This is a genomic window from Bhargavaea cecembensis (genome assembly GCF_000826125.2).
GTDB classification, from domain to species: Bacteria; Bacillota; Bacilli; order Bacillales_A; family Planococcaceae; genus Bhargavaea; species Bhargavaea cecembensis_B.
Window position 1 is genome coordinate 1,166,119 of sequence record NZ_LN651373.1, and the last position, 57,671, is coordinate 1,223,789.

Below are 57,671 nucleotides of genomic sequence, written 5' to 3' on the forward strand. Positions count from 1 at the left end.
AACGGCAGCCGGTCCAACAGGCGCCGCGCGTACCAAAACCGCTTCCGGAGAAAATCACGTTCTATGAATCCCTCTCCGTCGCGGAACTGGCGAAGAAGCTCGGACGCGAACCTTCAGAAATCATCAAGAAGCTGTTCATGCTCGGCGTGATGGCGACCATCAACCAAGAGCTCGACAAAGATGCAATTGAGCTCATCTGCGCCGATTACGGGGTAGAGGTTGAGGAAGAGATCCGCATTGACATCACCGACCTTGAAACCTACTTCGAAGATGAAGAAGGCGAGGACGAGCACAAGGAAGAACGTCCGCCGGTCGTGACGATCATGGGCCACGTCGACCACGGGAAGACGACTCTCCTTGACTCGATCCGCAACACGAAAGTGACCGAAGGCGAAGCCGGCGGCATCACCCAGCATATCGGCGCCTATCAGATCACGGACAACAATAAAAAGATCACATTCCTCGATACACCGGGCCACGCGGCCTTCACGACAATGCGTGCGCGCGGGGCGAAGATCACCGACATCACGATCCTCGTCGTGGCGGCAGACGACGGAGTCATGCCGCAGACGGTCGAAGCGATCAACCACGCGAAAGCGGCGGAAGTTCCGATCATCGTTGCAGTCAACAAGATGGATAAGCCATCCGCAAACCCGGACCGGGTCATGCAGGAACTGACCGAACACGGACTCGTTCCCGAAGCATGGGGCGGAGACACGATCTTCGTTCCGATTTCGGCGCTGAAAGGCGAAGGAATCGATACGCTGATCGAAATGGTCTTGCTCGTATCCGAAGTCGAGGAACTGAAGGCCAATCCGGACAAGCGGGCACGCGGGACGGTCATCGAAGCACGGCTTGACAAGGGCCGCGGCTCCGTTGCAACGCTCCTCGTCCAGGACGGAACACTGAAAATCGGTGATCCGATCGTTGTCGGCTCCACATTCGGACGCGTCCGTGCAATGGTCAACGATGTCGGCCGCCGTGTGAAAGATGCCGAGCCGTCCACACCGGTTGAAATCACGGGTCTGAGCGATGTGCCGCTCGCCGGAGACCGGTTCGTCGTATTCAAGGACGAAAAGACGGCCCGCCAGGTCGGGGAATCCCGCGCGATGGACGTGCTCCAGGAACAGCGCGGCGAGAAGTCCCGCGTCACTCTCGACAATCTGTTCGAGCAGATGAAGCAGGGCGAGATGAAGGAACTGAACCTCATCGTCAAGGCTGACGTCCAGGGCACGGTCGAAGCGATGGCCGCTTCACTCATGAAGATCGAGGTTGAAGGAGTCAACGTCAAGATCATCCACACCGGCGTCGGTGCGATCACCGAATCCGACATCAGCCTGGCGGCGGCTTCGAACGCCATCATCATCGGCTTCAACGTCCGTCCGGATGTCAATGCCAAGCGGGCGGCGGATGAGGAAGGCGTCGATATCCGTCTCCACCGCGTCATCTACAAAGTGATCGAGGAAATCGAATCCGCGATGAAGGGCCTCCTGGATCCGGAATTCGAAGAAAAGATCATCGGCCAGGCGGAAGTCCGCGAGACCTTCAAAGTATCGAAAGTCGGCACGATTGCAGGTGCCTACGTCACGGAAGGCAAAGTGACGCGGGATTCCGGTGTCCGGGTGATCCGGGACAGCGTCGTCATCTTCGAAGGCGAACTCGATACGCTGAAGCGGTTCAAGGACGACGCAAAAGAAGTGGCCCGCGGCTATGAATGCGGGATGACGATCAAGAACTTCAATGACATCCAGGAAGGCGATATCATCGAAGCTTACGTCATGGAAGAGATCAAGCGGGCGTGATCATCCTCGCCGAATGCGAATTCTATCTTTATGACACGCATTCATTGAAAGAAAAACGGGCGATCTTGCAGCGCATGATCACACGGGTCAGACAGCAGTACAATGTCTCCATCGCCGAAACGGGCCATCAGGACCTTTGGCAGCGGGCCGGCATTTCGGTCGTCGCGGTGGCCTCATCCAGGACATCCGCCGAGCGTGAGATCGACCGCGTGCTGAACTTCCTGATGTCCCACTCCGGCTGGGAGATGACCGAAAGCATCAAGCAAGACTTATAGCGGAAGCCGAGGTGTTCAAGATGACAATGAGGGCCAACCGCGTGGCGGAACAGATGAAGAAAGAGCTGGGAGAGATCATCAGCCGAAAGCTGAAGGATCCGCGCATCGGGTTCGTCACTGTGACGGATGTCGAGGTGACCGGTGATCTTCAGCAGGCCACGATTTTCATTTCCGTGCTGGGAGACGACCGCCAGAAGGAAGAGACGCTCAAAGGGCTCACGAAGGCGAAAGGGTTCATCCGGTCTGAGATCGGCAACCGGATCCGCCTCCGCAAGACCCCTGAAATCTTCTTTGAATTCGATGAGTCGGTCGACTACGGCAACCGGATTGAATCTCTTCTCCGGCAAGTCAATGAATCGAAGCCGGAATCCGAGGAATAATGGAAAGAGCCTGCAGCCGGATTCGGTGCAGGCTCGTTTTCCGTACATAGGAAAGGAGGGATCCTGCATGTATGAAGGGATCCTGCCGCTCTGGAAGGAAAAGGGGATGACTTCCCATGACTGCGTCTTCCGGCTGCGGAAAATCTTGCGGATGAAACGGATCGGCCACACCGGAACGCTCGACCCCGACGTTGAAGGGGTTCTCCCGATCTGCCTCGGCCGGGCGACGAAGACGGCGGAGTATGTGACGGACGCCGGGAAGACCTACGAGGCGGTCGTCCGTCTCGGCAGGGCGACCGAAACGGAGGATGCGTCCGGCGAGACGGTCGAAGAGGATCTTTCTGATAAACGGATACCGGCCGATGAAGTGCGCCGTGTGCTCGCCTCGCTCACCGGGAATATCGTCCAGACCCCTCCGATGTATTCGGCGGTTAAAGTGAACGGCCGGAAGCTTTATGAGTATGCACGGAAGGGTATTGAAGTGGAGCGCCCATCACGGACGGTGACGATCCGCCGGATGGAACTGCTGTCCGGCCCGGAACTTTTCGAAGGAGCGGAGCCGGGGTTTCCGATCCGGGTTGAATGCGGCAAAGGGACTTACATCCGGACGCTTGCCGTCAGGATCGGCAGTGAACTCGGCTACCCGGCTCATATGGAATCACTTGTCCGGACCGCCTCCGGATCGTTCACCGCGAAAGACTGCCTGACGCTCGGTGAAGTGGCTGAACGCCAGGAGGCCGGCACACTGACAGATGCCATCCTGCCGCTGGAACGGGCACTTGCCGGGTTTCCGTTCGTCGAAGCAGATCCCGGTCTCCTGCGCCAGGTGCTGAACGGACAGGTTCTCGACGCCCATCCCCTGCTTGAAGAGAACGCGCGGATCGTGTTCACCGCAGGCTACAGGGCAGTAGCGGTGTACCGGCTGCATCCCGAAAAACCGGCAAAGATGAAGCCCGAAAAAATGTTCGGGCCGCCGATGGAAGAGAGGGAAAACAAATGAAGGTTTATCAGATCACCTATCCTGAAATACCGGATACCGCCGGCGATTCATTTTCGGTTGCCGCCGGATTTTTCGACGGGATCCACAGAGGACACCAGAAAGTGATCCGCCATGCGCTGGAGGCAGCCCGCAACGAAGGGCTGACGCCGGCCGTCATGACATTCGACCCTCACCCGTCCGCCGTGCTCGGCAACCGGGAGGGCGTGACTTATATCACGCCGATGGAACAGAAAATCGAAATCCTGAGGAACATGGGAATCGAGGCCGTCTTCGTGATCCGGTTCACGAAAGCATTCGCTTCGATGACGCCCGGGGAGTTTGTGGATTCCTATGTAAAAGGCATCGGCATCCGGCACATCACGACCGGCTTTGACTTCACGTTCGGCAAGTTCGGAAAAGGCACGCCGGATGACCTGGAGCGGCTGGCGGACGGGGCATATGAAGTATCCGTGATCGGGAAAGTGGAAGACCACGGAGAGAAAATCAGTTCCACCCGGATCCGGCAGCTTCTCGCAGAAGGGGAAGTGGAGGAGGCGGCACGGCTTCTCGGCCGCCCGCTCATGACGGACGGGACCGTTGTGGAAGGTGACAAGCGGGGAAGGCTGATCGGCTTCCCTACGGCAAACGTGAACCCTGCCGACGGATCCTGCCTGCCGGCCCCGGGCGTCTACGCGGTTTATTTCGAGTGGGACGGGAACCGGTATCCGGGTGTCCTGAACGCCGGCTACCGCCCGACTTTCAAAGACCCGGACAAAACCTCGCTTTCAGTAGAAGTCCATCTGATCGGGTTCGACGGGGACTTGTACGGCAAGCAGGCCCGCATCCTCTGGATGGACCGGATCCGGGAAGAGCGCCGGTTTGACGGAGTGGAAGCCTTGAAAGAGCAGATCGGCCGAGACAAAGAGGAAGCGGAAAAACGGCTTTCGGGTTTATCCGGCAGTTGAATCGAACCGCCGGCTGTGATATGATTTGTTTGTGCTGAAAAGCACTCAACCATTGCTTGGCAATCGATTCACCAACGTTTGCTCGGGAATTGGGGATATTATTCTAAAAAAGTTTTGGAGGTGAACAGGATGGCATTGACAAAAGAGCGTAAAAATGAACTCATCCAAGAGTTCCGCACGCACGAATCGGATACGGGTTCCCCGGATATCCAGATCGCTATCCTCACGGAAGAGATCAACAACCTGAACGGACACTTGCGCACACACAAGAAAGACCACCACTCCCGCCGCGGCCTTTACAAAATGGTCGGCCGTCGCCGGAATCTGCTCAAGTATCTTCGTGAAAACGACGTTCAACGCTATCGCGACCTGATCGCGAAACTCGGCCTCCGCCGATAATCGCGTAACCATGCAAAAGCGGGCTTCGGCCCGCTTTTTTCTATGCCCGAAATCCCTTCGCATCCCGCCCCCGTTTTTGGTACACTAAATTAGATACATACAAAGAAAAGCGGAGCGGGCCGCCTAGACCTGACAGGCGTAAGACAGTCAGTGCAGCGAGGCTTGCCTCGCGGAGCTGAATGACTTACGACCCCGAGGGTCTGGCCCGCGCAGCTAGACAGAAGAAAAGCGGAGGGCGGCTGAAAGGGGCGACAGGCATAAGAGAGGAAGTCTGCCGACACGCGGCTGACTGACCCGCTGACGCGGGCCTCCGAGCCCCTGTTGCCCAACGCTTTGCTTTTGGGCACAAAAAACATTGCCGCCCGGAGCTGGACAGAAGAAAAGCGGAGCGGGCCGGGAGAGGAAGTCAGCCAAAGATCGCCGCTTTGCGACACTGGCTGACTGACCCGCTTGCAGCGGCCCTCCGACAGGCATAAGGCCGACGGCGGAGCGAAGCCTGCTTCGCAGAGCCGGCGGACTTATGACCCCGAGGGTCTGGCCCGTAGCTAGACAGAACAAAAACGCAAGCCCCGCCCGGAATGCCACCAAGTATAAAGGGCCAAGATAAATAAGGGTATTGAAGAGAGGAGCAATCCGATGAACGACAATCAGAAGAAGTACACCTTCAACTGGGCCGGCCGCGAATTGATCGTGGAAACCGGTAAATTTGCCAAGCAGGCAAATGGTGCAGTTCTTGTGCGTTACGGCGATACGGCTGTCCTGTCGACCGCCACGGCATCCAAGGAGCCGAAGCCGCTCGATTTCTTCCCGCTCACCGTCAACTACGAGGAGCGGCTGTATGCAGTCGGCAAAATCCCGGGAGGCTTCATCAAACGGGAAGGTCGTCCTTCCGAAAAGGCCGTGCTGACGAGCCGTCTGATCGACCGCCCGATCCGTCCGCTGTTCCCTGACGGTTTCCGGAACGAAGTGCAGGTCATTTCCATGGTCATGTCCGTCGACCAGGACTGCTCTTCCGAAATGGCGGCCATGTTTGGTTCGTCCCTTGCCCTGATGGTGTCGGACATTCCGTTCGGCGGTCCGATTGCAGGTGTCCAGGTAGGCCGCATCAACGGTGAATTTGTCATCAATCCGACGGTTGCACAGGAAGCGGAAAGCGACATCGACCTGATCGTCGCCGGCACGAAAGATGCCGTCAACATGGTCGAAGCCGGCGCGAAGGAAGTTGAAGAGTCGGTCATGCTCGAAGCGATCATGTTCGGGCACGAGGAGATCAAGCGCCTCATCGCCTTCCAGGAGCAGATTGCTTCCGAAAATGCGAAGGAAGACCGCGAGATCAAGCTGTTCCAACTGGATGAAAACCTGCTTGGAGAAGTGAGGGAAAAGGCGGAAGCCCGCCTGCTCGAAGCGATCCAGGTGAAGGAGAAGCACGCGCGGGAAGAAGCGATCCAGGCAGTGAAGAAGGAGATCATGGAGAGCTATGCCGAGTCGGAAGAAACCGATCTTGGACAAGTCCGCGCGGCACTCGACAAAATCGTCAAGGGAGAGGTCCGCAGGCTCATCACGGATGAAAAGATCCGTCCCGACGGCCGTCGCCCGGATGAAATCCGTCCGCTTGCTTCGGAAGCGGGCGTGCTTGGCCGGACACATGGCTCTGCACTCTTCACGCGGGGCCAGACGCAGGTGCTCAGCATCTGTACGCTCGGTGCGCTCGGCGATGTCCAAATCATCGACGGACTCGGAATCGAAGAATCGAAGCGGTTCATGCACCACTACAACTTCCCGCAGTTCAGTGTCGGGGAAACCGGACCGATCCGCTCGCCGGGCCGCCGGGAAATCGGTCACGGGGCACTCGGGGAGCGCGCGCTGGAACCGATCGTGCCGTCCGAGGAAGAGTTCCCGTACACAGTCCGTGTCGTCTCCGAAGTGCTCGAGTCTAACGGATCGTCCTCGCAGGCGTCGATTTGTGCTTCGACAATGGCCATGATGGATGCCGGCGTGCCGATCAAGGCACCGGTTGCAGGCATCGCGATGGGGCTCGTCAAAAACGGGGACAATTATACAGTCCTTTCCGACATCCAGGGCATGGAAGATGCGCTCGGCGACATGGACTTCAAGGTCGCCGGCACCGAAAAAGGCATCACGGCTCTTCAGATGGACATCAAAGTGGAAGGACTTTCCCGTGAAATCCTTGAAGAAGCACTTGCCCAGGCGAAGAAAGGGCGCATGCACATCATGGAAAACATGATGTCCGCCATTTCATCGCCGCGTGAGAACCTGTCCGACTTCGCTCCGAAGATCCTCGTTGTGAAGATCAAGCCGGAAAAGATCCGCGACGTGATCGGACCGGGCGGCAAGCAGATCAACAAGATCATCGAAGAGACCGGCGTCAAGATCGACACCGAACAGGACGGAACCATCTTCATTTCGTCCGTCGATCAGGCAATGAACGAAAAAGCCAAATCCATCATCGAGAATATCGTTCGTGAAGCGCAGGTCGGAGAATACTACGAAGGCAAAGTCAAACGGATCGAGAAGTTCGGCGCGTTCGTTGAACTGTTCCCGGGCAAAGACGGACTTCTCCATATTTCCGAAATCCAGGAGCAGCGCACAAACAAAGTCGAAGACGTCCTGAAACTCGGCGATGTCGTCCGGGTGAAAGTCATTGAGATCGACAACCACGGCAGGGTCAACCTGTCCCGCAAAATTGTTCTGAAAGAAGAAGAGAACGAAGCGCAATCCTGATTGCTCGGCAAGAAGAGGGACCGGCCAATGCTGAAGGCCGGTCCCTCTTTTGGGTTGCGCACCAGAAAGGGGGAGGCCGATGATCAAGAAACTGACCTTGCCGAACGGAGTGCGGATCGTGCATGAATCGATGCCGACAGTGCGTTCCGTTTCGGCGGGCATCTGGGTGAAAGCCGGTTCGCGAAATGAGGCGGCCGGGGAGGAAGGCATCGCCCACTTCATCGAACATATGCTGTTCAAGGGAACCGCACGCCGGTCGGCACGGGACATTGCCGTCGCATTCGACCGGACGGGCGGAGACGTCAACGCCTTCACTTCCATGGAAGAGACGTGTTATTTCATGAAAGTCCTGGACGAACATGCGTCGGATTCGCTCGAAGTGCTGGCGGACATGTTCTTCCATTCGCTGTTTGATGCAGAAGAAATGGAGAAAGAGAAATCAGTCATCACCGAAGAAATCGCCATGGTCGAAGATGACCCGGAAGATGATGTCCATGAGCAGCTCATGGCGGCTATGTATCCGGAACATCCGATGGGCCGGCCGATCCTCGGCACGAAGGAAAGCGTCCGCTCCTTCACGGAAGAGCAGGCCCGGAACTTCATGTCGAGGCATTACCGGCCGGAAAACACCGTCATTTCGCTCGCGGGGAAGATCGATGATTCCCTGATCGCCAAAGCTGCGGAGCTGTTCGGCGGATGGAAGCCATCCGGTCTCCGGTCTCCCGCTCTGGCACCGCCGGCATTCCAGGCGGGCAATATCCGGAAAAAGCGGGAAGCGGAGCAAGCGCATCTGTGCATCGGATTTCCGGGGCTTGACGTCAACGACCCGGACATCTATGCACTGATTGTCCTGAACGGCCTGCTCGGCGGAAGCATGTCTTCCCGGCTGTTCCAATCGCTCCGGGAGGAGAAAGGGCTCGCCTACTCCATCTATTCCTATCATTCCTCCTACTCAGACAGCGGATCGGTCACCATTTACGGCGGCACGTCGCCGGACCGTCTGGGTGAAATGCAAGAAGCGATCGATGCGGAAATCCGCAACCTCCTCAAATCCGGCGCCACGTCGGCCGAGCTTGAAGATGCAGCCGGCCAGATGCGGGGCAGCATGCTGCTCGGGCTTGAAAATCCCGGTGCCCGGATGAGCCGCAACGGAAAGAACGAGCTGTTCACCGGCGAACATAAAACCCCGGAAGAAGTGATGGAAAGCTTCGCGCAAGTCGAAAAAGAGCAGGTCGACCGTCTCGCCCGGGACCTGCTTTCCGGCCCGCGTGCGACTGCCATCATTCTTCCTTCCTGAAAAGCCATCCACGCGGGTGGCTTTTCGTCATTTCCGGGCAGCGGAGTTTTCCGCCCCCCGCCCCTTCCGCTCACATCACCCCGGGCGGACAGCATATAGTGGATAGAAAGGGTCTTAGAAACAATCCGCGGGGAAGGAAGTGGAGGAATGCTCTTGTCGACAATGGCCGAAAAGGAGCTCATCCAGATGGAGGAGGGCGTCCGCTACGGCCTGCTCGCCGACACAGAAATGCTGTTTGACCCGAAGAGCGGCCGCATTTACGGATTCGAGCTCCGGCGCCGGGGCGGCTGGCTCCAGGGCGGCCGGAAAACAGGCGAGGCGGAATACATTCCATGGGAGGAAATCGTCCTCATCGGCGATGACCGGATCTTGTTCAGACGGACAAAGCCGCTCCATGAGGGGATGTTTGATTGAGCAGGGCACAATGGGTTCTCATCGGAACGGATCCGCGGCTGCGCATTGCGGCGGATCGCCTGAAAGCAGGCGGCGGACTCGTTGTCCTTCATGAGCAGGATCACTGGAGCCCGGAAACCGACCGGCTGATCACGGAGAACCGGCCGAATCGCCTCGTACTCCCGTTCCGTCCAATGCCCGGCCTTCCGGCAGACGGCGTCCTTGAACTGACAGGCGACATATATGCGGGGCAACTGGATGAAGGGTGGAAAGGTGCACTCGGCAAAGCCGGAAAAGATCCGCTCCTTTATCTCAACGAAGAGCGGTTCGTGTGGGAGAACGCCGGGCTGACGGCAGAAGGGTTCCTCGCATCCTGGTACTCGGGAGGCGGCGGTTCGGTCCGCGGGAAGGAATTCCATATCGCCGGCTACGGGCGGGTCGGAAAGGCGCTTGCGCGGCTTCTCGGCCCGGCCGGAGCCCGCGTTGCCGTGATGGCCCGGTCGCCGGCCGCGGTCGCGGAGGCGAATCAGGAAGGGTTCGCCGTCTGTCCGCTCACCGCAGGGATGAAATCGGTAATGCCGGCAGTGCTCATCAATACGATCCCGTCACGATGGCTCGATCCGGAAGGTCCCGTCAGGCCGGACCGCATCCTGGATCTCGCCTCCTCGCCGGGCTGCCTAGCCCCCGGCCGCCGTCATGAATACTATGAATTACTGCCTGCGCTTCCCGGGAAGTGGTTTCCGGAAGATGCGGCCCGCCTTCTTGCGGATGCGCTGTGCAGGATTGACGGCGAACGGAAGGGGAGGAACGATGCTTAAAGGAAAACGGATCGGTTTCGGCATTACCGCGTCACACTGCACTTATGCGGATGTCATCCCGAAGATCAGATCATTCACCGAACGGGGCGCGACGGTCGTGCCGGTCATCACCCATTCGGTGCTCACTGCGGCGACCCGGTTCGGGACAGGCGAGGAATGGATCAAGCGGATCACGGAAGAAGCCGGTGCTCCAGTGATCTCTTCCATCCTGGACGCCGAGCCGCTCGGCCCGAAAAATCCGGTCGACTGCATGGTCATCGCCCCGATGACGGGGAATTCGATTTCAAGGCTGGCGAATGCGGTCACGGATTCGCCGGTGCTCATGGCGGCCAAGGCGACACTCCGGAACGGGACCCCGGTCGTGATCGGGATTTCGACGAACGACGCGCTCGGACTGAACGGACAGAACATCATGAAGCTGCTCAACACGAAAAATATTTATTTCATCCCGTTCGGGCAGGACGACCCGGTCAAAAAGCCGAACTCGCTCATCAGCGATTTCACGAAGATGGTGCCGGCGGTCGAGGCGGCACTCCAAGGCAGACAGCTTCAGCCGGTGCTCATCAACCATCCGGCACAATGAGTACAAAATGAAGATCATCACAAATCCTCCCGATAAACATGATATAATACTGAACATTCGATCATGAGAGATAGGGAGTGTTGCAGGATGGGATACACAGTCGCAATCGTCGGAGCCACCGGAGCGGTCGGCCGAACAATCGCGGAAAAGCTTGAGGAACGGAATTTTCCGGCGGACAAGGTGAAATTCCTTGCCNTGGCTCGATCCGGAAGGTCCCGTCAGGCCGGACCGCATCCTGGATCTCGCCTCCTCGCCGGGCTGCCTAGCCCCCGGCCGCCGTCATGAATACTATGAATTACTGCCTGCGCTTCCCGGGAAGTGGTTTCCGGAAGATGCGGCCCGCCTTCTTGCGGATGCGCTGTGCAGGATTGACGGCGAACGGAAGGGGAGGAACGATGCTTAAAGGAAAACGGATCGGTTTCGGCATTACCGCGTCACACTGCACTTATGCGGATGTCATCCCGAAGATCAGATCATTCACCGAACGGGGCGCGACGGTCGTGCCGGTCATCACCCATTCGGTGCTCACTGCGGCGACCCGGTTCGGGACAGGCGAGGAATGGATCAAGCGGATCACGGAAGAAGCCGGTGCTCCAGTGATCTCTTCCATCCTGGACGCCGAGCCGCTCGGCCCGAAAAATCCGGTCGACTGCATGGTCATCGCCCCGATGACGGGGAATTCGATTTCAAGGCTGGCGAATGCGGTCACGGATTCGCCGGTGCTCATGGCGGCCAAGGCGACACTCCGGAACGGGACCCCGGTCGTGATCGGGATTTCGACGAACGACGCGCTCGGACTGAACGGACAGAACATCATGAAGCTGCTCAACACGAAAAATATTTATTTCATCCCGTTCGGGCAGGACGACCCGGTCAAAAAGCCGAACTCGCTCATCAGCGATTTCACGAAGATGGTGCCGGCGGTCGAGGCGGCACTCCAAGGCAGACAGCTTCAGCCGGTGCTCATCAACCATCCGGCACAATGAGTACAAAATGAAGATCATCACAAATCCTCCCGATAAACATGATATAATACTGAACATTCGATCATGAGAGATAGGGAGTGTTGCAGGATGGGATACACAGTCGCAATCGTCGGAGCCACCGGAGCGGTCGGCCGAACAATCGCGGAAAAGCTTGAGGAACGGAATTTTCCGGCGGACAAGGTGAAATTCCTTGCCTCCGCCCGGTCGGCGGGCACCTCTGTGCGTTTCCGCGGGACGGAGCATATCGTCGAGGAAGCGGTCCCCGGGCAATTCGATGATGTGGACATCGCATTCTTCAGTGCCGGCGGGAACGTTTCCAAGGCGCTTGCGCCGGAAGCGGTCCGTCGGGGGGCAACGGTCATCGACAATACGAGTGCGTTCCGGATGGATCCGGACACGCCGCTCGTCGTTCCGGAAGTGAACCGGGACGTCCTGAAAAGGCACCGGGGCCTCATCGCCAATCCGAACTGCTCGACGATCCAGATGGTCTGTGCGCTTGAGCCCGTCCGGAGGAAGTTCGGCCTGAGCCGCGTCATCGTCTCGACTTATCAGGCCGTCTCGGGGGCCGGCGCGGATGCGATCGATGAACTCGGACGCCAGGGGGCCGGAATGGACGGCCGGGCTGATGCCGGCGCGGCGCTGCTTCCCGTGAAAGGAGATCAGAAACATTTCCCGATCGCCTATAATGCCATCCCGCAGATCGACGTGTTCGGCGAAGACGGCTATACGCTCGAGGAGTGGAAGATGATCAACGAGACGAAGAAGATCATGGAAATGCCCGATCTCCGCGTCTCGGCGACTTGTGTCCGGCTCCCCGTCGTGACGGGACACTCGGAATCCGTCTACTTCGAAACGGGGGATGCGGCCGCGGACACAGCGGGCATCCGGGCGGCGCTTGAAGCGGCAGAGGGAATCACGGTCCTCGACGATCCGGACAGCCAGTCGTATCCGATGCCGCTGTTTGCCGAAGGGAAAAATGATGTGTTCACCGGAAGACTGCGGAAAGACCCTGACGTCCCGGGCGCCTTCCATCTATGGGTCGTGGCCGATAATCTGCTGAAGGGAGCCGCCCTCAACTCGATCCAGATTGCGGAGGCGCTCATCGCGGACGGAACGGTGAAAGGGGAAAGAGCCGATGGAACTCGGCAACATCTCGACGGCGATGGTCACGCCGTTCGATGAACAAGGGGAAGTCGACGAAAGCCGGCTCCGGCTGCTCGTCGACCATCTGATCCGCACGGGATCGGATTCGATCGTCGTCTGCGGGACGACGGGGGAATCCCCGACATTGACAGACGCAGAACGGGCAGCCGTCATCAGGATGGCGGTCGAAGCCTCGAAACAGCGGGTGCCGATCATCGCCGGCACCGGCAGCAACAGCACGGCTTCGACGATCGCCCTGACAAAGGAAGCGGAACGGATCGGAGCGGACGGCATCATGCTCGTCACGCCTTACTACAACCGGCCGGGCCAGCGGGGGATCCATGCCCACTTCAAGGCAGCGGCAGAGAGCACCCGGCTTCCGGTCATGCTCTACAACGTGCCGTCGAGGACCGCCTCCCGGCTCGAACCGGAAACCGTCATTTCGCTGGCCGGCATCAAAAATGTCCGGGCGCTGAAAGAGGCGGGAGGGGACCTGCTCAAGATGACGGCCGTCATCAGCGGCACGGACCCGGGGTTCCGGCTGTACAGCGGCGATGACGGACTGACCCTGCCCGTGCTGGCCATCGGAGGCCGCGGAGTCGTTTCGGTCGCCTCCCACGTGGCGGGCACGGAAATGCAGGAGATGATCCGGGCATTCCGCGGCGGGCGGGCGGACGAAGCGGTACGCCTCCATGCAAAAGTGTGCGCGCTTTCGGAAGCGCTGTTCTCGAACCCGAGCCCCGCACCCGTCAAGCACGCCCTCCGCTCGGCGGGGATCGAGACGGGCGGGGTCCGCCTGCCGCTCGTCGGGCTGGACGCCGCGGGATCAAAAGCCGTGGAACAGGCGCTCCGCCGCTTCAAATCAACGGATACCGCTTGAACAGAAGGATCAGGAAAGGCCGGTCGACGGCCTTTTTTTTATTTGTGCTGAAAGTTCTGCTCCCGTATAATGGAGGACAGCGGATATCGAACGGGTACGATTTAGGAGGAGTACAATTGACCAAGACAAAAAATGAAAACATCAAGGTCACCCCACTCGGAGGAGTCGGGGAGATCGGGAAGGCGATGTATGTCGTCGAAATCGACGAAGAGATGTTCATCGTCGACAGCGGGCTCATGTTCCCGGAAGGAGAGATGCTCGGAATCGACATCGTCATCCCGGACATGACCTATATCGAAGAAAACAAAGACCGGCTGAAGGGAATTTTCCTCACGCACGGGCACGAAGACGCAATCGGCTCGATTGCCTATCTTCTGAACAAAGTTCAGGCGCCCGTCTACGGGTCGAAGCTGACGATCGCGCTTGCGAAGGAGCACCTGAAGGCGATGCCCGCTCCGGGGAACGTCAAATTCTATGAAGTGTCGAACCGGAGCCGCATGAACTTCGAAGGGACCTACGTGACGTTCTTCAATACGACGCACAGCATCCCGGATTCACTCGGCATCGTCTTCCATACGAGCGAAGGCGCGATCGTCCATACCGGCGAGTTCAAATTCGACCAGTCGGCCAAAGGCAAATACCGCCCGGACATGGCCAAGATGGCAGCCCTCGGGGACGAAGGCGTGTTCATCCTCATGTCCGATTCGAACGAAGCGGAGCGACCGGGTCATACGACGCCGGAATCCGTCATCGCGGAACAGCTGTCCACGACCTTCCACAAGGCACAGGGCCGGATCCTGATCGCCCTCTATGCATCGAACTTCATCCGCATGCAGCAGGTTCTTGACCGGGCGGCGGAAACGGGCCGGAAAGTGGCGGTCATCGGGGAATCGCTCGAGACCTACTTCCACGTGGGGCTCAANACCCGAGCCCCGCACCCGTCAAGCACGCCCTCCGCTCGGCGGGGATCGAGACGGGCGGGGTCCGCCTGCCGCTCGTCGGGCTGGACGCCGCGGGATCAAAAGCCGTGGAACAGGCGCTCCGCCGCTTCAAATCAACGGATACCGCTTGAACAGAAGGATCAGGAAAGGCCGGTCGACGGCCTTTTTTTTATTTGTGCTGAAAGTTCTGCTCCCGTATAATGGAGGACAGCGGATATCGAACGGGTACGATTTAGGAGGAGTACAATTGACCAAGACAAAAAATGAAAACATCAAGGTCACCCCACTCGGAGGAGTCGGGGAGATCGGGAAGGCGATGTATGTCGTCGAAATCGACGAAGAGATGTTCATCGTCGACAGCGGGCTCATGTTCCCGGAAGGAGAGATGCTCGGAATCGACATCGTCATCCCGGACATGACCTATATCGAAGAAAACAAAGACCGGCTGAAGGGAATTTTCCTCACGCACGGGCACGAAGACGCAATCGGCTCGATTGCCTATCTTCTGAACAAAGTTCAGGCGCCCGTCTACGGGTCGAAGCTGACGATCGCGCTTGCGAAGGAGCACCTGAAGGCGATGCCCGCTCCGGGGAACGTCAAATTCTATGAAGTGTCGAACCGGAGCCGCATGAACTTCGAAGGGACCTACGTGACGTTCTTCAATACGACGCACAGCATCCCGGATTCACTCGGCATCGTCTTCCATACGAGCGAAGGCGCGATCGTCCATACCGGCGAGTTCAAATTCGACCAGTCGGCCAAAGGCAAATACCGCCCGGACATGGCCAAGATGGCAGCCCTCGGGGACGAAGGCGTGTTCATCCTCATGTCCGATTCGAACGAAGCGGAGCGACCGGGTCATACGACGCCGGAATCCGTCATCGCGGAACAGCTGTCCACGACCTTCCACAAGGCACAGGGCCGGATCCTGATCGCCCTCTATGCATCGAACTTCATCCGCATGCAGCAGGTTCTTGACCGGGCGGCGGAAACGGGCCGGAAAGTGGCGGTCATCGGGAAATCGCTCGAGACCTACTTCCACGTGGGGCTCAAGCTCGGTTACTTGAATGTGAAAGATGACACGGTCATCCCGGTCAAGGAAATCGGGAAATACGACGATTCCCAGATCGCCATCATCGTGACCGGCAACCAGGGCGAACCGCTGCATGCGTTGGAACGGATCGTGAAGCGCCAGCATAAGGATATCCGGATCAAAGACACCGACACGGTGCTCATCACCTTCACTCCTTCCGCAGGAATGGAAGTCGGCATGTACAACACGATGAACGAACTGGCGAAGGCGGGCGCGGATGTCCTGACGGCAATCCGGAAAGTCCATGTTTCGGGGCACGGCAGCCAGGAGGACCTGAAGCTCATGCTCAACCTCATGAAGCCGAAATTCTTCATCCCGATCCAGGGGGAGTACCGGATGCTGATCGCCCACTCGAAGCTGGCCCAGCAGACCGGCCTTCCGAAATCCCGCATCTTCATTGCGGACAAGGGCGACATCGTCGAGTACAAAAACGGCAAGATGCGCATGAGCGGCCGTGTCCAGGCGGGCAATGTCCTCATTGACGGCATCGGGGTCGGGGATGTCGGCAACATCGTCCTGCGCGACCGGAAGCTGTTGTCGGAAGACGGGATCTTCATCGTCGTCATCACCCTCAACCGCAAGAAAAAGACGATCGCTGCGGGTCCGGAGATCCTGTCGAGAGGTTTCGTCTACGTGCGTGACTCGGGAGAACTGTTCGATGAGGCGGGCGAGCTCGTGAAGAAGATCGTCGGCAAGTATTCCAACAAGGAATCGTTTGAATGGACGAGCATCAAGCAGGAGATCCGCGATACGCTCAATTCATACCTTTACCAAAAGACGAAGCGCCGGCCGATGATCATCCCGATCATCATGGAATACTGACGCATCACACAATCAAAAAAGACAAAAACGGGATTTCTTCGCCGTCCATGGCGGGAAATCCCGTTTTCAACAGATGGAGGGGGACGCTTTGGCACAAAAGAAAAAGAGAAAGAAAGCCGCGAGCAAGAAAAAGAAAAGGACCGGCCTCCATCCGCTCGCCTATGAGATGGCAGGCCTGATCATGACCGGCCTGGCCGTCATCACGTTTTTCGAACTGGGATTTGTCGGGCGGGCGCTCGGGAATCTGTCGAAGTTCCTCTTCGGCAACTGGCATCCCGCCATGCCGCTCATGTTCATCGTATTCGCCCTGCTGCTCATGGTGAAGCGGCAGGTGCCGGCAATCCGGAACCGGCTCGTCGCCGGCCTGCTGCTGATCCTCGGCAGCCTGACCCTGTTCAGCCATGTGCTGCTGTTCAATGAACGGTACGAGAGCGGCCGCCTGCAGACGACGAGTGCGCTGAAAGAGACATGGATCATTCTCGTCACGGACGGGGGGATCACGGACGGCGGCGTGTCCCTCGGGGGCGGCATAGTCGGCGGGCTGCTGTTCGCGATGTTCCATGTGCTGTTTGATTCGGCCGGGGCGACGATCGCGGGCATCATCATGCTGTCGATGGGGATCGTCCTGCTGACGGGAAAGGCACTCGTCCCGTATCTGGCGGAGAAGGTCCCGGAAGCGGCGGAAAGCATCGGGGAGTGGTTCCGCAGGGAACGGCCGGAAAAGCAGGAAAAACAGCCGGAACGGAAAACGGAAAAGCGGAAGAAGGAGAAAAAGAGCCGGAACCGGGGCGAGCAGGCAGCCGCCGAAGACGCCGTCCATACACTGACGGTATCGGGGGCAACCGCCCAGCCGGCGTCCGAATCACCGGACGAACCGGCACCGCGACCGCAGCCGATCATCTCTTCCTTCACGGAGCGCGTGGACCGTGCGCAGGAACCGGATGCCAAGTCCGGTCCGAAGAAAGAGGAAGGCAAGCCGGAAGAGGGAGGGGCCGAAATCGGTTCGATCAGCGACGCAGAACCGGTGAATGAAGACTATGTGCTGCCGCCCGTCACGCTCCTGAATCCGCCGCCTGATTCAGATCAGAGCGGGGAGTACAATGCGATCCAGCACAATGCCGAAAAGCTCGAAAAAACATTCCACAGCTTCGGCGTCAGGGCAAGCGTCACGCAGGTCCACCTCGGGCCGGCCGTCACCAAGTACGAGGTCATGCCGGACACCGGGGTCAAGGTGAGCCGGATCGTCAGCCTGTCGGACGACATCGCCCTGGCGCTCGCCGCGCGCGATATCCGGATCGAAGCGCCGATCCCCGGAAAATCCGCCGTCGGGATCGAAGTCCCGAACTCTGAAGTGGCCGTCGTCTCCCTCCGGGAAGTGCTCGAGTCCCGGAACAACAATAAGCCGGATTCGAAGCTCATGGTTTCCCTCGGCCGCGATATTTCGGGCGACGCCGTGATGGCCGAACTGAACAAGATGCCCCATCTGCTCGTCGCCGGATCGACGGGCAGCGGGAAAAGTGTGTGCATCAACGGCATCATCATCAGCCTGCTCATGAGGGCCAAGCCCCATGAAGTGAAGCTCATGATGATCGACCCGAAAATGGTCGAGCTCAATGTGTACAACGGGGTGCCGCATCTGCTGGCGCCGGTCGTCACGGATCCGAGGAAGGCGTCCCAGGCGCTGAAGAAAGTCGTCGCCGAAATGGAGCGCCGCTATGACTTGTTCTCCCATACCGGCACGAGGAACATCGAAGGATACAACCACCATATCGATGACTGGAACAAGGAAAATGACGAGAAGCATCCGAGGCTCCCTTACATCGTCGTCATCGTCGATGAGCTCGCCGACCTGATGATGGTCGCGTCGAGCGATGTGGAAGACTCGATTACGAGGATCGCCCAGATGGCCCGGGCGGCCGGCATCCATCTCATCATCGCGACCCAGCGGCCGAGCGTCGATGTCATCACCGGCATCATCAAGGCGAACATCCCGTCCCGGATCGCTTTTGCCGTCTCGTCCGCCGTCGACTCCCGGACCATTCTGGACTCGGGCGGCGCGGAAAAGCTTCTCGGGCGCGGGGACATGCTGTTCATCCCGGCCGGCGCCTCCAAGCCGACGCGGATCCAGGGCGCGTTTCTGTCCGACCAGGAAGTCGAGGAAGTCGTCGACTTTGTGATCAGCCAGCAAAAAGCCCAATATCAGGAAGAGATGATCCCATCGGATATCGAGGAGAAGGCTCCCGATGAAGAAACGGATGAACTGTACGATGAAGCGGTCGATCTTGTTCGAAGCATGCAGCAGGCTTCCGTCTCGATGCTCCAGCGGCGGTTCCGGATCGGCTATTCCCGGGCGGCACGCATCGTCGACCAGATGGAAATGCGGGGCGTGGTCGGACCTCATGAAGGCAGCAAGCCGCGTCAGGTCCTGCTCGGGGATGCTCAGGATGAATGATTGCGTTTGCAATTTGATGTCAAATTGATAACAATTATGAGCTATTGGCCTCTTGTGCCCTATTTAATTCGAAATATAGGTATTTATTTAGCGGGATAAAAGTGATATAGTATGACTGATTAGGAGGAAGGTTTTACATCAGATGTCTGATCTCATTAATTTGGTGGTGATTGCATGACGATCAAGGCGGATCACCGGCACTTGTATCTCCAGGTGATCGACCGGCTGAAGCGCGATATCTCGACGGGCGTTTTCAAAGAGAAAGAAAAGCTCCCGTCCGAGTTCGAGCTGGCCAAGATGCTCGGGGTGTCGAGGGCGACTCTGCGCGAGGCGCTCCGTCTGCTGGAGGAAGATCACTATATCGTGAGGAGACACGGAGTCGGGACATTCGTCAATCCGAGGCCTCTGTTCTCTTCGGGAATCGAGGAACTGTCGAGTGTATCTGCCATGATCAGGCAGGTCGGCATGGTCCCCGGCACGAACTTCATCAGTTCATCCGAGGAGAAGGCGGCCGATGAGGACGTGGAGCGATTTGGATGCGGTCCGGACGAACTGATCACGACGATCAAGCGGGTCCGGACGGCGGACGGCGAACCGGTCGTCTACTGCATCGACAAAGTGCCCTCACGGCTCCTCGGCGAAGAATTCCTGAAAAGGAAGGACGACTCGATCTTCGAGGCGATCGAACGGACGGGGGACCTCCGCATTACCCAGGCGGTGGCCCATATCGAACCGGTCGGCTATGACGAAGAGGCATCCCCCGTTCTGGAATGCGAACCCGAGACCGCGCTGCTCATGCTGAAACAGCATCATTATGCAGAAGGCGACGCTATGGTCCTGTATTCGAGGAACTATTTCAAAGGCGACAAGTTCAACTTTCACGTATTGCGAAAACGGATGTAAAACGATCCAACTTCCTGCTATCACCCAAAATATTCTAGGGGGTTCCACACATGGCAAAACGCAAGTTCGGCCTTGCACTGTCGGTCCTGCTCGCTGCCGGAACGCTGCTCGGCGCATGCGGCTCCGACAAAGACGACGAGGCGGCAAAAGACAACGGCAATAAAGAAGGCGGCACGGAAGAAACAAGCGACTTCTCCCTGGCGATGGTCACTGACGTCGGCGGCATCGACGACAAATCCTTCAACCAGGCTGCATGGAAAGGCATCCAGGACTTCGGAAAAGCGAACGACCTTGAAAAAGGCGACGGCGGCTATGATTACCTTCAGTCGGCCGGTGAAGAAGATTACATTCCGAACCTGAACGCCCTCGCACGCCGCGACTTCACACTCGTCTTCGGTGTGGGCTTCATGATGGAGGATGCAATGGATGAAATCGCGTCCCAGCAGAAAGACACGGAATTCGCGATCATCGATGCGGTTGTTGACCAGCCGAACACGGTCAGCATCCTCTTTAAAGAGCAGGAAGGTTCCTACCTGGCAGGTGTCGCAGCGGCACTCATGACAGAGTCCAAAAAAGTCGGCTTTGTCGGCGGCATGGAAAACGAAGTTATCCACCGCTTTGAAGCCGGATTCGTAGCAGGCGTCAAGGCCGTTGATCCGGAAATCGAAATCGACGTTCAATATGCCGGCGCATTCGACAAGGCGGAAATCGGCAAGACGACTGCAAACCGTATGTACTCAAGCGGCGTTGACATCATCTTCCACGCTGCGGGCGGCACGGGCAACGGCGTCTTCTCCGAAGCGAAAGAACGCAAAGCTGCCGATGCAGATGCAAACGTATGGGTCATCGGCGTTGACTCCGACCAGTACGACGAAGGTGCGGTCGGCGACACGAACGTCACCCTCACTTCGATGCTCAAGCGTGTTGACGTAGCAGTCGAGGACATCGCGAAGCGTGCGAAAGACGGCGACTTCCCTGGCGGCGAAACACATGTTTACGGCCTCGATGAAGACGGTGTCGATCTGGCGGACTCCCGCGGTGCCATCCCTGAAGATGTCATGGCACAGATCGACGAATACAAAGAGAAGATCAAATCCGGCGAGGTCGAAGTACCTGAATATCCGGAAGGCAAAGAACCGAAATAATATCATGCTTTACACATGGAGGCCGGCCTATTCCGGCCTCTATGCTTCTTTTTGATTCCAGATCCATGTAAATGGATAGATGAAAGGTTTCCTGGTCCAGGAAGTCTTTCCTGTATCCGTTTTTCGGCCACGGATGAGCGGCCGGTGATCCAGGTCCAAGAGGCAAAGGAGTGAATCAGTTGGAATATGTGATCGAAATGCTCAACATCCGCAAGGAGTTCGGCAATTTCGTGGCAAACGATAATATCACACTGCAGCTCGGGAAAGGGGAGATCCACGCCCTTCTCGGGGAGAACGGTGCCGGGAAATCGACACTCATGAACGTTCTCTTCGGACTGTACCAGCCGGAAGGCGGAGAGATCCGCGTCCGCGGCAAAAAAGTGAATATTACCGATCCGAACGTGGCAAACGACCTCGGGATCGGCATGGTGCATCAGCACTTCATGCTCGTCGAAAACTTCACCGTCACGGAGAATATCATCCTCGGGAACGAACCGACAAAAGGCGGATCCCTGAACATATCTTCCGCCGCGAAGAAAGTCGCCGAGCTGTCCAAGCAGTATGGCCTCAATGTCGATCCGTATGCCAAGATCGAGGATATCTCGGTCGGGATGCAGCAACGGGTGGAAATCCTGAAAACGCTGTACCGCGGAGCGGAAATCCTCATCTTCGATGAACCGACCGCATCCCTGACCCCGCAGGAGATTTCCGAGCTCATCGGGATCATGAGGAAACTCATCTCCGAAGGCAAGTCGATTATCCTCATCACCCACAAGCTCCAGGAAATCATGGACGTGACCGACCGGGTGACTGTCATCCGGAAAGGGAAAGGGATCGGCACGGTGATCACCGCCGAGACAAATCCCGAGGAACTGGCCTCCCTCATGGTCGGGCGCCAGGTCACGTTCAAGACCGAAAAGGGGCCTGCCCATCCGACAGACGAAGTTCTCCGGATCCAGGACCTGGTCGTCACGGATTCCCGGAACATCGAGAAGGTGAAGGGGCTGAACCTGAATGTCCGCCGGGGAGAGATCGTCGGCATTGCGGGCATCGACGGCAACGGCCAGTCCGAACTGATCGAATCGATCACCGGTCTGAGAAAAGTGAAATCCGGCAAAGTGGCCATCAACGGGAAAGACATCACGAACAAGCGGCCGAGGCAGGTCACCGAGTCGGGCGTCGGCCATATTCCGCAGGACCGCCACAAACACGGGCTCGTTCTTGACTTTCCGATCGGCCATAACATCGCACTCCAGACGTATTACCAGAAGCCAATCTCCAAAGGCGGCATCATCGATTACAAGAACATCGACAAGTTCGCCGCGGGCATCATCGAGCAATACGACGTCCGGACGCAGGGACCGCATGAACCCGCCCGGGCGCTGTCCGGAGGAAACCAGCAAAAAGCGATCATCGGACGCGAAGTCGAGCGAAATCCGGACTTGCTCATCGCCGCCTTGCCGACACGCGGGCTGGACGTCGGGGCGATCGAGTTCATCCACCGCCGGCTGATCGAGCAGCGGGACAGCGGTAAAGCGGTCCTCCTCATTTCCTTCGAGCTCGATGAAGTCATGAACGTCTCTGACCGGATTGCAGTCATCTACGAAGGCTCGATCATCGACACGGTCATCCCGTCCGAAACCGATGAACAGGAACTCGGCCTGCTCATGGCAGGCCATTCCATGAAAGAGGCGGAGGCCATCCAGGCGGAAGAAGGTGACGATAAGCATGTCTAACAGAATGATCAACATACTCGTCCCCGTGATCTCCGTAATCCTCGGCCTGCTTGTCGGGGCGATCGTCATGGCCGTGAGCGGCTACGATCCGGTGAAGGGCTATATCGCGCTATGGAACGGGATCTTCGGCGACTCGTATGCAATCGGCGAGACGATCCGCCAGATCACGCCTTATATCCTGGCGGGTCTTGCGGTGGCGTTCGCCTTCCGTACCGGCCTCTTCAACATCGGGGTCGAGGGGCAACTCATCGTCGGCTGGTTCGCCGCCGTTTATGTCGGAGCGGCTTTTGATCTGCCAAAAGTGATTCATCTGCCGCTCTCCATCCTGGCCGGCGCCGCAGCCGGGGCACTCTGGGCATTTCTCCCCGGTCTCCTGAAGGCCAAGATGAAGATCCACGAAGTCATCGTCACGATCATGATGAACTATATTGCCCTCCACGTGGTCAACGCGCTGATCAAAACATGGTCGGGCGGCGGGGACAAGACGGATAGGATCCACGAGTCGGCATCCCTCCGTTCGGATTTCCTTGCCTCGCTGACGGATTACTCGCGGCTTCACTACGGAATCATCATCGCCCTCCTCATGGTGGCGCTCATGTGGTTCCTGCTTGAGAAAACGACGACCGGCTTTGAACTGAAGGCGGTCGGCTTCAACGAAAACGCTTCGGAATATGCCGGGATGAGGATCGACAAGAACATCATCCTCGCCATGGTCATCTCCGGTGCTTTCGCCGGCCTCGCCGGTGCCATGGAGGGGCTCGGCACATTCGGAAATATGTACACACGCGGCGGCTTCACGGGCATCGGGTTCGACGGGATCGCCGTCGCACTGCTCGGCGCCAACACGCCGCTCGGGGTCATCTTCGGTGCCGTGCTGTTCGGCTCCCTGAAATACGGGGCGCTCAACATGCCGAACGCCGCACAGATTCCCGAGGAGATCGTCCAGATCGTCATCGCGCTCGTCATCTTCTTCGTCGCGTGCGGCTATGCGATCCGCCTTCTCCTGAGCAAGATCTCCAAGAAAAAGGAGGCGAAGTGACATGAGCTTCCTCGAAGTCCTGTACTTCATGGCTCCGGTGTCGATCGCCTACGCGGCTCCGCTCATCTTCACCGCACTCGGCGGTGTGTTCTCCGAGCGCTCCGGCGTTGTCAACATCGCCCTCGAAGGGCTGATGGTGATGGGTGCCTTCATCGGTATCCTGTTCAACCTGTTCTTTTATGATACGTTCGGCAACTGGACGCCGTGGGTCGCGTTGCTTGCGGCGATGATCATCTCCGGGATCTTCTCGCTGCTGCATGCGGTCGCGTCGATCACGTTCCGCGCCGACCAGGTCGTCTCCGGCGTGGCGATCAACATGCTCGGACTTGCCGTCGCCCTGTTCCTTACGAAGCTGATCTTCGACAAAGGGCAGACCGACTTCATCAAGAAGGCGATCCCGAACTTCAACATTCCGTTCCTCGAGGACATTCCGGTGATCGGACCGATGCTCTTCAAGGGCGTGTACGGCTCCAGCATCCTGGCCGTCCTGGCAGCAATCATCGCCTGGTATGTCATCTTCAAGACCCCGTTCGGCCTCCGGCTGCGGGCGGTCGGCGAGCACCCGATGGCGGCCGACACGATGGGGATCCACGTCAACAAGATCCGCTACATCGCAGTCGTGATCTCCGGTGCGCTTGCCGGGATCGGCGGCGCCATCTATTCCCAGACGATGACCCGGGACTTCGGCCACGCCACGATCAACGGCCAGGGCTTCATGGCCCTCGCCGCGATGATCTTCGGCAAATGGCACCCGATCGGCGCGATGGGCGCAGCCATCTTCTTCGGCTTCGCCCAGGCCCTCGCCGTCGTCGGCCCGAGCATCCCGATCATCAAGGAAATCCCGACCGGCTATCTCCACGCCCTGCCGTACGTCCTGACCATCCTGGCCCTTGCCGGATTCATCGGCAAAGCCTCCGGACCGAAGGCAAACGGAAAACCATATATCAAAGGAAGCCGGTAATCCGGCACGCAGGCTCCCCCGGGGGCCTGTTTTTTTTGATTTAAATCTCGGGCGCGGGCCGAGTAGGGTGAGGTGAGTGTAATCGGAGAGGGGCTGGGTGTAATCGGAGGACAGCCGAGTGTCATCGGAGAACAGCCGAGTGTAATCGGAGCGTGGTTGAGTGTGATCGGAGCGTGGCCGGGTGCCATCACATTCACTTTTCCCGGGGTGTCTTCTAAGGACGCGCTCAATGGATCACTTGCAGAAAGTGAGTGCGCCGTCCCCCAAAGGCCAAACGCTTTGATTCTTGATCGAGGGAAGAGGATTTGAAGTGGGTGCTGATCGTTTGGGAGGGAGTTGGCTTTGCCAGCGTGAATGTTAATATGGGGAGGAGGAGCGCTAACTTCGGCAGAGGGAGTGTTAACTTCAGAGGTACCGGTGTCAACTTTGGAGGAGTGAGTGCCAACTTCGAGCGGGTTAGAATTAACTTCGCCTTCTTGGGCATCAAATTGAGGACGGGCGTCTGTTGAACTCTGGTCGAAAAATCGTCGGGAGGCAAGTGACGTGGGCGATTCGATAAGAGAATTTCGGAGCAAGAGAGTGATTTCGGAGTAAGGAGCGGAAAATCGGAGTATGGCCGACATTTTCGGAGTAAGGAGCGAAAAATCGGAGCATGGGCGCCAATTTCGTAGTAAGGACAGGAAAATCATCCGATCCACATGATCAGACGCCGATCCAATAGACCTGATCAGCTTCCGGGGAAGACGTCCGCATCCAACTTGTTTACATAATATTATTACACAAACAAACGCCAATGTTTGCCACCCGGCCTGCGGTTTCGGTATAGTGGAATTGGAGATACTCAATAAAAATACCGTTATGGAAACCGAGGTGTGCCATGTTTACGGAATATCAACTCACAGAGGGTGTCCGGCTTTACGTCAGGCAGACGACCCAGTTCAAGACAGTGACCTTTTCGCTCCGTTTCCGCCGGGCGCTTACGGCGGAAGATGCTTCCGCACGGGCAGTCCTGGCCAACATCCTGGAGGACAGCAACGAGAACCATCCGAGCCGTGCGGCGCTCCGTTCCGCGCTGGAAAACATGTACGGGACCCTGTTCTACACGGACGTCGGCAAACGCGGTGCCAATCATTACGTATCCGTCAATGCCGAATGCGTGAACGACCGGCTGCTGGATGAAGACGGCGTCATCGCTTGGACAGTCCGTCTGCTCGCGGACACGGTCTTCAAGCCGAACATGAAGGCAGGCAAATTCAAAGAACAGATCTTTGAACGCGAAAAGCAGACGGTCACGGAACGCCTGCGCTCCATCTACGATGACAAGGGCCGCTATGCCCAGCACCGGCTTCTCGAACTGATGAGGCCGGGCGGTCCGGAGTCCATCCGGGCGACGGGCGATGAAGAAAATGTCGGCAGCCTCACCCTAGACGACGTGATGGACGCTTACCGGCGGATGATCAGCGAGGACGAAGTCGACATTTACGTGGCGGGAGACGTGGATCCGGAAGCAATGGCGGAAATGTTCAAGACGGCATTCGGCTTTGAAAGCCGGACGCCGGCCGTGGCTGCGCAAAACACAGAACCGGAAAAAGGCAAGACCGGCACTGTGTCCGAACGCCAGGCGATGAAGCAGGGGAAACTCCATATCGGCTTCCGCACATCCGTGCTCTTCGGGTCTGAAGATTTTCCGAAGATGCAGCTGGCGAATGGCATCTTTGGTGGGTTCCCGCATTCCAAGCTGTTCTTGAATGTCCGGGAAAAAGAGAGCCTCGCCTATTATGCGGCAAGTTCCTACCTCTCCAGGTACGGACTCATCACGGTCTCTTCGGGCGTCGATCCGGCGGAAGCCGAAAAAGCCGCTGCCGTGATTGACGAACAGCTGGAAGCGATGAAGGCCGGTGAGATTTCCGACCTCGAGCTGGACCAGACGAAGGCGATGCTCGCCAACCAGCTCCGGGAAGCACTCGATTCCGCAAGAGGCCAGATTGAAATTTTTGATCAATATAAAGATCTTCCGGGCGGATTCACGCCGGAGGGCTGGATCGCCAAATGGGAACCGGTCACGGCGGAAGACATCCGAGAGATGGCCGGCACGATCGAGAAAGAACTCGTATACTTGTTGTCCGGAAAGGAGGAGTCCGCTGATGCAGACGCTTGAATTCGACCGCCTGCAGGAAACGCTTTACCATGAAGAGCTGCCGAACGGCCTTCAGGTGTTCATCCTGCCGAAAAAAGGTTTTTCCAAGACGTATGTTTCGTTCACGACGAAATACGGATCCATCGACAATACATTCATTCCGCTCGGGAAAGAGGAGAAAGTCCGTGTCCCCGACGGCATTGCCCACTTCCTTGAGCATAAGATGTTCGAAAAGGAAGACGGCGATGTGTTCCAGAAATTCGGGATGAACGGGGCGTCCGCGAACGCCTTCACTTCATTCACGAGAACCGCCTATCTGTTCTCCGCGACGGAAAACCTGTATCCGAACACTGAACTGCTGCTCGATTTTGTCCAGTCCCCTTATTTCACCGAGCAGACGGTGGAAAAGGAAAAAGGAATCATCGGACAGGAAATCACGATGTACGATGACAATCCGGACTGGCGATCCTATTTCGGGGCGATCGAAAATCTGTACAAAGACCATCCGGTGAAAATCGATATCGCCGGCACGGTCGATTCGATCGCCGATATCACGGCGGATCATCTGTACGAGTGCTACCATACGTTCTATCATCCGTCGAACATGCTCGTCTTCGCGGTCGGCGCAGTGGATCCTGAAGAGATGATGGAATTCATCCGCAGCAACCAGGCCAAAAAGACATTCGACAAGCCGGAGCCGATCGTCCGGGAATATCCGAAAGAAACGGCCGCGGCGGATGTGCCTGCCCGTTCGATTGAAATGGATGTTTCCAAGCCGAAAGTCCAAGTCGGCATCAAGCTGCCGGCAAATGATTTGACCGGCGTTGAAGCGCTGAAGCACGAGCTCGCCTCGGAGATTCTCCTCGATCTGCTTTTCGGCAGGACATCGGATTTCTTCACCGAGGCCTATGACGAAGGGCTGATCGACGAATCCTTCTCCACTGAATACTCGGCGGAGACCGGGTTTGCCTTCGCGGTGATCGGCACCGACAGCAATGAACCCGATAAGTTCGCCGAAAAGGTCAAGGCGACCCTGCGCGGCGCCTCGGAAAAATTCCCGTTCGGCCAAGATGCCCTCGACCGGCAGATCAGGCGGCGGACGGGGCTGTTCCTCCGGGCGTTGAACTCCATCGAGTACATCGCCAACCAATTCACCCGCTATGCATTCAACGGCATGAACTTGTTCGACACCGTGCCTGCCCTTGAATCCCTGCAAGTCAAGGATCTGCAGGACGCCCTCGAACCGCTGGCCGACGAACAGGCCTGGACCGTGTTCCAGGTGCTCCCGGACGGAAAGGGCGAATGACCGGAAGGAAGACTGCCGCGGTGCTCGGCGCGTCCGGCGAGATCGGCACGGCCATTTCCAGACGGCTCGCGGCTTCCGGCTGGTCGCTTTATCTGCACTATAACCGCGCGAAAGACCGGGCTGAATCGCTCGCCGGGGAGCTGTCCGGGCTTTACCCCGACCAGTTCTTCTTTCCAGCGGGTGCCGACTTCACCATTCCGGACGGCGGGGAGAAGCTCGCGGCCGCCACGGGCGACGTCCAGGCGGTCGTCTCGGCGTCCGGCCAGTCGGTGAACAAACTCCTTACCGATACGACGATGGAAGACCTGGATGCCCTCTGGCATGTTCATGCGGCGAACCCGATGAGGTTCATCGCACTCGTTTCGGAACGTCTCCGGAGGCACCCGGTTTCTCATGTTGTGATGATCGGATCCATCTGGGGGGACACGGGCGCAGCCGGAGAAGTGGCGTACTCCGCGGCAAAAGGGGCCGTCCATGCGTTCGTCAAGGCGTATGCAAAGGAAGCGGCCGCGTCCAACGTGCTCGTCAATGCCGTCTCCCCAGGCTGGATCGAGACCGGCATGAACAGCCACCTGTCAGAAGAGGAACGGCGCGTGGCGTTCGGCGAAATCCCGCTTATGCGCCCCGGCATGCCGGAAGACGTCGCCGGCATGGTCGATTTCCTCCTCGGAGAAGGCGGCGGATATATGACAGGCCAGATCCTCAGGGTAAACGGCGGCTGGTATATCTGACTGGAACAAACCAAAATGGCAAGGGCTCCGTCCGCTTCAAGCGGGCCGGATGCCGGAACGTCGCAGGCTTCACGCCACGCGGGATTCCGGATCGGGGAGCCCCTGCCATTTTTTCATTTGCGGCACTGCCATCCGGAGGTTTTGCGAATGCCCGCTTTCCCTTTTCTTCACTACCCAAATCCGCTATGATAGAACTAGAAAAGAAAGGCGGAGGGCGGTGTTTAGGGGCGACAGGCATAAGACGGTCTGCGGCGCGAGGCCTGCCTCGCAGAGCAGAACGGCTTATGACCCCGAGCCACTACCGCCCGCAGCCGGACAAAGAAAGGCGGAGCGGGCCGCCCAGACCCGACAGGCATAAGGCTGACGGCGGAGCGAAGCCTGCTTCGCAGAGCCGGCGGACTTATGACCCCGAGGGACTGGCCCGCGCAGCCGGACAAAGAAAGGCGGAGGGCGGTGTTTAGGGGCGATAGGCATAAGACGTGACGCAGAGCGGATCCTGATCCGCGGCGCGGCGTGACTTATGACCCCGAGCCACTACCGCCCGCAGCCGGACAAACAAGCGCCGATGGAGGCGATCAGATTGAGCGAATGGTATATGGAGTATGAAATCGAAGTGAACCGCCCCGGGCTGCTCGGTGAAATTTCTTCGCTTCTCGGCCTTCTGCGGGTGAATATCATCACGATCAACGGCGTCGACGAAGGGCGCCGCGGCATGCTCCTCAGTTCGGAGGACGATGAAGCGATCGAGCGGTTCGAGCTGATCGCTTCCACGATGGAGATGATCAACGTCCGCAAGCTCCGTCACCCGAAGCTGAGGGACATACTGGCAGTCCGTCATGGCCGTTACATCCAGCGGGATGCCGATGACAAGAAGACATTCCGGTTCGTCCGTGACGAGCTTGGCATCCTGGTCGATTTCATGGCCGAGATTTTCAAGCAGGAAGGCCACAAGCTGATCGGCATCCGGGGCATGCCGCGCGTCGGGAAGACGGAATCCGTCGTGGCGGCGAGCGTGAGCGCCAACAAAAAGTGGATTTTCCTGTCTTCCACGATGATCAGGCAGACCGTTCGGAGCAATCTGGCCGGAGATGAGTTTTCGGATAACAACGTATTCATCCTGGACGGGATCGTCACGAGGAAATCGACGGATGAGCGGCATCTTCAGCTTGTCCGGGAGATCATGCGGATGCCGTCCATCAAAGTGGTGGAACATCCGGACATCTTCGTTCGTCATTCTGAGTATGCTATTGAGGATTTCGACTATATCATTGAAATCCGTCGGGATGATGACGAAGAGATTGTTTATGACAAGCTTGAGGAGAACGAGAGGATGTCCAGCCGGAGCGGGATGAATTTCGGATTCAATATTTGATAGGAAGGTGTTTTGGTTGTCCGAACTGGGCGCTCGGCTTAAACAGGCGAGAAAGGAAAAGGGTTACTCGCTTGACAATCTTCAAGAACTGACGAAAATACAGAAACGTTATTTATCCGCGATCGAGGAAGGAGACTTCGGCATCATGCCGGGCACATTCTATGTGCGGGCCTTCATCAAGCAGTATGCCGAAGCGGTCGGCCTGGATCCGGATGAAATGCTTGCGATTTACAAATCGGAGGCACCCGAACCGGCTTCCGGCGAGGAACAGGGGATGGCCGCCCCTGCCATGAGGCGAAGTTCGATGACGAGGCGTTCGGGCCGGGCGGCGGAAGTGATGCCGAAAGTGATTCTTGCGCTTTTCATCGTGCTGGCCGTCGCGATCGTCTGGTTCCTTTCCCAGCATGCCGCCTCTAACGATAAGAATGAAGAAGTCAAGGGGCCGGATACGACGGTAAAAGTCGAACAGCCCGGTGAAGCGGCGGCAAAGGACGACAAGCCGGATGCCGGTGCCGAGGAAACGGGCGGAGAGGAACAGGCCGACGGCGAGAACGGGGAAGAGACCGGGAAAGAAGAAGCGAAGGATCCTTCCGCACAGCTCGCCTTTGACCGTTCCGAAGGGGAGAATTCCTATTACACCCTGACCGGAACCGACACCGTGACGGTCGTCCTGAAAGGGTCCGGCCGGTCTTGGGTGACCGCCACTGACAACGCGGGGACACAGCACCTGAGCAAGAACCTGGAAAGCGGCGCGGAAGAGACGGTTGAGGCATCGGGCGTCGAATGGCTCCGGTTCCGGATCGGCTATACACCCGGCGTCACCCTGACCGTCAACGGGCAGGAGCTTGAATATGCAATTCCGGAAACGGAACGGGTGACTCAGAACATCATCATCCAATTGAGCAGCGCACAATAGTCATCTGGGAACAGATGGCTATTTTCTTTGAAAGGATTGAACGGACTATGAACTTGCCTAATAAAATCACTGTGGCCCGGATCTTTCTCATCCCGGTCTTCATGCTTTTCATGCTCGTCGACTTCGGATTCGGCGAAATCCGGTTCGGGGGAACGGAGCTTCCGGTCGAGCAGCTCATCGGAGGCATGATCTTCATCATCGCTTCCCTGACGGACTGGTTCGACGGCCACCTGGCCCGCAAGCACAACCTCGTGACGAACATGGGGAAATTCCTCGACCCGCTTGCGGACAAACTCCTGGTGGCGGCGGCACTCATCATCCTCGTGGAAATGGGCGTCGCTCCGTCCTGGATCGTCATCATCATCATCAGCAGGGAGTTCGCCGTGACCGGCCTGCGGCTCATCCTTGCCGGAGGCGGAGAAGTCGTGGCCGCCAACATGCTCGGCAAGATCAAGACGACCGCACAACTCATCGCCATCGTCTTCCTTCTGCTGAACAACATCTTCTTCGAGGCGGCGGGCATTCCATTCGGGATGATCATGCTGTATATCGCACTCATCTTCACCGTCTGGTCGGGAGCGGATTACTTCTACAAAAACCGTCATGTGCTCCTCGGTTCGATGTGACGAAAGGAAGGAAACCATCCAAATGAATGCAGAAATCATCGCGGTCGGCTCGGAACTGCTGCTCGGGCAGATCAATAATACGAACGCACGGTATATCTCTTCCGGTCTTGCCGAGATCGGCATCGATGTCCATTTCCAAACAGTGGTCGGGGACAATCCCGCACGGCTGGATGAAGCGATCCGCATTGGGGAAAAACGCGCCGACCTGCTTATCTTCACAGGCGGTCTCGGTCCGACGAAAGACGACCTGACGAAGGAGACGGTGGCCCGTCATGTCGGGACCGGACTGGTCCATGACGGAGAGGCGCTCCGCTCGATCGCTGCCTGGTTCGAACGGATGGGCCGGCCGATGACCGATAACAACCGGAAGCAGGCGCTTGTCCTTGATGGTTCCGTCGTACTGGAAAACCGGCACGGGATGGCACCCGGAATGCTGGCGACGGCAGGGGGGATCCATTACCTGCTCATGCCCGGCCCGCCAAAAGAAATGGAGCCGATGTTCACGGAACAGGCGAAGCCGCTTCTTGCAAAGCTTGCGGGACACGGCGGACCGATCGTCTCACGGGTTCTTCGTTTCTACGGAATCGGCGAAGCCGAACTTGAACACCGCCTGGCGGATCTGCTGGACAACCAGACCAACCCGACCCTCGCCCCGCTGGCATCCGACGGGGAAGTGACCATCCGTCTGACTGCGAAGGCGGACACGCAGGAAGAGGCAACGATCCTTCTCGACCGTTCTGAAACGGACGTGCGGGAGATTGTCGGCGAATTCATGTACGGCTATGATGATGAAACCCTCGTGTCCAAGGCGGCTTCGCTGCTCATCGGCAACGGACTCACCATTTCCGCGGCGGAGAGCCTGACGGCCGGACTGTTCATGGCGGAGCTTGCCGAGCAGCCGGGCATCAGCGCCGCGCTGGCCGGCGGGGCAGTCACTTACACGGCGGAAGCCAAGACCGCCCAGCTCGGAATCCCGGCGGAGTTCCTCGGTGAACACGGAATCGTCAGCGAAGCCACGGCAGCGGCGATGGCCTCCTCCGTCCTCGCAAAGTTTTCGACGGATATCGGCGTCGGACTGACCGGCGCCGCAGGGCCCGACCCGCACGCGGGACAGCCCGGCGGCACCGTCTGGATCGCCATCGCACGCAGGGGCGGGACTCTTGAGACGAAACAGCTTCTTTTGTCCGGTATGCGGAACACGAACCGCATCCGGGCGGTAAAATCCGCGCTTCATCTCCTTATCCGGATGATCGGCGGAAAAACGGTTCCCGAAAATTGATTTTCGGGGCCGTTTTTTGCGCCAAAATTGGATTTTGGCTTCAAAAGCGGCCTCGAATTTCAAAAACAGGACATTTAAAAACGAATGGATGTTCGCTTTTTGCTTGAGTTTTTCTCAGAAACCGAGTATAGTAGTGATAGCAAGAAAAACAAGAAGAACCCATGAGGAGGAACAAGTTTGAGCGATCGCAAAGCTGCATTGGATATGGCATTGAAACAGATTGAGAAACAGTTCGGGAAAGGTTCCGTCATGAAACTGGGAGAAAAGACGGACCGTGAAATCCTGACATCGCCGAGCGGTTCGCTCACTCTTGACACAGCGCTTGGAGTGGGCGGATATCCGCGAGGACGGGTCATCGAAATCTATGGACCGGAAAGCTCGGGTAAGACGACGGTTGCCCTTCACGCCATCGCGGAAGCACAGGCATCCGGCGGAACCGCCGCGTTCATTGACGCGGAACATGCGCTTGATCCGGTGTATGCGCAGAAACTCGGCGTCAACATCGATGAACTTCTCCTTTCCCAGCCGGACACAGGGGAGCAGGCGCTTGAAATCGCCGAAGCACTCGTCCGGAGCGGGGCAATCGACATCATCGTCATCGACTCCGTCGCGGCACTCGTGCCAAAAGCTGAAATCGAAGGGGAGATGGGCGATTCCCACGTCGGTCTCCAGGCCCGCCTGATGTCCCAGGCGCTCCGGAAGCTTTCCGGCGCCATCAACAAATCGAAGACCATCGCCATCTTCATCAACCAGATCCGTGAAAAAGTCGGCGTCATGTTCGGCAACCCGGAAGTCACGCCGGGCGGACGTGCGCTTAAATTCTATAGCTCGGTCCGGCTGGAAGTCCGGCGTGCGGAGTCCATCAAGCAGGGCAACGACATGGTCGGCAACCGGACCCGCATCAAGGTCGTAAAAAACAAAGTCGCTCCGCCGTTCCGTACGGCTGAANATCCGGATGATCGGCGGAAAAACGGTTCCCGAAAATTGATTTTCGGGGCCGTTTTTTGCGCCAAAATTGGATTTTGGCTTCAAAAGCGGCCTCGAATTTCAAAAACAGGACATTTAAAAACGAATGGATGTTCGCTTTTTGCTTGAGTTTTTCTCAGAAACCGAGTATAGTAGTGATAGCAAGAAAAACAAGAAGAACCCATGAGGAGGAACAAGTTTGAGCGATCGCAAAGCTGCATTGGATATGGCATTGAAACAGATTGAGAAACAGTTCGGGAAAGGTTCCGTCATGAAACTGGGAGAAAAGACGGACCGTGAAATCCTGACATCGCCGAGCGGTTCGCTCACTCTTGACACAGCGCTTGGAGTGGGCGGATATCCGCGAGGACGGGTCATCGAAATCTATGGACCGGAAAGCTCGGGTAAGACGACGGTTGCCCTTCACGCCATCGCGGAAGCACAGGCATCCGGCGGAACCGCCGCGTTCATTGACGCGGAACATGCGCTTGATCCGGTGTATGCGCAGAAACTCGGCGTCAACATCGATGAACTTCTCCTTTCCCAGCCGGACACAGGGGAGCAGGCGCTTGAAATCGCCGAAGCACTCGTCCGGAGCGGGGCAATCGACATCATCGTCATCGACTCCGTCGCGGCACTCGTGCCAAAAGCTGAAATCGAAGGGGAGATGGGCGATTCCCACGTCGGTCTCCAGGCCCGCCTGATGTCCCAGGCGCTCCGGAAGCTTTCCGGCGCCATCAACAAATCGAAGACCATCGCCATCTTCATCAACCAGATCCGTGAAAAAGTCGGCGTCATGTTCGGCAACCCGGAAGTCACGCCGGGCGGACGTGCGCTTAAATTCTATAGCTCGGTCCGGCTGGAAGTCCGGCGTGCGGAGTCCATCAAGCAGGGCAACGACATGGTCGGCAACCGGACCCGCATCAAGGTCGTAAAAAACAAAGTCGCTCCGCCGTTCCGTACGGCTGAAGTCGACATCATGTACGGCGAAGGAATCTCCAAAGAAGGCGAAACGATCGACCTCGGCGTCGAAACGGACATCGTCCAGAAGAGCGGCTCCTGGTATTCCTACAACGACGAGCGTCTCGGACAGGGACGCGAGAACTCCAAGCAGTTCCTGAAAGAGCATCCGGAGATCCGGCTGGAGATCGCCAATAAGATCCGCGAATCGTACGGTCTTATCGAGCCACAATATGTGATCGCCGGCCAAGACGATATCGAAGAAGAGGAAGAACTCGACCTCCTTCTCGGCGACAAATGATCCCTCAGAGGGGGCTGCCCGGCAATACGGGCAGCCTCTTTTTGCTTGCCGGCGGGAGATGCTGCAGGCGTGATAACGGGCAAAGGCCCTCTTCCGCCAGGGCCGCAGCGAAAAGCAAGCTAAGAGTAAGCCGGCAATCCTTGACAGGGAAATTGGGCGCCGGTACAATTAAACTGTATAACTTCAAGCTTTACACAGTATGACCGGCTTGACCTCCGGCCCGGATGATTCCGGGCCGGTTTGAACAGACGAATGAAAGCAGGGGGAGGTGACCTCAATGGTTGAAATCATCATCTCCGCTTTGCTCGGACTCATCGTCGGTGCAGTTGTTGGCTATTTTGCCCTTAAGAAAGTGAACGACTCGAAAGTGACCGGCGCGAAGCAGTCTGCCGAACTCATCATCGGAGAAGGCAGGCGCGAAGCGGAGGCACTGAAGAAGGAAGCGCTACTTGAAGCGAAAGATGAAACCCACAAACTACGGACAGAAGCCGAATCCGACATCCGGGAACGCCGCAGTGAGCTTCAGCGGCATGAAAGCCGGTTGTTGCAGAAGGAAGAGAATCTTGACCGCAAGGAGGATGCGCTGAACAAACGTGAAGCGGGTCTGGAGCGCAAGGAAGACGCTTTGGCCGAACGACAACAGCATATCGCACAGATGGAGAGCAAGGCGGATGAGCTCATGTTGAAACAGAAGACGGAGCTTGAACGCATATCTGCACTCACCCGGGATGAGGCACGCCAGCTGATCCTGACGGAAGTGGAGAATGAACTGTCCACGGACATCGCAGTCATGACCCGGGAATCGGAGCTCCGGGCAAAAGAGGAATCCGACCGGAAAGCCAGGGAGATCCTGTCTTTGGCACTGCAGCGGTTCGCCGCCGACCATGTGGCAGAAACGACCGTATCGGTCGTCAACCTGCCGAACGATGAGATGAAAGGCCGGATCATCGGGCGCGAGGGCCGGAACATCCGGACGCTCGAAACCCTGACCGGCATCGATCTGATCATCGATGACACGCCGGAAGCCGTCATCCTGTCCGGTTTCGATCCGATCCGGAGGGAAACCGCCCGGCTCGCGCTCGAAAAGCTGGTCCAGGACGGCCGCATTCATCCGGCCCGGATTGAAGAGATGGTCGAGAAGGCGCGCAAAGAAGTGGATGAACAGATCCGGGAGGCCGGGGAACAGACGACATTCGATCTCGGCATCCATAATCTGCATCCGGATCTCATCAAGATCCTCGGCCGCCTGAAGTACCGGACGAGCTACGGACAGAACGTCCTGAAGCATTCCAAGGAAGTCGCGTATCTTTCCGGCCTGCTTGCCGCAGAGCTCGGATTCAAGGATTCCGACATCGCGCTGGCTCGCAGGGCAGGTCTGCTGCATGACATCGGGAAAGCCATCGACCATGAAGTCGAAGGCAGCCACGTGGAAATCGGCGTGGAGCTCGCAACGAAATACAAAGAGCATCCGGTCGTCATCAACAGCATCGCCTCTCACCACGGGGATACCGAGCCGACATCGGTCATCGCCATTCTCGTGGCTGCAGCGGATGCGCTGTCCGCCGCACGTCCAGGCGCGCGCAGCGAAACGCTCGAAAACTACATCCGGCGTCTCGAAAAACTGGAGGAGATCGCCGAGGACTACGACGGCGTCGAAAAGTCCTTTGCCATCCAGGCCGGACGGGAAGTCCGGATCATCGTGCGTCCGGATCAGGTGGACGACATCACCGCACACCGGCTCGCCCGGGATATCCGGAAACGGATTGAAAGCGAACTCAATTATCCGGGGCATATCAAAGTGACCGTCATCCGGGAAACCCGGGCGGTCGAATACGCAAAATAACCGGTTGAAAAGGCTTCCGGGGACTCTGGTCCCGGAAGCCTTCTTCATTGCCGGAAGGAAGGCTGGAACGATTATGAAAATCCTGTTCATCGGAGACATCGTCGGCGCACCCGGAATGGAGACCGTCCGCCGGCAGCTCCCGAGGCTGCGCCGGGCGTACAAGCCCGACGTCGTCATCGTCAACGGAGAAAACGCCGCATCGGGAAAAGGACTCACGCGGGACGATCATGACGAGCTGTTGTTCGCCGGAGTCGATATGATCACAATGGGGAACCACACCTGGGACAAACAGGAGATCTTCGACTTCATCGACGGGTCCGATTCCCTCCTCAGACCGGCGAATTTTTCATCCGAAGCGCCGGGGCGCGGGATGGCCACCGTCCGCAAAGAGGCGGGTGCACTCACGGTCATCAACCTCCACGGCCGCACGTTCATGCCCCCTCACGACGATCCGTTCGCCGTCGCCGACCGGCTGATCGAGGAAGCCTCTGAAATTTCCCCGCTGATCTTTGTGGATTTCCATGCGGAAGCGACGAGCGAGAAAATCGCCATGGGGTGGCATCTGGACGGCAGGGTGACGGCGGTCGTCGGAACCCACACCCATGTCCAGACGGCGGACGAGCGCATCCTGCCCGGCGGAACGGCCTATCTTACAGACGCGGGGATGACCGGTCCGTACAACGGCATACTCGGGATGAAGAAGGAAGAAGTCCTGTACCGGTTCCAAACGAACATGCCGGTGCGGTTCCGGGTTCCGGACGGCGGGCCGACGCAGCTCGGCGGCTTGTTCGTCGAAGCGGACGACAAGACCGGAAAGGCGATCCGGGTCGAACGCATCCTCGTCAACGACGACCACCCGTTCAACGGCTGAACCGCGCGTCCCTTGTTTCATGCACACCCTGCGCTCCGCATATGATGGGGCATGGAAGCATCCGGTTCCATGAATGCAGGATAACAGGGAGGAATGGCATGGACTCGTTGAAAGTATCTTCACGCTCAAATCCGAATTCTGTTGCTGGTGCACTCGTGGCAGTCATCAGGGAGAAGGGATATGCGGAAATGCAGGCGGTCGGGGCCGGAGCACTCAACCAGGCGGTCAAGGCAGTGGCGATCGCAAGAGGGTTTGTCGCCCCGAGCGGCGCGGATCTGACATGCTCGCCTGCCTTCACGGATATCGTGATTGCCGGGGAGGAACGCACGGCGATGAAACTGCTCGTGGAAAAAAGGAAGCGCTGAACTCCCGGACCGGGCATGCGCAACACGCATAAAGGTGAAAGCGGCAAGGGGCCTTCCGCCTCTTGCCGTTTGGTTTGAGGACGGGATGATTCAGAGCCCGGCAGGCAGTCCGCCTTTTTGTCAAAGCCCCGACATTCCGGCGCATCTCCTGTACGCAGGCCGTCTTCTTCAGTATAATGGGGAAAAGCCCGGAAATGACGGGAGACTATAACCGATTGCCGCCTGTTCACGTTTCAGGTGCCGACGGCCGAAAAGGTGGATATCCGATGGAAAAAACATACACGAAACACGACATCATTGAAAAGGCGAAAGAACTTGCCGAAATGATCAGCAATACTGAAGAAGTGGAGTTCTTCAAGCGGGCGGAAGAGCAGATCAACGAAAACCAGACGGTCCGCGAAAAGATCGCCAGCCTGAAAAGCCTTCAGAAGCAGGCCGTCAACTTCCAGCAGTACGGAAAAGAGCGCGCCCAGCAGCTGGTCGAAGGCAAGATCAGCCAGATCGAACAGGAAATCGACGAGATGCCGATTGTCCGCGAGTTCAAGCAATCGCAGATCGACGTCAATCAGCTGCTTCAGCTCGTTTCCAATACGATTGCCAATGATGTGACGAACCGCATCATCGAGTCGACTGAAGGGGACCTTCTGCGCGGCGAGACCGGATCCAAAGTCCGGAACGCGCCGGGGAAACTGTCCTAAAATAAAAGAGGCATCCGGTCCGGAGGCGGACGGGATGCCTCTTTTGTCGTTCCGAGGGGTTCTGTTTCTTTCCGTGAAAGTGGCGCAGAGCTCAGCCTGCACCAGGTCATCATCTAGAAATTTCTGCAGAAAGCCGAACGAATCCGCCGACTCATTTTCTCGGTGCCAAGCGCTTCCTTCATGCAGCTGTCATCATCGTCCCGGCGGTGTTTCCGGGGCTTCATTTCCTCCCCGTCCATCAAACGCGGCACGGCGATTTAAACGGTTTCTCAGAAAAACCTCCGCTTTTTTCACTTTCCGGGCGTTTGGTGCATAAGATGGACTGAAGCGAATGAGGAGGGTTGACCCTGAAAAACTTACGGCAGATCGTCACGAAAGCGGTTGTGGCCAAAGGGAAGAAGAGGTCGGAGTCGACTGAAGTGCTGTGCCCGCCGAATAAGCCATCGGGCATACTCGGTTGCTGGATCATCAATCACCACCATCAGGCGAAGAAAAACGGGAACTACGTTGAAGTCACCGGGAAGTATGACATCAACGTCTGGTACTCCCATCATGACCATTCGAAGACCTCCGTCTACACGGAGACGATCCATTACCGTGACCGGATCCGTCTTCATTACCGCGACGGAAGCACGGGGAGCCACGAAGAGGTTTACGTGAAAGTCATTCAGCAGCCGAACTGCACGGAAGCCACCATCACGAAGTGCGGCGAGAAATTCAGCGTATGCGTCGAGCGGGAGCTTCTTGCCGAAGTTGTCGGGGAAACGAAAGTATGCATCCAGGTGCATCCGCATGACTTTGAAGAGGAATGGCATTTCGGAGATGAAAGCTCTTCGTCATCCTCTTCGGGCCATGGCAAAGGACCCCGCTCCGCCGGGGAAGGCAAGGACTCCAGCTCGCTCTGACGCGCCGGAGAAGAGAAAGACGGACTTGTTCATCCTGTTATCGGAAGGCAGAGGCGCCGGACCACTTGGGGGCGGGCCTCTGCCTTTTCCTGCTGTTGCGGCCGTCTGCTATAATTGGAGGATAGACTGACTGATACGGGAGTTGTAATAGATGGCGGCATTGACACCGATGATGAGGCAATACATGGAGATCAAAGAAGAATACAAGGACGCATTCCTGTTTTTCAGGCTGGGCGATTTTTATGAAATGTTTTTCGACGATGCCCTGAAGGCGGCCCAGCTGCTTGAAATCACCCTGACCGCACGCGAAGGGGGACAGGCGGGCAAAATTCCGATGTGCGGGGTACCTTATCATTCCGCCGCGTCCTATATCGAGACGCTGGTCAGGAAAGGCCATAAGGTGGCCATATGCGAACAGACGGAAGATCCTGCGGCGGCGAAGGGGATCGTCAAGCGGGAAGTGATCCAGCTGATCACGCCCGGCACCCTGACCGAAGGACGCTCCGTCGGGGAAAAGGCGAATGTGTTCATCGGATCGGCGGGACGGACGGCGAACGGGGAATATGTCCTTATCCGCATCGATCTGTCGACGGGCGAAGGCGTGGCGACACTTGCCGGGAAAGATGAAAAGTCACTCATTTCCGAAGCGGAAGCACTTAAAATCCGGGAAATCGTCGTCCCTGATGAGCTGTACCTCGCTCTTCATGACCAGGCGCTTGCAAGATCGATCCTGCTGTCGGTGGAATCCGACGACTCCCTGCCCGCTGACGGGGAGGACATCGCCCGGAACTGCCCGACAGGCATGAAGCCCGCGGCGGCACGGCTTCTCCGCTATCTGGAGCGGACGCAGAAACGGTCGCTCGGCCATCTCCGCCCGATCATCCACCGGGAACGCCGGGCCGTTCTGTCGATCGATCCGAACTCGAGGAGGAACCTGGAGCTCGTCCAGTCCATCCGCGACGGAGGGGAAAAAGGCTCGCTTTACTGGCTGCTCGATGACACGGTGACCGCGATGGGCGGCCGCAAGCTGCGGCAGTGGATCCACGAGCCGCTCGCGGACCGCGAAGCGATACTCGCCAGAACCGAAACGGTCGGCGAACTGATCCGCTCATTCTTTGCAAGGGGGGAGGTCCGGGAGCTGCTGAAGGGCGTCTACGACATGGAGCGGCTTGCCGGAAAAGTGGCCTTCGGCAGTGCGACGGGGCGGGACCTTGCCCAGCTGCGCCGATCGCTCGAGCAGTCCGGCCCGGTACGCCGTGCCCTTGAAGAGAGCGGTGAGCAAAGGCTCGTGGAGATCGCCCGCACAATCAACCCGTGTCCGGAAGTGCTCGGCATCCTGCAGGAGTCGATCACCGATGATCCGCCGATTTCCAACAAGGAAGGCGGCGTGATCCGGGAAGGATTCAATCCGAGGCTGGATGAACTACGCGACGCCTCCCGGAACGGAAAAGACTGGATTGCCGCGCTGGAAGCGGAAGAGCGCCGAGAGACCGGCATCAAGTCGCTTAAGATCGGCTATAACCGGGTATTCGGATACTATCTGGAAGTGACCAAGTCGAACGTCCACCTCGTCGACACCGGTCGCTATGAGCGGAAACAGACGCTCGCCAATGCGGAACGGTACATCACGCCGGAGCTGAAGGAGAAGGAAGCGCTCATCCTGAACGCCGAAGACGAGGCGCTCATCCTTGAGACCGAACTCTTCAATGAAGTCCGCGAGAAGGTCAAGGCGCACATCCAGCCCGTTCAGGAGCTGGCGGACCGGCTGAGCACGCTCGATGTGCTTGCCGGATTTGCGGAAGTGTCGGAGCGATACCGCTTCGTCATGCCCGAATTTCATCCTGGCCGTGACATCGTCATCCGGAACGGCCGCCACCCGGTCGTCGAGAAAATGCTCGATGACGGAACCTACGTGCCGAATGACTGCATCCTCGACGGGCGGGCGAACATGCTGCTCATCACGGGACCGAACATGTCCGGCAAAAGTACATACATGCGCCAGGTCGCACTCATCGTAATCATGGCCCAGATCGGCTGCTTTGTCCCCGCGGACTCGGCCCGGCTTCCGGTGACCGACCAGATCTTCACCCGGATCGGCGCGGCGGACGACCTGGCGGGAGGCCAGAGCACGTTCATGGTGGAAATGATGGAATCCCGCAATGCGCTGGCCCATGCGACTGAAAAGAGCCTGCTTTTGTTTGATGAGATCGGCAGGGGAACGTCCACTTACGACGGAATGGCGCTTGCCCAGGCGATGATGGAATTTATCCACAGGGAAATCGGCGCAAATACGCTGTTCTCGACGCACTACCACGAGCTGACCGCGCTTTCGGAAGAACTCGGACGGCTCAGGAACGTGCACGTGGCGGCGGCCGAGCAGAGCGGACGGGTCATTTTCCTCCATAAAGTGAAGGAAGGCCCGGCGGATAAGAGCTACGGGATCCATGTGGCAGAACTGGCAGGCCTGCCGGAACCCGTCATCCGGCGCGCCACCGAACTTCTCGGCGAATTTGAATCCGCTTCTGCAGCGGGAGGGAAGCATGCGGAAGAACCGGGGAGCGACCAGCTTTCCCTGTTTGCGGAACTTTCCGCAGCGGATGACGGCGGGTCGTCCGTCGCAGCGGAGATCGAGGAGCTTGACCTTCTCCGGATGACGCCGATGGACGCCTTCCAATGGCTCCATGCACTCCAGGAAAAGATCAGGAAAGAGAGGGGATGACCGGATGAGCGAGATCATTTTGATGGACGAGCCGCTTTCCAACAAGATTGCGGCCGGGGAAGTCGTGGAGCGTCCGGCATCCGTCGTGAAGGAACTTGTGGAAAACGCCATCGATGCCGGGGCTTCCGCGATCGAGGTCAGGCTGGAGGAAGCGGGATTGAAGTCGGTCAGAGTGACGGATAACGGGAAGGGGATGGATGGATCGGATGCCCTTCTTTGCTTTTCCCGCCATGCGACGAGCAAGATCGGGAACGAACACGATCTGTTCAGGATCCGGACGCTCGGCTTTCGAGGCGAAGCACTGGCGAGTATTTCGGCCGTCTCGAAAGTGGAGATGACGACATCCGACGGGGTTTCCCCCGGATTGCGGGTGCGCGTCGAAGGAAGCCGCCTCACCGATCAGGAAGGGGCGCCCGCAAGAAAAGGAACGGACATTACCGTCTCCCAGCTGTTCTACAATACACCGGCCCGGCTCAAATACATGAAGACGCTGCAGACAGAGCTCGGCCATTCCATCGATTATATGAACCGGATGGCTCTGAGCCATCCGGCCATCAGTTTCCGCTTCCTCCATAACGGACAGGAACATCTGAGGACTTCGGGGAGCGGCAGCCTGCTGAAGGTCATTTCGGATATATACGGCTCCGGGACAGCGAGGAAGATGCTCCGCTTCGACGGATCGTCGGCAGACTATGAAGTGAGCGGGTTCTGTTCGATTCCGGACATCACCCGGGCATCGAAAAACTATATGACCGTCCTCGTCAACGGCCGATGGGTCAAGAGCTTCACGATCACGAAAGCGGTCATCGATGCCTATCACACGTATCTGCCGATCGGCCGGTTCCCGATTGCGGTGATCTCGATCACCGGGGATCCGTACTTGACCGATGTCAACGTTCATCCGTCGAAGCAGCAGATCCGGCTGAGCAAGGAAGCGGAGCTTTGCGCGCTCATCCGGGAGGCCGTGAAAAGAGCCGTATCCGGCGCAATCGGTGCTCCCGCGGCGAAGCCGCCGAAGGAAAACCGGCCGAAGTCCGAGCAGACGGTCCTCTGGCGCCCCGCCGGGATGGACGTCCCTTCTCCTGCCGGCAATGGTTACAGCCGTCCGGCAGCCCCCGCTCCGGCAACGTTCCCGGATGGGCGAGAGCCGGAACGGGGCTATTCCGCTGCAGGAACAACTGCCGCCGAATTTCCGGCTGCAACCGCCGATGGCACCGGGGTTTCCATCCACAACCGGAACGATGCATCCGGATCGGTCTTTGAGCCGGAAGCGGCCCTGTATCGGGACCCTGCAACGGAGACGGTTCCGCAGCAGGCGGAAGATCCTCAAGAGGGCGTCCGGGAAGACTCGCGGAAAGTCCCGTTCGATGAGCTCGAAGTGGTCGGCCAGATCCACGGGACGTATATCGTCGCCCAGAGCCCGGACGGGTTTTATATGATTGACCAGCACGCGGCCCAGGAGCGGATCAAATACGAGTTTTACCGGGAAAAGGTGAAGGAAGTCGACCCCGGGGAACGGCAGGCGCTCATGTTCCCGATGACATTCCATTACCCGCCGGACGACATGGAGAGGATCCTCGAAGTCCGCGGGGTGCTTGCCGAGGCCGGCATCGAGATGGAGGAATTTGGGCATAATGCGTTCGTTGTCCGGGAGCATCCGTCGTGGTTCCCTTCCGGCTCGGAAGAGGAAATCATCGAAGCGATGGTCGACCAGGCGATCTCCGAGCGGCGGACCGACATCGGGAAGCTGCTGGAAGAGACGGCGATCATGATGAGCTGCAAACGGTCGATCAAAGCCAATCACCACCTGCAGCGGCCGGACATGGAGCGGCTCCTCGTCGACCTCGGCCGGGCGGAAAGCCCGTACACCTGCCCCCACGGGCGGCCGGTCATCATACATTTTTCCACATACGAAATCGAAAAAATGTTCAAGCGCGTCATGTAAACAGCGAAAGGGGAGAGCCGGATGGAAAGCTACATCCTGTCAATCGACCAGGGGACGACGAGTTCCCGGGCCATCCTGTTTGACCGGGAAGGCCGCAAAGTGTTCAGCGCCCAGCAGGAGTTCAGGCAATACTTCCCGCAACCCGGCTGGGTCGAACACGATGCCAGCGAAATCTGGGGATCTGTCCTGTCCTGCATTGCGGCCGTCCTGAGCGAGAGCGGGGTCAACGAAAAACAGATCGCGGGAATCGGCATTACGAATCAGCGCGAGACGACGGTCATCTGGGACAAAGAGACCGGGCGCCCGATCCACCGGGCGATTGTCTGGCAGTCGCGGCAGACCCAGCCGGTGATCGACGAGCTGAAAGCGGCCGGGCACGAAAACCTGTTCAAGGAAAAGACGGGCCTTGTGCTGGACCCGTACTTTTCCGGAACGAAGGTGAAGTGGATCCTTGACCGGGTCGAAGGATCGAGGGAGCGTGCGGAAGCGGGTGAGCTGCTGTTCGGTACGATCGACTCCTTCCTCATCTGGAAACTGTCCGGCGGAGCGGTCCATGTGACGGACGTGTCCAATGCATCGCGCACGTTGCTTTACAATATCCGGGAGCAGAAGTGGGACAGCGAGCTTTGCCGGATCCTGGACGTCCCGGCGGCCATGCTGCCGTCCGTCCGGCCGTCATCGGAGATCTACGCGCATACGACCCCGTCCGTGTTCTTCGGCGAGAAAGTGCCGATCGCCGGCGCGGCGGGCGACCAACAGGCGGCATTGTTCGGACAGGCCTGTTTTGAAAAGGGAATGGCCAAAAACACTTACGGCACCGGCTGTTTCATGCTTATGAACACAGGCGATCAGCCTGTCGTCTCCAAGAACGGCCTTCTGACGACGGTCGCCTGGGATATCGGCGACGGAGTCCAGTATGCGCTCGAAGGCAGCGTGTTCGTGGCAGGCTCCGCCGTCCAGTGGCTCAGGGACGGCATGCGGATGCTGAAGAGTGCGAAGGACAGCGAAGGCTATGCAAACCGGGTTTCCTCAACCGACGGCGTTTACGTGGTCCCGGCGTTTGTCGGGCTCGGCACGCCTTACTGGGATTCCGAAGTCCGCGGTGCCGTCTTCGGGCTCACCCGCGGAACCGACAAGGAACACTTTATCCGGGCAACGCTTGAATCCCTTGCCTACCAGACGAAGGATGTACTGGATGCCATGGAGAGCGACGCCGGACTTCCGCTTGAAAACCTCCGTGCAGACGGAGGGGCGGTTGCGAACTCTTTCCTGATGCAGTTCCAGAGCGATATCCTGCAGAGCACGGTCGAACTGTCGGAACACAATGAGACAACCGCGCTCGGCGCAGCTTATCTGGCAGGACTCTCGACCGGTTTCTGGCAGGACTGCGAGGAGATTGCATCGATGTGGCGAAGCCGGAAGATCTACCGGCCGGAAATGGATCCTGGGGAACGCGACCGCCTGTACGGCGGCTGGAAAAAAGCGGTGGAAGCTGCACGTCTGTTCAAATGAAGCTGCAAAACAAAGTCCGGGTGTACCTTTGCCCATCATTTTAGGGGAGGCGATTGGTGATGTTTTCAACACTGCTGAGACCAAAGATGAAGCAACAGGCGGAAAAGTTCCGCTTCGATGTACTCGTCATCGGAGGAGGGGTCACCGGAGCGGGCATTGCGCTTGATGCCGTGACAAGAGGGATGTCCGTTTTGCTCGTGGAGATGCAGGACTTTGCGGAAGGCACGTCCAGCCGTTCCACAAAACTGATCCACGGGGGGCTCCGCTACCTGAAACAGATGGAGCTGAAGATCGTGGCCGAGACCGGGCGTGAGCGGAAGATCGTGTATGACAACGCCCCGCACGTGACGGAGCCGGAGCGCATGCTGCTGCCGTTTTATAAAGGAGGAACATTCGGCCCCGTCACGACATCCGCCGGGCTGATGGTGTATGACATCCTGGCCGGCGTGGAGAAGGACGAGCGCCGGACGATGCTCTCGCCGGAGGAAACGCTGAAACTTGAACCGCTGCTCAAGCGGGACGGCCTCCGGGGTGGCGGACACTACGTCGAGTACCGCACCGATGATGCCAGACTGACGATCGAAGTGCTGAAGAAGGCGGCGGAAAAAGGGGCGGTCTGCCTCAATTACTGCAAGGCGGAGCGATTCGTGAACAAAGATGGAAAAGTCGCCGGCGCTATCGTCCGTGACATGCTGGACGGAACGGCCTTCCGGGTGGACGCCGACCACGTCGTGAACGCCACGGGTCCGTGGGTCGACCAGGTGAGGAAACTGGACGGGAAAGGGAACAACAAGCACTTGAAGCTTTCAAAGGGGGCCCATATCGTCGTGGACCAGTTCCGTTTCCCGCTGCGGCAGGCGATTTACTTTGACAGCCCGGACGGCCGCATGATCTTCGCCATTCCGAGGAACGGAAAGGCCTATGTCGGGACGACCGACACATTTTACGAAGGCGATCCGGCGAATGTGAAGGCGTCTGAAGAGGACATCCGGTATTTGCTGAAGGCGGCAAATTGGATCTTCCCGGGACTCCGGCTCGGGCCGGAAGACGTGGAATCCGCCTGGGCGGGCGTGCGTCCGCTCATCCATCAGGAAGGGAAGGATCCGTCTGAGATCTCCCGGAAGGACGAAATCTGGGAGTCGGACAGCGGCCTGCTCACGATTGCCGGAGGAAAGCTGACGGGCTACCGGAAAATGGCGGAGCATGTCGTCGACCGGATTGCGGAACGGTCGGACAGAAACAGCTGGGGACCTTGCATCACACGGCACCTGCCGCTGTCGGGCGGAGACTTCGCTTCACCGGAAGACCTTCCGGCATTCATCGAGGGCAAGGCCAATGAAGCGGAACTTTACGGCCTTTCCCATGAAGAGGGCATGGAGATTGCCGCTTTCTACGGCACGAACGCGGATGCGGTGTTCCGCTTTGCCCATGCGGCCGGCGAAGGCGACGGACTGACGGCGGCTGAGCGGGGACGCGTCCTTTATGCCATCCATGCGGAAATGGCCGCGACGCCCGAGGACTTCCTCGTCAGGCGGACGGGCTGGCTGTTCTTCGACGTGGGACGGGCACGGGCGATCGGTCCGCAGATTGCGGCCTACATGAACAGGCTGACCGGCAGGGAAACGGGCCGTACCGGCTGGCCGGAGGAACTGAATGAATTGAACCGGCTGATCGGAGAAGCGGCGGCCGGACGGGAAGGGTGATGCAGCAGTGGACAGGATGACGATCCATATGACGGACGGCCACATGATCAGTGCGTTCCTCATGGAGCCGGACGGGACTCCGAGGGGACATATTCATCTCATGCACGGGATGGCCGAACATATCGGACGGTATGAATGGTTTGCGGAAAGGCTCCGGCGGAACGGTTTCATCGTCAGCGGTCACGACCACCGGGGGCACGGGGAAACCTGCCGCCTGAACGGCATCCGGGGGTATTTTGCGGAGGAAGACGGGTTTGAACGGGTCGTCCGGGATGCCCATGAAGTCATCTCCATCTTGAGGGAGGGCCATCCATCGCCGGAATTCACCTTGTTCGGGCATAGCATGGGCTCGTTCGTGGCAAGGCGATATGCCGAGCGGTACGGCGACACGCTAGACCGGGCCATTTTCATGGGCACCGGCGCCCACCCGGGTCCTGCGCTCGTCGCAGGGCGACTGCTGGCATCCGCCTTTACCGCTGCCGGTTACGAAAAAGAGCCGAACCAGCTTCTGAACTCACTCACATTCGGCAGCTACAACAGCCAGTTTGAAAGTCCCGCCACGCCGTTCGACTGGCTGACGGAGGACGAGGACGCGGTTCGCGCCTACATGGATGACGAGGACAGCGGCTTCGTGTCGACGACCGGTTTTTTCTCGGATCTGTTTGACGGGCTGGACCTCATCCATAAAGACCGGGAGATCCGGAGGACGCCCGCACGCCTTCCGATCCTGTTCGTGTCCGGCTCCGCCGACCCGGTCGGCGACAGCGGAAAAGGGATCTGGAAAGTGGCCAAGCAGTACAAGGACAACGGAGTCCGAGAAGTGACGGTCCTTCTTGTCGAGGCCGGCCGGCATGAGCTGCTCCATTCCCGCCATAAGGTCCGGGTGGCCGATTTCATCACAGACTGGATCGGCAGATGGGAACGGAAGTGAACGGCCGGCCCGATGTTGTCGCGATCATCGGGCCGACCGCTTCGGGAAAGACGGCCCTCAGCGTCCGGCTCGCCGAATCGGCCGGCGGCGAGGTGATCAACGGAGACGCCCTCCAAGTCTACCGGGGGCTTGATATCGGCACTGCCAAAATCACGCAGGAGGAAAAGCGTGACGTCCCGCACCACCTGTTTGACATTCTCGAACCGTCCGAACGCTTTTCGGTCGCCGATTACCAGTTCCGCGTCCGGGAAAAGATCCGGGAGATCCGGGAACGGGGTCGACTGCCGATCCTCGTCGGCGGGACGGGCCTGTACGTGCAGGCGGTCCTCTATGATTTTCGTTTCACCGAGGAAAAGACGGACGCCCGGTACCGGGAAGAGATGGAACGGCTCCTGGAGGCAGAGGGCCCCGGGGCGCTCCATGCGGAACTGGCACGGCTGGATCCCGGGGCGGCTGCTGGCATCCACCCGAATAATGTCAGGCGCGTCCTCCGCGCCCTGGACATTATCGGGGTGAGCGGCCACGCAAAGGCGGAGCAGGAAGGCGGAGGAGGCCGGGATCCGGTTTACCGGCACCTGCTCGTCGGTCTGGACATGGACCGAGAAAAGTTGTACGGACGCATCAACCGGCGGCTCGACCTCATGATGGAGAGGGGCCTTACAGAAGAAGTGGAGAAACTGATCGGAGCAGGGCTCGCCGACTCGCAGTCGATGAGGGCGATCGGCTACCGGGAAATCGCGTCGGTGCTCGCCGGCGAGCGCACGATGGAAGAGGCGCTTGAGCTGGCGAAGCGAAACACCCGCCGATATGCCAAGCGCCAGCTCACCTATTTCCGCAATAAACTTGACGTCCATTGGCTGGACGCCGAGGACGGGACTGAAAAGAATTTAACTGAAATTCTTAAATTGTTGAAGGAATTCGAAGACGGGAGCCGAACTTAACCTAATAGCGGATCGTTCCGACAAAAGAGAGAGCGGAGGAGTTATGCAATGAAGCCGGTCAACATCCAGGATACATTCCTGAATCAACTTCGCAAAAACGGGGTTTTCGTCACGGTCTTCCTGACAAACGGGTTCCAGCTGAAAGGCCAGGTCAAGTCCTACGACAATTTCACCGTCCTGCTTGATTCGGACGGCAAGCAGCAGTTGATCTATAAGCATGCCATCTCGACATTCGTCCCGACCCGTCCGGTGAGCCTGACGCCACCGGAAAACCGGACAGAAGAGTGAACAGGAAAGGCCTCCCGGAAGCGGTTCGTCCCGTTTCCCGGAGGCCTTTCTTTATATGGCGGATCACTGTGCAATTTTGCGCACCGGAAGACGCCAGCCGTTCCGGGCGGACAGGATCCGCAGACCCGCTACTGCTCCGGCGATAAGGTAGAGCCCCCAGTCCGGCAGGAGACCCGACCCGAAGCCGACGGTGAGCCCCGCAAGCGCCGCCCACACCGCATAGATTTCCTTTCTCAGGACGAGCGGCCGTCTTCCGGCCAGCAGGTCACGGATCATGCCCCCGCCCGCGCCGGTCAGGACGGCCGCCACGATGGTGGCCGACATGCCGAGGCCGAGCTCGACCGCCACCATCGCCCCCTGGACCGCAAAGGCGGCGAGCCCGATGGCGTCAAATGAAACACCCCATCTGATCCAGTGCCGGACAAGGCGGTTCGGGAACAGGAAAATGACCGTGATCGATACGAGCGCAATCCGGAACAACATCTCCTGTTCCCAGAGCGCCGAGACCGGCACGCCGATCAGAATGTTCCGGAAGGCCCCGCCCCCGAACGCGGTGACCACCCCGAGCATATAAACGCCGAACAGATCATACTCCTCTTCCATCGCGATGATCGCACCCGAAATGGCGAACGCCACCGTTCCGATCATACTCAATACTTCCCAGGCCAATCGTGTTCCTCCTAAAAATTTCATCTGATCTCTGTTGCAGACGGCCGGATCACCCGGCAATCCGCCCTTTCAAAGTGTACCAGAGCCGGGCCGATTGGCAACCGGGGTGCGGGGCGGAAGGCATGGTATACTGGTAGGCGTGAATATACGCAACAGAGGAGACGTTAACATCCATGAATCCAAAACTTCGCGCACCATTGACGACCGACACCAAAATCGCCCGCTGGAAAGAAGAAGCGGAGCAGAAGATCGCCCCGTACCTGAAGCGGGCCGACCAAACCGCGCTTGCCAACCAGGCGAAAGTCCTCGTCGCTTTCCGGGAAAACCGGGTGTCCGACCACCATATGAACCCGTCCACGGGCTACGGCTATGATGACGAAGGCCGTGACGTGCTTGAGCGGGTGTATGCTTCCGCATTCGGAGCGGAAGCGGCACTCGTCCGGAACCAGATCATCTCCGGCACCCATGCCATCTCGATCGCCCTGTTCGGCATTCTCCGGCCGGGCGATGAGCTGCTTTATATCACGGGGGAGCCGTATGACACGCTCGCGTCCATCGTGTCCGGACCTGAGGGGAAGGACACCGGTTCCCTCCGCGATTTCGGCATCACCTACCGTCATATCGACTTGAAGGAAGACGGGACGGTCGATTTCGCGGCCGTCAGGGAGGCGGTGTCGGACCGGACGAAAATGATCGCGATCCAGCGGTCGAAGGGNACAGGAAAATGACCGTGATCGATACGAGCGCAATCCGGAACAACATCTCCTGTTCCCAGAGCGCCGAGACCGGCACGCCGATCAGAATGTTCCGGAAGGCCCCGCCCCCGAACGCGGTGACCACCCCGAGCATATAAACGCCGAACAGATCATACTCCTCTTCCATCGCGATGATCGCACCCGAAATGGCGAACGCCACCGTTCCGATCATACTCAATACTTCCCAGGCCAATCGTGTTCCTCCTAAAAATTTCATCTGATCTCTGTTGCAGACGGCCGGATCACCCGGCAATCCGCCCTTTCAAAGTGTACCAGAGCCGGGCCGATTGGCAACCGGGGTGCGGGGCGGAAGGCATGGTATACTGGTAGGCGTGAATATACGCAACAGAGGAGACGTTAACATCCATGAATCCAAAACTTCGCGCACCATTGACGACCGACACCAAAATCGCCCGCTGGAAAGAAGAAGCGGAGCAGAAGATCGCCCCGTACCTGAAGCGGGCCGACCAAACCGCGCTTGCCAACCAGGCGAAAGTCCTCGTCGCTTTCCGGGAAAACCGGGTGTCCGACCACCATATGAACCCGTCCACGGGCTACGGCTATGATGACGAAGGCCGTGACGTGCTTGAGCGGGTGTATGCTTCCGCATTCGGAGCGGAAGCGGCACTCGTCCGGAACCAGATCATCTCCGGCACCCATGCCATCTCGATCGCCCTGTTCGGCATTCTCCGGCCGGGCGATGAGCTGCTTTATATCACGGGGGAGCCGTATGACACGCTCGCGTCCATCGTGTCCGGACCTGAGGGGAAGGACACCGGTTCCCTCCGCGATTTCGGCATCACCTACCGTCATATCGACTTGAAGGAAGACGGGACGGTCGATTTCGCGGCCGTCAGGGAGGCGGTGTCGGACCGGACGAAAATGATCGCGATCCAGCGGTCGAAGGGCTATTCGCTGCGGCCGAGCTTCACGGTTGCCCAAATCGGGGAAATGGTCGGGGAGATCCGGTCGATCAAGCCGGATGCAGTGATTTTCACTGACAACTGCTACGGCGAATTCGTCGAGGAGGCGGAGCCGACGGAGGCCGGCGTCGACCTCATGGCCGGATCGCTCATCAAAAATCCGGGCGGGGGCCTGGCGAAAACGGGCGGCTACCTCGCCGGCCGGGCGGACCTGATCGAGAAATGTGCTTACCGGATGACCTCTCCGGGTATAGGAGGGGAGGCGGGCGCGTCGCTTGGCACCCTGCCGGATATGTATCAGGGCTTTTTCCTGGCGCCGCATGTGACGGCGCAGGCGGTGAAGGGGGCCATCTTTACATCGGCGATGCTCGAGGCGGCCGGCATGGAAACGGCGCCTCATTACTCGGCGGACCGGACCGACCTGATCCAGTCCGTCTCGTTCGGGAACGCAGAGCAGATGATCCGCTTCTGCGGTGAAATCCAGGCCAACTCGCCGGTCAATGCCCATTTCGCCCCTGTCCCTTCCTACATGCCCGGCTACGAGGACGACGTCATCATGGCAGCGGGAACTTTCGTCCAGGGATCCAGCATCGAACTGACGGCGGACGGCCCGATCCGTCCCCCTTACACGGCCTACATCCAGGGCGGGCTTACATTCGAGCACGTTCAGATCGCAATCATGAACGCCCTCGGCTCCCTGCTGGAAGACCGGCTGCTTTAAAATTCGAAAGGATGGTAACGTGAAAACAATCACAAAAGAAGACATCAAAAGTGATATACGAGAACAGAATGTGAATTTCATCAGGCTCCAGTTCACCGATATTCTCGGCACGGTGAAGAACGTCGAGATTCCGGTCTCGCAGATCGACAAGGCGCTCGACAACAAAATGATGTTCGACGGGTCGTCAATCGAAGGCTTTGTCCGGATTGAAGAATCCGACATGTATCTCGTGCCGGATTTGAGCACATGGACCGTATTCCAATGGGACACGGGGACCGGCAAGGTGGCACGGCTCATCTGTGATGTCCACCGTGCGGACGGGAATCCGTTTGAAGGCGACCCGAGGAGCAACCTGAAGCGGGTGCTGAGGGAAATGGAAGCGCTCGGCTATACCCATTTCAACATCGGCCCGGAGCCGGAATTCTTCCTGTTCAAGCTCGGCATGGACGGAGAGCCGAGCCTGGAGCTGAATGACTACGGCGGATATTTCGACCTTGCCCCGACCGATCTCGGGGAGAACTGCCGCCGGGACATCGTTCTGGAGCTGGAAGCGCTCGGATTCGAGATCGAGGCCTCCCATCACGAAAATGCGCCAGGGCAGCATGAGATCGACTTTAAATACGCTGATGCCATCCGCGCCTGCGACAACATCCAGACGTTCAAGCTCGTCGTCAAGACGATCGCCAGGAAGCACGGCCTGCATGCGACGTTCATGCCGAAGCCGCTCTTCGGGGTGGCCGGATCCGGCATGCACTGCAACATGTCCCTGTTCAAAGGAGACCGGAACGTCTTTGAAGACACGGAAGGGGAGGAGGGGCTGAGCGAAGAGGCCTACCAGTTCATGGCCGGCCTTCTGCAGCACGCCCACGGATTCACCGCGATCACGAACCCGACGGTGAACTCCTACAAACGACTCGTACCGGGATATGAGGCCCCGGTCTATGTCGCCTGGTCAGGCACGAACCGCAGCCCGCTGATCCGGATTCCGACTTCGCGGGGGCTCAGCACGAGAATCGAAGTCCGCTCCGTCGATCCGTCGGCCAATCCTTATCTGGCAATGGCCGTTCTGCTCGGGACGGGGCTGGAAGGAATCCGCCGAAGCATGGAACCGCCCGAATCGGTGGACGAGAACATTTACGAGATGGGCCTCAGGGAGCGCCGCAGCATGGGCATCGAAGACCTGCCCGAAAGCCTGAAGGAAGCCCTCAACCAGCTGGAAAAAGACGAGATCGTCAAGCAGTCGCTCGGAAACCACATCTATAAGAACTTCATGGACACGAAAGAAGCGGAATGGAACATGTTCCGGACGACCGTGCATCCATGGGAACGCGAACAGTACATGAAGATGTACTGACTTCGAACATCAAAAAAAGGACCGGCCGGAAGCGAAAGTGCTTCCCGGCGGTCCTTTTTTTCGTTTGTCTCACATATGTATAGGAGGTGCCGGGGCCATCCATGGCGGCTGGATGCCCCGGAACTTCCGGTATTACTGGATGTGGCGGTAGACGCCGACGACCTTGCCGAGAATGGATACATGGTCCAGGATGATCGGGTCCATCGACGAGTTCTCCGGCTGCAGCCGGAAGTGACCGTCTTCCTTGAAGAAGCGCTTGACCGTCGCCTCATCCTCCTCGGTCATCGCGACGACGATCTCGCCGTTGTTCGCCGTGCTCTGCTGGCGGACCACAACGTAGTCCCCGTTCAGGATGCCGGCTTCGATCATGGAGTTCCCCATGATCTCCAGCATGAACAGCTGGTCTTCCGCTCCGCCGTACGTTTCAGGGAGCGGGAAGTATTCTTCGATGTTTTCGATCGCCGTGATGGGAATCCCGGCGGTTACTTTGCCGACGACCGGGACCTGGACGACGTGCGGCTTCTGCGCACCGCCCGCCTCCAGTTCCAGGATTTCAATGGCGCGGGGCTTCGTCGGGTCCCGTCTGATGAGCCCTTTGTTCTCCAGGCGTGCCAGGTGTCCATGCACCGTGGAACTGGAGGCGAGGCCGACCGCTTCGCCGATTTCCCGGACGGACGGCGGATAGCCCTTTGTCCTGACTTCTTCCTTGATGAAGGTCAGGATCGCCTCCTGCCTCTTGGACATCTTCTTCAATTCATTCACCTCTTCTTTGACTCATTCTATTTGAATCCAGTATATCAGCCGTCTCAATGAAATGCAAACATAGGTTCGAGAAAACAGGTTGACAAAAACACCTGTTCGCATTATTATGGGGTTATCATACGAACGTGCATTCTAAAACTCGGATCAGGAGGGTCAACATGGACTTTTACCGCAAACATTCATTCTCATTCTTATTCCTCGTCATGGCCGCCGTTCTGGCGCTTGTCATTCCGGACCAGGGCGATGCGGACCGCATCTCCACCCGTAAAGTGACAGTCGTCCAGGGGGACACGCTGCTGTCGCTCCATGCACAGACCGATACCACTTTGCCGGCGGACCGCTGGATGGAAGAAGTGCTCAAGCTGAACAGCAAGGCGGATACCACGCTTCGCGCCGGAGAGACGATCGTCGTCCCGGCACTGCCGGCATACTCGGACGGAATCCTGCTGGCTGGTGAGGAGAAGTGAAGGCGCGTGCGGGCCAGTGCGCGCTCTACTGCCGTGTGAGCACGGAGAAATCAACGCAGGACATGTCGCTTGACCGTCAGGAAGAAGAACTGCGTGCATTCGCCGACGAACTCGGGTTTGCCGTCGGCGGGGTTTTCACGGACCGGCACAGCGGCTACGACATGGAGAGGGACGGTCTGCTCGACCTGATCGATCATGTCCGGGAGGGAGACACGGAGGCCGTGCTCATCCAGGATGAGACGAGGCTCGGCAGGGGGAATGCCCGTGTCGCCGTCCTGCACCTCCTCTCGAAGGCAGGGGCCGATACATATGCACTGTCTGACAAGGGCCCGGTTGCCCTGAACGAGATGGACACGATGCTTCTGGATATCCTCGCCATCGTGGAGGAATATCAGCGGAAGATGCACAACGCGAAAATCCGCCGGGGCATGAGGCGGGCGGTCGAAAAAGGGTACAGGCCGGAAAAAAACCTGAAGAACAAAGGAAACCCGGAAGGCCGGGAACGGATCGACGTCCCGATCGCGGAAATCATCAGCCTCCGGGACAAAGGACTGACATTCGAGGAGATCGCCTCCACGCTGAGGGGGCTCGGCCACGAAGTGAGCAAGGCGACAGTCCACCGCAGGTACAGGGAACATATGCAAAACGGGGAACCGAGCGAATGAGTTGCGCCGGCTCCCCGTTTTTCTTTAGGCTATATAAGTTGAAATGGAGTTTCGGCAGGGGTCAGGGCGGCGGATCCATGCCCGCAGCACCGGTCCGCCAATGGGACTTGCACCGTTCCGGTTTGCCGCGCTCTCTGCGGGTATAGAATAAAATAGGGCTCCGGCGCTGTCCGGCTCCTGCGAAAACCCAAGCATGTTAAATCGAAGGGAGAATCTGATGATGCTTTCACCTGAAAAGCTCGCAAGGATCAACGAACTTGCAAACAAGAAGAAAACGATCGGCCTGTCGATTGAAGAGGCCAAGGAACAGACGGCCCTCCGCAAAGAATATCTGGACGTCTTCCGCTCTTCGATGAAGGAGACAATCGAGAATGTCACCGTCATCGACCCGGAAGGCACGGATGTCACGCCTGAAAAGGTGAAGGAAGCCAGGAAAGGGAAATTCCCCAACTGACTGAGACGCCGTCGGCCGGTTGTAAAGAATCCTTTCCTCGACTAAACTAAAGGGGCAGTATTATTCGCTCGTGAAAGGATGTCAAACTATGCCGACAAATGCAGATGCTCTTGCAATCACCACGATCCGTACGTTGTCTATCGATGCGATCGAAAAAGCCAATTCCGGCCACCCCGGCCTGCCGATGGGCGCCGCCCCGATGGCCTATACACTTTGGACGAAACACCTTCACCACAATCCGTCCAATCCGAAATGGTTCAACCGGGACCGGTTTGTCCTTTCGGCCGGCCATGGTTCCATGCTGCTCTACAGCCTTCTCCACCTGGGGGGCTACGGCCTGCCGATGGAAGAGATCAAAAACTTCCGCCAGTGGGGCTCAAAGACTCCGGGACACCCGGAGTATGGCCATACGGCTGGCGTGGAAGCGACGACGGGTCCGCTCGGTCAGGGAATCGGGATGGCGGTCGGCATGGCGATGGCGGAAAAGCATCTTGCCGCCGTCTACAACAAGCCGGGACATGACATCGTCGATCACCATACATTCGTCCTCTGCGGAGACGGCGACTTGATGGAAGGCGTCGCTTCAGAAGCCATCTCCCTCGCCGGCCACCTGCAGCTCGACAAGCTGATCGTCCTGTATGACAGCAATGACATTACGCTCGACGGCGAGCTCGGCATGAGTTTCTCCGAAAATGTACAGAAACGCTTTGAATCATACGGGTGGAACTATCTCCGTGTCGATGACGGCAACGAGACAGAATCGGTTTCCCGTGCGATCGAAGAGGCGAAAGGGAATACTGGCGGACCGACGCTCATCGAAGTGAAGACGATCATCGGCTACGGCTCTCCGAA

The 57,671-nt window shown here is 58.3% G+C and carries 49 protein-coding genes and 5 pseudogenes (1 of these 54 running past the window's edge); 51 read left to right on the forward strand and 3 right to left on the reverse strand.

Annotated elements, in window-relative coordinates:
* From infB to hfq, 44 genes and pseudogenes are all read left to right on the forward strand, one after another.
* Positions 1-1,802: translation initiation factor IF-2 (gene infB, locus BN1189_RS11270; RefSeq protein ID WP_040228145.1), on the forward strand; the 1,802-nt coding region annotated here is incomplete at its 5' end.
* Complete coding sequence (locus BN1189_RS11275; RefSeq protein ID WP_040228147.1) at positions 1,799-2,077, forward strand: DUF503 domain-containing protein; 279 nt, start codon at positions 1,799-1,801, stop codon at positions 2,075-2,077. The genes infB and BN1189_RS11275, both read left to right, overlap by 4 nt.
* A gap of 20 nt (positions 2,078-2,097) precedes the next feature.
* Entirely contained in the window at positions 2,098-2,457 is a 360-nt protein-coding gene (gene rbfA, locus BN1189_RS11280; RefSeq protein ID WP_040228307.1) for a 30S ribosome-binding factor RbfA, read from the forward strand.
* Positions 2,458-2,524: 67 nt separating this feature from the next.
* Positions 2,525-3,457 (forward strand): tRNA pseudouridine(55) synthase TruB, encoded by a 933-nt coding sequence (gene truB / locus BN1189_RS11285; protein WP_040228149.1) that lies wholly within the window; start codon positions 2,525-2,527, stop codon positions 3,455-3,457.
* Positions 3,454-4,401 carry a bifunctional riboflavin kinase/FAD synthetase gene (locus tag BN1189_RS11290; protein ID WP_040228154.1) on the forward strand — a complete coding sequence of 316 codons (948 nt, stop codon included), beginning with the start codon at positions 3,454-3,456 and terminating at the stop codon, positions 4,399-4,401. Before truB ends, BN1189_RS11290 begins: the two co-directional genes overlap by 4 nt.
* A gap of 129 nt (positions 4,402-4,530) precedes the next feature.
* Positions 4,531-4,800 (forward strand): 30S ribosomal protein S15, encoded by a 270-nt coding sequence (rpsO, locus tag BN1189_RS11295; RefSeq protein ID WP_040228156.1) that lies wholly within the window; start codon positions 4,531-4,533, stop codon positions 4,798-4,800.
* 636 nt (positions 4,801-5,436) lie between these two features.
* Positions 5,437-7,542: a polyribonucleotide nucleotidyltransferase gene (locus tag BN1189_RS11300; RefSeq protein WP_040228159.1), complete on the forward strand. Its 2,106-nt coding sequence runs from the start codon at positions 5,437-5,439 to the stop codon at positions 7,540-7,542.
* Between the two features lie 79 nt (positions 7,543-7,621).
* On the forward strand, positions 7,622-8,839 hold the full coding sequence (locus tag BN1189_RS11305) for a M16 family metallopeptidase (RefSeq protein ID WP_040228161.1): 1,218 nt from the start codon (positions 7,622-7,624) through the stop codon (positions 8,837-8,839).
* Positions 8,840-8,986: 147 nt separating this feature from the next.
* A complete protein-coding gene (locus BN1189_RS11310; RefSeq protein WP_040228163.1) occupies positions 8,987-9,253 on the forward strand; it encodes a YlmC/YmxH family sporulation protein in 267 nt (88 codons plus the stop codon).
* Positions 9,250-10,050, forward strand: coding sequence for a hypothetical protein (locus BN1189_RS11315; RefSeq protein ID WP_052455825.1), 801 nt, complete (start codon positions 9,250-9,252; stop codon positions 10,048-10,050). The genes BN1189_RS11310 and BN1189_RS11315 overlap by 4 nt, the downstream gene beginning before the upstream one ends.
* The gene (locus BN1189_RS11320) at positions 10,043-10,633 is read left to right on the forward strand and encodes a dipicolinate synthase subunit B (RefSeq protein ID WP_040228165.1); all 591 of its coding nucleotides are present in this window, start codon (positions 10,043-10,045) and stop codon (positions 10,631-10,633) included. Before BN1189_RS11315 ends, BN1189_RS11320 begins: the two co-directional genes overlap by 8 nt.
* Before the next feature lie 87 nt (positions 10,634-10,720).
* Positions 10,721-10,840: pseudogene (locus BN1189_RS16835) on the forward strand (aspartate-semialdehyde dehydrogenase); the annotation flags it as partial.
* A gap of 188 nt (positions 10,841-11,028) precedes the next feature.
* Positions 11,029-11,619, forward strand: coding sequence for a dipicolinate synthase subunit B (locus BN1189_RS11330; RefSeq protein WP_040228165.1), 591 nt, complete (start codon positions 11,029-11,031; stop codon positions 11,617-11,619).
* 87 nt (positions 11,620-11,706) lie between these two features.
* Positions 11,707-12,801: an aspartate-semialdehyde dehydrogenase gene (locus BN1189_RS11335; protein WP_040228171.1), complete on the forward strand. Its 1,095-nt coding sequence runs from the start codon at positions 11,707-11,709 to the stop codon at positions 12,799-12,801.
* Complete coding sequence (gene dapA, locus BN1189_RS11340) at positions 12,755-13,642, forward strand: 4-hydroxy-tetrahydrodipicolinate synthase (protein WP_040228174.1); 888 nt, start codon at positions 12,755-12,757, stop codon at positions 13,640-13,642. Before BN1189_RS11335 ends, dapA begins: the two co-directional genes overlap by 47 nt.
* Positions 13,643-13,758: 116 nt before the next feature.
* Positions 13,759-14,562, forward strand: a pseudogene (locus BN1189_RS11345) (ribonuclease J); the annotation flags it as partial.
* A 268-nt stretch (positions 14,563-14,830) separates the two neighbouring features.
* A complete protein-coding gene (locus tag BN1189_RS11350) occupies positions 14,831-16,498 on the forward strand; it encodes a ribonuclease J (protein WP_040228177.1) in 1,668 nt (555 codons plus the stop codon).
* A gap of 73 nt (positions 16,499-16,571) precedes the next feature.
* Positions 16,572-18,950 carry a DNA translocase FtsK gene (locus BN1189_RS11355; protein ID WP_040228179.1) on the forward strand — a complete coding sequence of 793 codons (2,379 nt, stop codon included), beginning with the start codon at positions 16,572-16,574 and terminating at the stop codon, positions 18,948-18,950.
* 174 nt (positions 18,951-19,124) lie between these two features.
* The gene (locus BN1189_RS11360) at positions 19,125-19,853 is read left to right on the forward strand and encodes a GntR family transcriptional regulator (RefSeq protein ID WP_040228181.1); all 729 of its coding nucleotides are present in this window, start codon (positions 19,125-19,127) and stop codon (positions 19,851-19,853) included.
* A 50-nt stretch (positions 19,854-19,903) separates the two neighbouring features.
* Positions 19,904-20,998: a BMP family lipoprotein gene (locus BN1189_RS11365; RefSeq protein ID WP_040228183.1), complete on the forward strand. Its 1,095-nt coding sequence runs from the start codon at positions 19,904-19,906 to the stop codon at positions 20,996-20,998.
* Between the two features lie 179 nt (positions 20,999-21,177).
* Positions 21,178-22,734 (forward strand): ABC transporter ATP-binding protein, encoded by a 1,557-nt coding sequence (locus tag BN1189_RS11370; protein ID WP_040228311.1) that lies wholly within the window; start codon positions 21,178-21,180, stop codon positions 22,732-22,734.
* Positions 22,727-23,773 (forward strand): ABC transporter permease, encoded by a 1,047-nt coding sequence (locus tag BN1189_RS11375; RefSeq protein WP_040228185.1) that lies wholly within the window; start codon positions 22,727-22,729, stop codon positions 23,771-23,773. Before BN1189_RS11370 ends, BN1189_RS11375 begins: the two co-directional genes overlap by 8 nt.
* 1 nt (position 23,774) lies before the next feature.
* Positions 23,775-24,734: an ABC transporter permease gene (locus tag BN1189_RS11380; RefSeq protein WP_040228187.1), complete on the forward strand. Its 960-nt coding sequence runs from the start codon at positions 23,775-23,777 to the stop codon at positions 24,732-24,734.
* Positions 24,735-25,611: 877 nt separating this feature from the next.
* The gene (gene yfmF, locus BN1189_RS11390) at positions 25,612-26,892 is read left to right on the forward strand and encodes an EF-P 5-aminopentanol modification-associated protein YfmF (RefSeq protein WP_040228191.1); all 1,281 of its coding nucleotides are present in this window, start codon (positions 25,612-25,614) and stop codon (positions 26,890-26,892) included.
* Positions 26,879-28,177: an EF-P 5-aminopentanol modification-associated protein YfmH gene (yfmH, locus tag BN1189_RS11395; RefSeq protein ID WP_040228193.1), complete on the forward strand. Its 1,299-nt coding sequence runs from the start codon at positions 26,879-26,881 to the stop codon at positions 28,175-28,177. Before yfmF ends, yfmH begins: the two co-directional genes overlap by 14 nt.
* Complete coding sequence (gene ymfI / locus BN1189_RS11400) at positions 28,174-28,908, forward strand: elongation factor P 5-aminopentanone reductase (RefSeq protein ID WP_040228194.1); 735 nt, start codon at positions 28,174-28,176, stop codon at positions 28,906-28,908. The genes yfmH and ymfI overlap by 4 nt, the downstream gene beginning before the upstream one ends.
* A 580-nt stretch (positions 28,909-29,488) precedes the next feature.
* Positions 29,489-30,280, forward strand: coding sequence for a DUF3388 domain-containing protein (locus BN1189_RS11405; RefSeq protein WP_040228196.1), 792 nt, complete (start codon positions 29,489-29,491; stop codon positions 30,278-30,280).
* 16 nt (positions 30,281-30,296) lie between these two features.
* A complete protein-coding gene (locus tag BN1189_RS11410) occupies positions 30,297-31,196 on the forward strand; it encodes a helix-turn-helix domain-containing protein (RefSeq protein WP_040228199.1) in 900 nt (299 codons plus the stop codon).
* A 47-nt stretch (positions 31,197-31,243) separates the two neighbouring features.
* On the forward strand, positions 31,244-31,822 hold the full coding sequence (gene pgsA, locus BN1189_RS11415; protein WP_040228201.1) for a CDP-diacylglycerol--glycerol-3-phosphate 3-phosphatidyltransferase: 579 nt from the start codon (positions 31,244-31,246) through the stop codon (positions 31,820-31,822).
* 22 nt (positions 31,823-31,844) lie between these two features.
* Positions 31,845-33,101 carry a competence/damage-inducible protein A gene (locus BN1189_RS11420; protein ID WP_040228203.1) on the forward strand — a complete coding sequence of 419 codons (1,257 nt, stop codon included), beginning with the start codon at positions 31,845-31,847 and terminating at the stop codon, positions 33,099-33,101.
* A gap of 177 nt (positions 33,102-33,278) precedes the next feature.
* Positions 33,279-34,049, forward strand: a pseudogene (gene recA / locus BN1189_RS11425) (recombinase RecA); the annotation flags it as partial.
* A gap of 217 nt (positions 34,050-34,266) precedes the next feature.
* Positions 34,267-35,328: a recombinase RecA gene (recA, locus tag BN1189_RS11430; protein ID WP_040228204.1), complete on the forward strand. Its 1,062-nt coding sequence runs from the start codon at positions 34,267-34,269 to the stop codon at positions 35,326-35,328.
* Positions 35,329-35,605: 277 nt separating this feature from the next.
* A complete protein-coding gene (gene rny, locus BN1189_RS11435) occupies positions 35,606-37,171 on the forward strand; it encodes a ribonuclease Y (protein ID WP_040228206.1) in 1,566 nt (521 codons plus the stop codon).
* A 73-nt stretch (positions 37,172-37,244) separates the two neighbouring features.
* Positions 37,245-38,042, forward strand: a complete 798-nt coding sequence (locus tag BN1189_RS11440; protein ID WP_040228208.1) for a TIGR00282 family metallophosphoesterase — start codon at positions 37,245-37,247, stop codon at positions 38,040-38,042.
* 98 nt (positions 38,043-38,140) lie between these two features.
* Entirely contained in the window at positions 38,141-38,407 is a 267-nt protein-coding gene (locus tag BN1189_RS11445) for a stage V sporulation protein S (protein ID WP_040228210.1), read from the forward strand.
* Between the two features lie 266 nt (positions 38,408-38,673).
* A complete protein-coding gene (locus tag BN1189_RS11450) occupies positions 38,674-39,105 on the forward strand; it encodes a RicAFT regulatory complex protein RicA family protein (protein WP_040228212.1) in 432 nt (143 codons plus the stop codon).
* A gap of 347 nt (positions 39,106-39,452) precedes the next feature.
* Positions 39,453-40,010 carry an outer spore coat protein CotE gene (gene cotE / locus BN1189_RS11455; protein ID WP_040228315.1) on the forward strand — a complete coding sequence of 186 codons (558 nt, stop codon included), beginning with the start codon at positions 39,453-39,455 and terminating at the stop codon, positions 40,008-40,010.
* Between the two features lie 151 nt (positions 40,011-40,161).
* Entirely contained in the window at positions 40,162-42,729 is a 2,568-nt protein-coding gene (gene mutS, locus BN1189_RS11460; protein WP_040228215.1) for a DNA mismatch repair protein MutS, read from the forward strand.
* Positions 42,730-42,733: 4 nt separating this feature from the next.
* On the forward strand, positions 42,734-44,674 hold the full coding sequence (gene mutL / locus BN1189_RS11465) for a DNA mismatch repair endonuclease MutL (protein WP_040228217.1): 1,941 nt from the start codon (positions 42,734-42,736) through the stop codon (positions 44,672-44,674).
* Between the two features lie 21 nt (positions 44,675-44,695).
* Positions 44,696-46,186, forward strand: a complete 1,491-nt coding sequence (glpK, locus tag BN1189_RS11470; RefSeq protein ID WP_040228218.1) for a glycerol kinase GlpK — start codon at positions 44,696-44,698, stop codon at positions 46,184-46,186.
* A 59-nt stretch (positions 46,187-46,245) separates the two neighbouring features.
* Positions 46,246-47,889, forward strand: coding sequence for a glycerol-3-phosphate dehydrogenase/oxidase (locus BN1189_RS11475; protein WP_040228221.1), 1,644 nt, complete (start codon positions 46,246-46,248; stop codon positions 47,887-47,889).
* Between the two features lie 16 nt (positions 47,890-47,905).
* Complete coding sequence (locus BN1189_RS11480) at positions 47,906-48,820, forward strand: alpha/beta fold hydrolase (protein WP_040228316.1); 915 nt, start codon at positions 47,906-47,908, stop codon at positions 48,818-48,820.
* Positions 48,805-49,761, forward strand: coding sequence for a tRNA (adenosine(37)-N6)-dimethylallyltransferase MiaA (gene miaA / locus BN1189_RS11485; protein ID WP_179860950.1), 957 nt, complete (start codon positions 48,805-48,807; stop codon positions 49,759-49,761). The genes BN1189_RS11480 and miaA overlap by 16 nt, the downstream gene beginning before the upstream one ends.
* A gap of 48 nt (positions 49,762-49,809) precedes the next feature.
* A complete protein-coding gene (hfq, locus tag BN1189_RS11490; RefSeq protein WP_040228223.1) occupies positions 49,810-50,049 on the forward strand; it encodes an RNA chaperone Hfq in 240 nt (79 codons plus the stop codon).
* Positions 50,050-50,112: 63 nt separating this feature from the next.
* Here hfq and BN1189_RS11495 read toward each other — a convergent pair whose 3' ends face one another.
* A complete protein-coding gene (locus BN1189_RS11495) occupies positions 50,113-50,718 on the reverse strand; it encodes a trimeric intracellular cation channel family protein (protein WP_040228225.1) in 606 nt (201 codons plus the stop codon).
* 173 nt (positions 50,719-50,891) lie between these two features.
* Between BN1189_RS11495 and BN1189_RS11500 the strand changes: the two are divergent.
* Positions 50,892-51,431: pseudogene (locus BN1189_RS11500) on the forward strand (methionine gamma-lyase family protein); the annotation flags it as partial.
* On the opposite strand, the pseudogene BN1189_RS11505 reads toward BN1189_RS11500, so the two are convergent.
* Positions 51,430-51,666 (reverse strand): annotated as a pseudogene (locus tag BN1189_RS11505) (trimeric intracellular cation channel family protein); the annotation flags it as partial. The pseudogenes BN1189_RS11500 and BN1189_RS11505 overlap by 2 nt on opposite strands.
* 173 nt (positions 51,667-51,839) lie before the next feature.
* Here BN1189_RS11505 and BN1189_RS11510 point away from each other — a divergent pair.
* Both BN1189_RS11510 and glnA read left to right on the forward strand, forming a co-directional pair.
* On the forward strand, positions 51,840-53,117 hold the full coding sequence (locus BN1189_RS11510) for a methionine gamma-lyase family protein (RefSeq protein WP_040228226.1): 1,278 nt from the start codon (positions 51,840-51,842) through the stop codon (positions 53,115-53,117).
* A 19-nt stretch (positions 53,118-53,136) separates the two neighbouring features.
* Positions 53,137-54,471, forward strand: coding sequence for a type I glutamate--ammonia ligase (gene glnA / locus BN1189_RS11515; protein WP_040228228.1), 1,335 nt, complete (start codon positions 53,137-53,139; stop codon positions 54,469-54,471).
* Positions 54,472-54,603: 132 nt separating this feature from the next.
* Here glnA and lexA read toward each other — a convergent pair whose 3' ends face one another.
* The gene (gene lexA, locus BN1189_RS11520; RefSeq protein ID WP_040228230.1) at positions 54,604-55,224 is read right to left on the reverse strand and encodes a transcriptional repressor LexA; all 621 of its coding nucleotides are present in this window, start codon (positions 55,222-55,224) and stop codon (positions 54,604-54,606) included.
* Positions 55,225-55,391: 167 nt separating this feature from the next.
* Here lexA and BN1189_RS11525 point away from each other — a divergent pair, with 167 nt between their 5' ends.
* From BN1189_RS11525 to tkt, 4 genes are all read left to right on the forward strand, one after another.
* Positions 55,392-55,700 carry a hypothetical protein gene (locus tag BN1189_RS11525; RefSeq protein ID WP_040228232.1) on the forward strand — a complete coding sequence of 103 codons (309 nt, stop codon included), beginning with the start codon at positions 55,392-55,394 and terminating at the stop codon, positions 55,698-55,700.
* Positions 55,697-56,365, forward strand: coding sequence for a YneB family resolvase-like protein (locus BN1189_RS11530; RefSeq protein WP_040228233.1), 669 nt, complete (start codon positions 55,697-55,699; stop codon positions 56,363-56,365). The genes BN1189_RS11525 and BN1189_RS11530 overlap by 4 nt, the downstream gene beginning before the upstream one ends.
* A gap of 220 nt (positions 56,366-56,585) precedes the next feature.
* Positions 56,586-56,819 (forward strand): DUF896 domain-containing protein, encoded by a 234-nt coding sequence (locus BN1189_RS11535; protein ID WP_040228320.1) that lies wholly within the window; start codon positions 56,586-56,588, stop codon positions 56,817-56,819.
* An 88-nt stretch (positions 56,820-56,907) separates the two neighbouring features.
* A protein-coding gene (gene tkt / locus BN1189_RS11540; protein ID WP_040228235.1) for a transketolase crosses the window boundary here: on the forward strand, positions 56,908-57,671 show its 5' portion. 1,240 nt of this gene lie beyond the right edge of the window; only the first 764 of its 2,004 coding nucleotides appear in the window; the start codon lies at positions 56,908-56,910; its stop codon lies beyond the right edge, outside the window.

Excerpts from the sequence above, each read along its gene's own strand:
- mutS (WP_040228215.1), top strand. The coding sequence starts at position 40,162 with ATGGCGGCATTGACACCGATGATGAGGCAATACATGGAGATCAAAGAA.
- BN1189_RS11375 (WP_040228185.1), top strand. The coding sequence starts at position 22,727 with ATGTCTAACAGAATGATCAACATACTCGTCCCCGTGATCTCCGTAATC.
- BN1189_RS11300 (WP_040228159.1), top strand. The coding sequence starts at position 5,437 with ATGAACGACAATCAGAAGAAGTACACCTTCAACTGGGCCGGCCGCGAA.
- BN1189_RS11475 (WP_040228221.1), top strand. The coding sequence starts at position 46,246 with ATGTTTTCAACACTGCTGAGACCAAAGATGAAGCAACAGGCGGAAAAG.
- BN1189_RS11320 (WP_040228165.1), top strand. The coding sequence starts at position 10,043 with ATGCTTAAAGGAAAACGGATCGGTTTCGGCATTACCGCGTCACACTGC.
- BN1189_RS11380 (WP_040228187.1), top strand. The coding sequence starts at position 23,775 with ATGAGCTTCCTCGAAGTCCTGTACTTCATGGCTCCGGTGTCGATCGCC.
- BN1189_RS11480 (WP_040228316.1), top strand. The coding sequence starts at position 47,906 with ATGACGATCCATATGACGGACGGCCACATGATCAGTGCGTTCCTCATG.
- BN1189_RS11305 (WP_040228161.1), top strand. The coding sequence starts at position 7,622 with ATGATCAAGAAACTGACCTTGCCGAACGGAGTGCGGATCGTGCATGAA.
- BN1189_RS11310 (WP_040228163.1), top strand. The coding sequence starts at position 8,987 with ATGCTCTTGTCGACAATGGCCGAAAAGGAGCTCATCCAGATGGAGGAG.
- yfmF (WP_040228191.1), top strand. The coding sequence starts at position 25,612 with ATGTTTACGGAATATCAACTCACAGAGGGTGTCCGGCTTTACGTCAGG.
- BN1189_RS11360 (WP_040228181.1), top strand. The coding sequence starts at position 19,125 with ATGACGATCAAGGCGGATCACCGGCACTTGTATCTCCAGGTGATCGAC.
- BN1189_RS11440 (WP_040228208.1), top strand. The coding sequence starts at position 37,245 with ATGAAAATCCTGTTCATCGGAGACATCGTCGGCGCACCCGGAATGGAG.
- ymfI (WP_040228194.1), top strand. The coding sequence starts at position 28,174 with ATGACCGGAAGGAAGACTGCCGCGGTGCTCGGCGCGTCCGGCGAGATC.
- rpsO (WP_040228156.1), top strand. The coding sequence starts at position 4,531 with ATGGCATTGACAAAAGAGCGTAAAAATGAACTCATCCAAGAGTTCCGC.
- rbfA (WP_040228307.1), top strand. The coding sequence starts at position 2,098 with ATGACAATGAGGGCCAACCGCGTGGCGGAACAGATGAAGAAAGAGCTG.
- BN1189_RS11335 (WP_040228171.1), top strand. The coding sequence starts at position 11,707 with ATGGGATACACAGTCGCAATCGTCGGAGCCACCGGAGCGGTCGGCCGA.
- BN1189_RS11510 (WP_040228226.1), top strand. The coding sequence starts at position 51,840 with ATGAATCCAAAACTTCGCGCACCATTGACGACCGACACCAAAATCGCC.
- BN1189_RS11420 (WP_040228203.1), top strand. The coding sequence starts at position 31,845 with ATGAATGCAGAAATCATCGCGGTCGGCTCGGAACTGCTGCTCGGGCAG.
- dapA (WP_040228174.1), top strand. The coding sequence starts at position 12,755 with ATGGAACTCGGCAACATCTCGACGGCGATGGTCACGCCGTTCGATGAA.
- BN1189_RS11290 (WP_040228154.1), top strand. The coding sequence starts at position 3,454 with ATGAAGGTTTATCAGATCACCTATCCTGAAATACCGGATACCGCCGGC.
- truB (WP_040228149.1), top strand. The coding sequence starts at position 2,525 with ATGTATGAAGGGATCCTGCCGCTCTGGAAGGAAAAGGGGATGACTTCC.
- BN1189_RS11330 (WP_040228165.1), top strand. The coding sequence starts at position 11,029 with ATGCTTAAAGGAAAACGGATCGGTTTCGGCATTACCGCGTCACACTGC.
- BN1189_RS11365 (WP_040228183.1), top strand. The coding sequence starts at position 19,904 with ATGGCAAAACGCAAGTTCGGCCTTGCACTGTCGGTCCTGCTCGCTGCC.
- glpK (WP_040228218.1), top strand. The coding sequence starts at position 44,696 with ATGGAAAGCTACATCCTGTCAATCGACCAGGGGACGACGAGTTCCCGG.
- BN1189_RS11525 (WP_040228232.1), top strand. The coding sequence starts at position 55,392 with ATGGACTTTTACCGCAAACATTCATTCTCATTCTTATTCCTCGTCATG.
- mutL (WP_040228217.1), top strand. The coding sequence starts at position 42,734 with ATGAGCGAGATCATTTTGATGGACGAGCCGCTTTCCAACAAGATTGCG.
- miaA (WP_179860950.1), top strand. The coding sequence starts at position 48,805 with ATGGGAACGGAAGTGAACGGCCGGCCCGATGTTGTCGCGATCATCGGG.
- hfq (WP_040228223.1), top strand. The coding sequence starts at position 49,810 with ATGAAGCCGGTCAACATCCAGGATACATTCCTGAATCAACTTCGCAAA.
- pgsA (WP_040228201.1), top strand. The coding sequence starts at position 31,244 with ATGAACTTGCCTAATAAAATCACTGTGGCCCGGATCTTTCTCATCCCG.
- BN1189_RS11445 (WP_040228210.1), top strand. The coding sequence starts at position 38,141 with ATGGACTCGTTGAAAGTATCTTCACGCTCAAATCCGAATTCTGTTGCT.
- BN1189_RS11535 (WP_040228320.1), top strand. The coding sequence starts at position 56,586 with ATGCTTTCACCTGAAAAGCTCGCAAGGATCAACGAACTTGCAAACAAG.
- yfmH (WP_040228193.1), top strand. The coding sequence starts at position 26,879 with ATGCAGACGCTTGAATTCGACCGCCTGCAGGAAACGCTTTACCATGAA.
- rny (WP_040228206.1), top strand. The coding sequence starts at position 35,606 with ATGGTTGAAATCATCATCTCCGCTTTGCTCGGACTCATCGTCGGTGCA.
- BN1189_RS11450 (WP_040228212.1), top strand. The coding sequence starts at position 38,674 with ATGGAAAAAACATACACGAAACACGACATCATTGAAAAGGCGAAAGAA.
- BN1189_RS11355 (WP_040228179.1), top strand. The coding sequence starts at position 16,572 with ATGGAGGGGGACGCTTTGGCACAAAAGAAAAAGAGAAAGAAAGCCGCG.